We start from the raw sequence: 53,533 nt of genomic DNA, 5'->3' as shown, positions 1-53,533 counted from the left end.
AAATGAGAAAATGAAAATGAGAAAATGAAAATGAGAAAATGAAAATGAGAAAATGAAAATGAGAAAATGAAAATGAGAAAATGAAAATGAGAAAATGAAAATGAGAAAATGAAAATGAGAAAATGAAAATGAGAAAATGAAGATGGGAAAATGAAGATGGGAAAATATGGAAACATAATGTGAGAAAATGAAAAACAAAAACGTTATTCTTCTTCATTTTCAATAATATCCAATTTTCCGGTATGCGGGTCCATTAAAAATCCGTAAACATGCACATCCGCCGGGATCAGCGGGTGATTTTTAATTAAATCTGTCGTTTCCGAAACAGACACAATCGGGTTTTCAAAACCGCTCAGCCATTTGTGAATATCAATATTATCGGATTTGATGCTTTCAATTTGGTCTTGAGTAACGCCCCGCCCTTCCATTTTTTGAATCAGCTGTGATGCTTCAAGCCCTTTCATACCGCAGCCGTAATGCCCGATAACCATAATTTCCCGGACGCCGAGCTCATAAATAGCGACCAGCAAACTTCGCATGACACTGCCGTACGGATGCGTAATCATGGCGCCGGCATTGGTAATAATTTTGATGTCACCGTTTTTAAAATTCAATGCCGCCGGCAAAAGTTCCGTCAGCCGCGTGTCCATACACGAAAGCACGGCGATTCTTTTATTCGGAAATCGGGTCGTATCAAACGATTCGTATTGTTTCCCGGCAACGAATTTTTCATTATGTTCAAGTATTTCATCAATAATGTAAGACATATTTCACCCCTCTTTTGTTTGTTTTTGATTGTTTTTTTGATTATTTTTTTGATTGTTTTTTGGTTGTTTTTTGATTTTTTTTGTTTGTTTTTTGGTTGTTTTTTGGTTGTTTTTTGATTTTGTTTGTTTGTTTTTGGTTGTTGACTGCTTTTGTTTTTGATTGTTTTTATTTATGTTATTTAAATGCTTCAAGATATATTGAAAAAGTTGTTTTTGTCCGAACAGGCGGTATTGTAAAATCTGATTTCCCGTCCGCAACGGTTTTTGTCATGCCGGTCATTAATTCAGCCGCATTTTCGGAAAATCCCGCCTGCAGCAAACCGGGATACCATTCTTCATAAGGAATCGTCATCGGTGTGATTTCTTTGCCGAACAGGCCGCCGAAAAAACGCGCGATATCGGAAGGGTTGTACAATTCAGGTCCCGCTGTTTCCGTAATTTTGTTTTCCGCCCCGTTTTCCATAATATCGGCAATTAAAGCCGCCGCATCTTTTGGCGCAATCATCGGAAATGATTGCTCAGGCGGGAAATATGTCGGCAGGACACCTTCTTTTTGAGCCGTATCAGCAAACATCATCCAATTGCTGTAATAATAAGCCGGACGAATGATAAAAATTTCAATATCAGTATTATCCAACGTGTCAAGAAATTTTTCAAGCATGGCGTACAGCTGCAGCATTCCGGCCTCTTCCGACAACTGCGCTCCCATCGAAGATAAACCGACAACTCTTCTGATTCTGGAATTTTCCAAAGCGGCCCGATAATTCTCAAAGACAATTTCGGCATCCGCAATCATATTTTGTGACGTTATGTTTTCGGGCGTTAAAAGCAAAACCGTATCGCCGCCTGAAAATGCTTTTTTCAGAGATTCACCGTCAAAATAATCCGCAGCAACTGTCTCACTGCCGGAATTCGGAGGCGTTTGTCTTTTATCTTTTGTTTCCGAACTGCAATGCAAAACTCTGCGAACCGGTCTGCTCCGGCTTTCCAAAAGCCGTGAAACTTCGGAACCGACTTGACCGCCCGCGCCTAAAATAATATCCATAAAATGACACCTTAAATGATTTTTTTAATTTTGCTCTTAATTGACAAAAATGGTATATTAAACAACCTGCTGATTCAATGAAAAATAAATGACCTGCTGATTCAATGGAATATAAAAAAATAAAAATAAAAAATAAAAGAGCAGGAAACCCTAAAGCAAATCAGGTTAAAATAAAAAAGCATGCGGAAGAATAAGATTTATGAAATATTCTTCCGCTTTCAATTTCAGATCATTATTTTGCGTTTCCGGCGGACTTAATCATATCTGCCGTACATATCCGCGGCGTCCACCATCGCCATCAATTTAATCGGATCGGCAGTCACCGGGAACTCGCAGCCGGCCGCCATCACAAATCCTGACGGGGAGTTCATGCCTTCTTCAATTGTTTTTTTGCAGATTTCCAGCATTTCATCATACGTGTGCGTCAGGAAAAGCGGCGGATTAATATTGCCGCAGACAACGTCATGGTCGCCGAAGATTTCGATTTGGTCTTTAATCGGCGTTTCCGGACCGAAAATCCAGAAATATTTGCCCGACCAATTCAATTCCTTTCTCAATTTTTCATAATAAGGAAGGTTCAAATTCTGATCGGCGCACGGATGCATGAGAACGGTATAAACGCCCAAATCTTTCATGTGACCGTGCACTTTTTTCATGTACGGATACACAAATTCTTCAAACATATTCGCCGGAATCATATTATTCGATTCGGACGGGCCGCCGTCAAACGGCATGAGGTTTGCGGCACCGTATTTATCGGCAAAATAATCCAAAGCATTGATGTACATGTCACTGACTTTGTCCAGCAAAACATGAACGGCTTTCGGGTCTTCAATCAGCCACATAATAAATTCCGATGTGTCGGCAATGACTGAAGCGGCCGTAAAGTTGCTGCCGGTCTGAATGGTCACAGGCATGCCGAGTTCGAAGCAGCGGGCTGCCACTCTGTCGGCAAGTTTGTATGCGCCCGGCAATTCTTTTTCAAAATCGGGAACTTCAAGCTTGTCAATATCTTCAAGTGAAGTCACCGGATGTCTTTTCACATAAGGTGCGCCTTGTCCTTTTTCATAAGGAAAGCCGATTTCGCCGCCGAATTCCCACGCGCCGCAGGAAGCATAGCCGTACATCGGCGTCTGTTCGTAACCGTGCAGCCGCATCGATGCGAACTGCGCTTCAAAACATTTGTCGCCGTCGGCATAAAAATCGCCGAGGGAAATGCCGGTAATTTTTGTACTGTATCCCGAAACAAACGGGACAACCGGAACACGGTCAGGTTTTTGACCGGAAATGAGAGCTGCCATGCGCTCTGATGATGTCATTTTCTCTGTCATAAAATGTCCTCCGTCTAATTTCGTTTTTCATTAAAATATATATTACCAGAGATATAAAAGATTAATGAATTTAAAAAAATGAATAAAATTCTTGTTTCAGAAAAAAGTTATCCGTCAATCGAAATCAACCGATATTTCCGGCTCCCAGTCCCGGTTGTTTCGGCATCAGGCGTATTTTTACGGACTTCTCGGCTTCCGCAATGGATTCCAAAATTCGAAATGGGAGATTTTCAAATTTTTCATTTTTTGAGTATTCGTTTTAAATAAACGGCATCCAACAAGTTTACGGTTTCAAAATTGCCTTTGTAGAACACGCCGAAATTATTAAAAACACAAGGCAGTTCTTTTGCTTTTTGAAGCGTATCAACTTGAATAAAAGATACGGAAATGCCGTTCGTTTCACAATATTGTTTGACTGTCTCAATGCTTTGATAAACATAAGGGCATTGCATATCGTAATAAATTGTCAGTTCTTGATTTTCAATTTTGGCGTTTTTAGCATTCGGCGCGAACTTCGGCAGTGTTCCGTCAAAAGAAAGCGCAAGCAATTCATAACCTGTATCGGTGGTATCAACAACTTCAAAGCCGTGCTTTTTCGCAAACGATTGGTCTGTCAGCCAATTTTTTTGTTTTTTTGAGCCAAGCATGCAAACACCGGATTTGCCTTTTTCTTTGGCATCTGCCAGGCAATATTCCATCAGGGATTCGCCGTATCCTTTTCCTTTATATTCTCCGGAAGCCCATAAACAATACAAATAATAATAATTGCCGCCGATGACGGGAACCCAAGCCGTTTCAAGAGGCGCGTATTCAATAAAAACCGCGGCTTTTGCATTTAATTTTCTAAAAACATGTCCTTCATAGAGCCGGGCGGAAAGCCATTCTCGTTTTGCTTCAACACCCGGATGAGGTTTTTTACTGCGGATGATGCAGCATAAATGTTCATCCGCAAGATTTTCCGGTGTTAAATTCACAAAATTCGTATTCATGTGCATCCTCTCGTTTCAAATTAACATTTGTTGATTACGCTGCGCCGTTTATTTGAAAAACTGTATCAAGTCCGGATAAAGTATATCTTGATTTGTAATATAGCTGCTGTGATCATGACCAATCATGATTTTTAATTTTGCATTCGGTAAAGCTTCAGCCAATTGAGTGAAAGAATCCGGTTTAAAAATGTCATTATCAGCCGCAATTATCAAAGTCGGTATGTCTATGTTTCTGACATCATCAAGGTCAATATCGGGCTGCTCCAACATGAGTTTGAATAAGGGGTCTTTTGTTTCTTCATATGTGTCTTTGATATACTGATAGCTTTCTTCTGTAAAATCATCCGGTTTTAAATTGACACCAAGTAAAGCCATTTTTTCGATGACTTCATTGTGTTTTATAGCGAGCAGCAAGCCGATTATAGCACCGTCGCTAAAACCTGCCAAATTAATTTTCCCCAAGTTGAGCGCTTGTATGAAGGCATAGAAATCCTCTGCCATTGTTTCATAAGAATAATCATCTGTTTTTTGGCTTTGTCCTTGATTACGGCTGTCAACGGCATATACAGTAAAATCTGCCGCCAATTTGGCTGCCAGCTCATTAAAAATTGTATGATCTTCACCGTTTCCATGCAAAAGTAAAAGCGGTGATCCTTCGCCGGTGATTTTATAAAAAAGTGAAACACCGTTTACAGTAATATTCATTTGCTGCATCCCTTTCTTATTTTTGTTTTCTGCTTCGGATTATGTATCGTAAAAATAATTATGCAGGGGACGGGATTCGAACCCGCGGATCTCTGCAGAACAGGGTCCTAAGCCCTGCGCCTTTGACCAAGCTCGGCAACCCCTGCAATTGAACTTTAATAATTTGATACGAATAAATATAAAAATAAAATAAAAAAACGGAATAAGCGAAGTTTTTCGCTCATTCTTCTTTCGTTGTAATTTCTTCTTCCGTAAAGTAACAGGCGGGATCGTCGCCCCAAACATTTCCGGTCACGGCTTCGGCGCGGACGCGGAAGTTGCCGTTGCAGACATCCAGCCATTGGCAGCGGGCGCATTTGGGCGCATTTGCGCGCAGCAAATCTTTGCGGTCTTTGAGGCCGGCCATCAGCGGGTCGCTTGTGTCGGTCCAAATTTCGGAAAACTTCCTTTCACGAATGTTTCCGAACGTATAATGGCGCCAGAACTGGTCGGGATGAACATCGCCGTTCCAAGAAACACAGCCGATTCCGATGCCGGTGGAGTTGCCCTGGTTCATTTCCAAAAGTTCGTAAACGTCGGCGGCGCGTTCGGGATTTTCCTTTAAGAGGCGCATGTAAATGTAAGGTGCATCGCAATGATTGTCAACGGTCAGAACTTCGGCCGGGAATCCTTTGGCGTGAAGTTCGGCGGTTTTATCCATGATTAAGTCCACGACTTTTCGCGTTTCTTCGTGCGTCAGATCTTCGTCAATCATTTTGCTGCCACGGCCGGCGTAAACCAAATGATAGAAACAAATGCGCGGAATTTTTTCGCGTTCCAGGAAGTCAAAAATGGCGGGAATTTCGCCGGCATTGTGTTTATTAATCGTAAAACGAAGGCCGACTTTGATGCCTTCGGCCTGGCAATTCCTGAGACCTTCAATCGCTTCGTTAAAAGCGCCGTCGTGACATCTGAAAAGGTCATTGACTTCGGGCATGCCGTCTAAGGAAATGCCGACATAAGAAAGGCCGACTTCTTTGAGCCGGCGCGCTTTTTCTTTTGTAATCAACGTTCCGTTTGTTGAAATAACGGCACGCATGCCTTTGTCTTTTGCATATTGAGCCAATTCGACCAAATCTTCGCGCAAAAGCGGTTCGCCGCCCGAAAATAAAATAACGGGCGACCCGAATTCGGCCAAATCGTCAATCAGTGCTTTCCCCTCTTCCGTTGTAAGTTCCGTTTTGTCTTCAACCTTCGGATCAACCGCCTGAGCATAGCAGTGGACGCATCCTAAGTTGCATCTTTTTGTCATATTCCATACGACAACAGGTTTTTTGTCTTTCGAAAACTGAAGCAGATGTGACGGTAACTTTTTTGAATCGCGGTTATACCGAAGCGCGTCAGACGGCTCGACGGTTCCGCAATATAATTTAGAAATACCAATCATAGCCCTATCTTATGCAATATTCATTAAAAACCTTTCTCAAAAAAAATTGACTGCGGCGTTGAAAATTTGTAAGAACCAACTTTGTTCGGCAGGTTTACAATTTTTAAAATATCAGTTAATTCAAATTATTAGTTAATTCAAATAACAGTTAATCCAAAATAATTAAAATTTTAAGATTAAGCTGAAAAAAATTAAAAATAAAATGATTATACAAAAACGGTCAATAAAAACAGAATAAACTGAAAAAAATTAAAAATAAATGTATTCGTTGTAATTTTGAGAAATCATCAAAATTATCAGCAATCGGTAATCGGCCGCCGTCCGCGCGCGAACCGCAGAGATTTTAAAAATAAATGAAAACAGGACACTCGTTTTTTAAAAATACAAAAAAAGAAAAAAAAAGAATGATTTTAAATTAAAAATTTAAAATCAGTAAACGGCCAGTTCATTCATGACATCTGTCTTGGACAGAATGCCTTTCGGGATGCCGTCAACGGTCACAACAAGCTGACCGATGTTGTATTTGTGGAACAGGCGAACAACATCATAAAGCTGCATTTCGCCGTCGACTGTTATGAGTTCTTTTGTCATGACGTCTTTGGCTTTGACATCCAGCTTGTTCATTGCAACAGCTTTTGTCACGTCGGTTGTGGTGATGACGCCGACAATCTTGCCGTTGTCTTCAACAGCGGCGCCGTGAAGGTTTTTGGCAATGAAGTGGCGGGAAACTTCCTGAAGATCAAGGCCGCTGTTCACGGCAAGCGTGAGCGGTTTCATGTAGAATTTGACATTCTTTTTCGGAAGGGAAACCATTTCCGTAATGTTGATTAAAATCAAATTGTTGCTGTCGTCGCGGCCGTAAACTTCACCGCGGACGGTGAGGCGGTTAACGGGTGTCGGGCCGACCTGGATTGTGTCGCCGGCATTGAAATCTTTAATGTTTCCGATGATTTTCACAACGCCTTTGCATTTTTCAGGATTGCGGACGGTTGTGAATGAAATTTCGGCGGTGGTTGTGTTGTTGATTGCGGTTCCGTTGCGGTAAACGGGAACAATCATTTCTTCGTCCATAACTTCAATGTCAAGCGCCTGATAAGCTTCGCCGGTCGGACGGTAACCGCCTTTCGGACCGGGAACGCCTTCGACAAGACCGAGCGCTTTTAAAAGCTGCATCTGGTTTCGGATCGTGCCGGGATTTCTGTGAATTAAATCGGCAATTTCCTCGCCTTTGACGGCGGATTCTTTCTGGCGCTGCAAATTAACTAAAGCTGTTAAAATATCCTTTTGAATTGCTGTTAAATCCATGAATATCACTCAAAACCCAATAAAATGAGATAAACATACACAAAATTATACAATTAAATCATACAATTAAGTAATACATAATCAAATATGTAAATTACATTTAGGACATTTATCTATATAAATTCATTTTAAACGGTTTACAATTAATTCAAAAATGAACATAAAAACTGAGGCCGATTTTATTTTCCAGAGAATATATCTTCCGGTTTGTTGATATAAATCTGAGATTCATTCTTAAATGTCATTAAAAATAAAATTTGAAAACAGTTTGATTAAAGATTTGGTTTTAAACTATATTTAAAGATCAATTTAAAGATCAATTTAAAGACCAATTTAAAGACAAATTTAAAGACAAATTTAAAGACAAATTTAAAGATTTGAAAAGCGAATGACTAAATCAAATAAGAAAGCTTATCTACTTCATTTATCTATGTAGCGTTTCTAAAAAGATTTCAGGTTATTATTATGATTTTTGAAAAAATTAAAACTATTCCGACATCGGAAGAGCTTTTGGATAAAGCTTTCAGCCGTTCGGTCAGAACGATGGCCGGAAAAACCATTGACGGGCCGACATCGCGCTGTGAGGCAAACGAAGCGATGCTTTTGACTGCCGCGAATATTTTATCGGACAATTTGGGAAGCATTAACAAAATGTTTCCGAGTTTTGATCAGATTCCGCCGTTTTATTACGATTTAACAGATATTTTAATCGGCGTCGACGATCTTAAAAAAGCTTTAAACAATGTCAAATGGGCGTCTGAAAAAATTCACACGATGTCCCGCGAATATATCGGAAAAATCCGCGGCAACAAAACGCCCGATGTTCCGAGAAAAGAAGCTTTCGGCCGTATGAGTTCAATCATTGAATCCATCAGCAAAGATCTTCTGCTCCTCGGCGAAGCCCGAAATGTTCTCAGAAAACTGCCCGACGTCCGCGAAGAGCCGACGATTATTGTCGCCGGATATCCGAATGTCGGCAAATCCAGTTTTGTTAAAGCCGTCACAAATGCAACGCCCGAAGTGGCTTCTTATCCGTTTACAACAAAAGGCATTCTGATCGGCCATATGGAAAAAGACAACATCCGCTACCAAATTATTGACACGCCCGGACTTTTAGATCGTCCGATGTCAGAAAGAAACGAAATCGAACTTCAGGCCATCACCGCTTTGCGCCGTTTGGATGCGATTGTCCTCATTCTGATTGACCCGAGCGAAAGCTGCGGTTACGACATTGACGCTCAGCTGAAACTGGCGCACGAAATTCAGGAACAGTTTGCGATTCCGTCAATAATTGCCGCCAATAAATCCGACCGCGATGAATTTAAGAAACCCGGTGAAATTGAATTTATAATTTCAACAGTGACCGGCGAGGGCATTGATGCTCTGGTTGAAAAATTGATCAGTATGCTTCCAAAACCCGAGCCGAAATTTGATGAAATGCCGCCGATTCTAGACGGATTTTAATTTAATTTCATATTTCAATTTTCTTTTTTTTGGTTTTTTTTGTTTGATTTTTTTTCGTTTAATTTTTTCATTACCCTGTTTTTATTTTTGGCATTTTCAATTTTTTTGTATTCTCATTTTTTTGTATTCTCATTTTTTTGTATTCTCATTTTTTTGTATTCTCAATCAAAAAACGCATTTCAAAAAAATCATATATAAACCCGCTGAATTTGAAAATTTCATAAAAGATATATACTGTTGATGATTCATTGCATTATATAGAATTACAAGAATTTTAGAGGGAAATCCATGATTATTCAAGCCAAAGAGTATGTTTCAACAGGTTTTGATTCCGATGATGCTAAAATTATTTCAAATTTAACTGACAATTTACTTCAGAAAGGAGAATCTGTTACAATTGATTTTACCGGCATTGATCTTTTTTGCACTTATTTTTTCAGGCTGGCTTTGGTTTATCGTTTTGAAACAATGAGCAAAAACGAATATGATGAAAAAATCAAAGTTGTCGGGTTAAATAAACCGGGAAAAGCTGCTTATCAAACAGCTTATGACGGAGCTGTCAGTTATTATCGCTTAACGCCGGAATTGAGACGGGAGCTTGATATGGAAATTGCCGAATTAATTGAAGAGTATCTTTAACCAATCTGTTTTTAATCAATCTTAAAACTAAAAGTGATAAAATGATTTATTCAATTCAAACAGCGGTAGCTATCGACCCATCAGAAGAATTCTATGTTGATTCCAATATTCTTTATGCGCTTTACTCTGAAAATTTGAAACAGACTCAAAATGAAGAAAAATATAACGCATATCTTCATTTTGTTTTTAAATTAATGAAAAATAAAAATCCGTTGTATGTATCTTCTTTAAATTTGCAGGAAGTTTTTCATGTCATTGAAAAAGCAGAATTCAGAGATTATTGCAAACAAAATCATACCAAAATTAAATGGAAAATGTATCGAAAAAACAAAACCGAACGAAAAAAAGTCAAAAACAAATTGCTGAATACACTTCATCAAATCAATTCAGTCTATGAAATTACTGAAGATTCAATACTTTGTTCAGATATTCATCAATTTGTCAATACTTTTGAAAAACATCAATTTGATCCGATTGATTTCCTGACCGTTAATCCGAAATGTTTTTTGGCAGGTAATTGTAAAAAGAATTTCAATTATATAACGGACGACTCAGATTTTAAAAACAATATTCAATTTCAATCATCTGTTTTTATGAATATCTACTCATATGAAAAAAATGAAAATTAACAAAAACAAGTACAACAGCAAAAAATAAAATTTATTTTGAATCAAAAATGCATTTCAAAAAATCATATATAAACCCGCTGAATTTGAAAATTTCATAAAAGATATATACTGTTGATGATTCATTGCATTATATAGAATTACAAGAATTTTAGAGGGAAATCCATGATTATTCAAGCCAAAGAGTATGTTTCAACCGGTTTTGGTCCTGAAGATGCCAAAACGATTTCAAATTTGATTGACAATTCACTTCTAAAAGAAGAATCTGTTACAATTGATTTTACTGACATTGATTTTTTTTGCACGTATTTTTTTAAAAAAGCTTTTACGTTTCGGCTTGATCTGATGTCTCAGGAAGAATACAATTCCAAAATAAAAGTCATCGGTTTAAGCAAAGTCGGAGAAGCGGCTTACAGTTTGGCTTATGATAATTCAGTTGATTATTACAGTATACCGCCTGAAATGAGACAGGCAAGAGATGAAGAAATTGCCGAATTAGTTGAAGAATTAATTTATTAATTTAAAATTCATTTTTGGAGAATTGAAATGATATTTGATATTTCATCAGCGGTAGCTATCGATCCGTCAGAAGATTTTTTTGTTGACACGAATGTTTTGTATATTGTATATTTTGAAAAATCAGAAAAAACTGAAATCAGTAAAAAAATTGATGCTTATACTGAATTCCTCCAAAAATTGAAACAAAACGGCAATAAATTGTATATTTCTTCTTTAAATTTACAGGAAGTATTGCATGTTATTGAAAAAGAAGAATACAAGGACTATTGCCGACAAAAACGTTTAAGAATTAAATGGAAAACATACCGAAAAAATATCTTGGAACGGCAAAGAATAAAGAAAAAATTGCTTAATGCCGTACAGCAAATTAATTTTAATTTTTCAATTACAGAAGATTCTGTTTTTTGTTTAAATATACTGCAATTTGTTCAAACATTTGAGAAACATCAACTTGATCCGATTGATTTTTTGGTGGTTTATCCGAAATGTCTTACGGCAAACAAATCAAACAAAAATTTCAATTATATCACAGACGATTCGGATTTTAAAAACGATAGCCGGTTTCAATCATCTGTTTTTATGAATATCTACACATATGAAAAAAATGAAAATGAAGAAAAGCAAACAGGATAAGAAAGTAACAAAATAACAAAAAACAAAAACGGGACAGCAAAAATAAAACCGAAAATGAAGAAAAGCAAAAATTAAATTAAAAATAAAAACAGAAATGAAAACAAAAATAAAAACAGAAGAGCTCTTAAAGAACTCTCCCCATAACTTCCAGCGCTTTTTCGATATCTGCCATAGACGCGGCATAAGAAATGCGGATGTGATCCGCGCCGTTTTCGCCGAATGCCGTTCCGGGCGTGACGACAACATCATTTTTCAGAAGATTTGCGGCGGCTTCGTCGCAGTTTTTAACTTCGGGAAACGCATAAAACGCGCCTTGCGGCGTAACGCAGTTGATTCCGATTTCATGTAAGCCTTTGATGAGAAAATCGCGTCTCTTTCTGAATTCGTTTCGCATAATTGTAACGGATTCTTGCGGGCCGGTGATGGCTTCAAGAGCTGCTTTTTGGCCGATTGAGCTGGCGCAGGCCTGCAGATACTGATGCACTTTCAAAATCTGTCCGACATATTCACCTTTGGCGGCCAAATAACCGACGCGCCATCCGGTCATGGAATAACTTTTGGAAAAAGCGTTGACGGTGACAACGTTGTCGGAGAATTGCGCGGGGCTTGTGTGCGTTCCTTCGTAAATGAAGTATTCGTAAACTTCATCGGAAATGAGCGTGATGTTTTTGTCGTCGGCAATTTCGGCAAGTGCTTTGATATCTTCTTTGGAAGAGACGGCGCCGGTCGGGTTTCCGGGAGAATTGAGAATCAGCGCTTTGGTTTTCGGCGTGATTTTTTCAAGAACGTCATTCGGGTCAACCGTCAAATCATCTTTCATTTTGACACTGACATCTTTGCCGTTGAGCATGTTGACAATGGATTTATAAGCCAGAAATCCGGGATTCGGAATCAGCACTTCATCGCCGGGGCTGACCAATGCCGCCGTTGTAATGTAAAGCGCTTCGGAAGCGCCGGATGTAACCATTACCTGGTCGGGCGTCACTTCAAATCCGTTTTCGCGCTTGAATTTGTCGCTGATTGCGTTTCTGAGCTCGGGAATGCCGAGACCTGCGGTGTAGCCGGTAAATCCTTCTTCGATGGCTTTGATGGCTGCGATTTTGATGTTGTCGGGCGTGTCAAAATCCGGCTGTCCGATGCCTAAGTTAACGGCATTCGGGCCGGCAGCTTCAAAGAGCTTGCGGATGCCCGAAATGTTGATGCTTGAAACGCCTTGTGAAAATTGAATATCAGACATAATTTTTCCCCGGTGAGATGAGTTTTTTAATAATTTTCAAAAATTTAAAAACGATTTAATTATTCAGTATTTGCATGCCTTGCTTTCATTTCGTCTTCGGTCACGCCTGTTAATTCAATCAATTGCATGATCACAGAGTCCAAAAAGACAAGCGCCAGAATTTCAAACGACGTTCCCATCGGTGTTTTCGACGCGGAATTTCCGGAATTATCGGATTTTTCGGAGTCGGCCGATTCGTCTTCTTTAGATTTGGCGGGCAGCACGACATTTAATGCCGGCAGCTCTTTTAATTCGGACCTGTCTTTTGAAGTAACCGCGACAACCGCTGCGCCGACACGCTTGCATTTTTTGGCGACTTCAACGACATATTTTGTGTTGCCGGATCCTGAGATTGCAACCAGCACATCGCCGCTTGAAACGGCGGGCGTGACGGTTTCGCTGATCACATAGGCTTTGAATCCCATATGCATGAGACGCATTGCAAAAGCGCGGCCGACAAGGCCCGAACGACCGGCACCGACAACAAAAACAGAATTTCCTTTTTCTTTGGCCGTTAAAAGCGCCGCCAGCATATCATAAATATCATTTCTGGAGACCGCTTTGGCCGTGTCTTTAATTTGATCCGCTAAAAGATTCATCGTTTGAATGACAATTTCCGTTGATGCCGTTTCAGCATCTTTCTGACAGCCGCATGATGACATAAATACTCCACTCCCGACTTTCCGATTTCCTAAAGTTAAATAAATTAATAAATTAATAAATTAATATCGTCTTAATTTCAATCTCATATAAAAGAACCGCTTTGGGATGAAAATAAAAATGAAAAATAAAAAACTGACAAAAAAATCAAAAAAATTGCCGAAAAACTGGACAAAACCCGCCGGCAAAAGAAAAAGAAGAGTGCGAATAACGCGAGTAGCGCGATTAAAGCGATTCAAATGATTCAGCCGTCACCTTTCTGCTCCTTTTTCGCATCCGTCCAAGTTCAAAAAAATCAGCAATCGGCATTTTTAATGCTCGGAAACGACCTTTCAAACAAAGAGCTGCCGAAAGAATTCAAAATCGAAGCTGATGAATTAACGGTAAGCACAAATGTTTCGGTTAAAATCAGAAAATGAAATTAAACGAAATTAATTAAAATTAATTCAATTAATTTGAATCAATTAATATTTGAAAAGTTTATAATAATATGACACTAAAAATGATAATTAAAAATCGGGTTTGTTTTTCAATTCTTTTTAAAAGTATGTGCGGCTCGCGCGGGCGAACGCGGCAACAGCAACGGCGGCAACAGCAACAGCGGTGGCGACAGCAGCAGATAAGCCGGCAAGTCTGCAACTGTATTATTACAGAACAGTAAGGTAGCGGCAGTAACAGAAACGGTTAGGTAATCTGTGCCCACGCTCGCGTAGCGAGCGGATGTGCTAAAAATGAGATGATACATATGGAAATGCTGTCTCACTGCAGCAGTCGGCGCCGGCTGATGCAACCGGCATTAACTGATTCAAATAGCATTGGCTGACGCAATCAGCATCACATACACATGCATTCGAATATAAATGACGATAAACTAAACGGTGCTGATAAAAGATTGATACTGAAACAAACGATGCCGGAATAAATAATATTGAAAATAAACTGATGCTGAAATAAACTGATGCTGAAATAAACTGATACTGAACACAGTTGTCACTGAATCTAAATAGAAGAAGAAATAAACAAAAACAAAACAGATATCTTTTGAATATTTTAAAGAGAGGAGACAAAGAATGAATAAAGTATTAGTCGTTATTGATTCTCAAAACGATTTCATAGACGGCGCGCTGGGAACCGCCGAAGCCCGGGCCGCCGTTTCGAAAATCGTTGACAAAATTTACGCCGAAGGCGATAAAGGGACTGAAATTTTCACAACCCAAGACACACATTATGCTGATTACCTGAACACGCAGGAAGGCCGCAGCCTTCCGATTGAACACACAATTGACGGCACCTACGGTCACGAATTAAACAGCCAAATAAAGACTGCCGTGACAAAATACGGCGCCAAAAATTTTAAAAAAGAAACATTCGGCAGCGTCGAGCTGGCGCAGTATCTGCAGGCGCAGAACCGTGAAAATCCGATTGACGAAATCGAACTCATCGGCCTGGACACCGATATCTGCGTGATTTCTAATGCTTTGCTGTTCAAAGCCTTCCTGCCGGAAACAATCATCAAAGTTGATGCGGCTTGCTGCGCAGGCGTGACGCCCGAAAGCCATGAAAGAGCGCTCCAATCAATGGAAGTCTGTCAAATAATTGTGATTAGATGACTACAAACGATTGCGTAATTAATTGTATAATTATTTTTTAAAAAGATAATAAATAAATTTTATTATTTTTTCGATTATTTCCGCCCGTTTTCATTTATTTTTGTTTTTCATAAGTGTAAATATTCATAAAAGCCGAAGATTGGAATCGATTATCGGTTTTAAAATCCGAATCGTCTGTAATGTAATTAAATATTTCTCCGGATTGATTTGCTGAAATGTATTTTGAATAAGTGACTAAAAAATCAATCGGATCGAGACGATGTTCTTCAAAGGATTGAACGAATTGAAAAAGATCAGAGTAAAAAACAGAATCTTCGGCAATGATATAATTTGAATTAATTTGCTGCATTGCATTAAGCAATTTATTTCTGACTTTTTGCCGTTCAAAGATATTTTTCCGATATGTTTTCCAATTTATTCTCAGCCGATTTTGACGACAAAAATCTCGATATTCTTCTTTTTCAATAACATGTAAAACTTCTTGCAGATTTAAAGAAGAAATGTATAATTTGTTCCCGTTTTGCTGTAATTTCAAAAGAAAATCTGTATAAGCTTCAATTCTTTCATCATTTTCATTTATTTCCAATTTTTTAAAATATACAGAATACAAAACATTTGTGTCAACAAAAAAAACATCCGATAAATCAATAGCTTCCGCTGACTGAATATTAAATATCATTCATATCCCTCAATTTTTTCTGAATTGATTTTTCAGAATTATTTTCCCAAAATCAATTTTTTAGAGTTAATTAATCAATTCTTCAACTAATTCGGCAATTTCTTCATTACGGGCTTTTCTCATTTCAAGCGGTATTTTGAAATAATCAACAGAATTATCATATGATAAACTATAAGCAGCTGTTCCGGTTTTGTTTAATCCGATGACTTTTATTTTAGAATCATACTCTTCCTGAGACATTGTGTCAAGCCGAAAAGTAAAACCTCTGTTAAAAAAATAAGTGCAATAAAAATCAATACCGGAAAAATCAATTGTTATTGATTCCTCTTTTTGAAGCATTTCATCAATCAAATTTGAAATTGTTTTTGCATCATTGGAACCGAAACCGGTTGAAATGTAATTTTTCGCCTGAATTATCATTGATTTCACCTTAATCATTCAAACAACTATATCGGTATAAATATTTTTTTAAATGATTATATTCGATGCGTTTTTATACAAATTTTGAAACAAAAATGAACTTAAAAACAATTCAAAATAATATAAAAAAGGAAAAAATAAACGAAAAAAATGGAAAAAACGAGAAAAATAAATTAAGAAAATGAAAAAACAGAAAAATAAATGAAAAATGAAAGATTAAACCGTTGCCGCCGGTTTAGATTCACTTTTGATTTTCTCTTTTAATTTTTGATAACAATCATCAAAAATTTCCTGATTGCCGGGCTCTTCCAGGTCAAAGATTTTTAAATCATATGTGTCGGCAAACTTTTGAAGCATCGGCAAAGTGTCTTTCGTGTAATGCAAACCCGTTTCCAAGCGGCCGATTTGCTGATAATTGGAGGCTTCAAACATATATTTGTTCATTTCAATCATCTGCTCTTCCGTCAGCCCGCCGCGGTTTTTGCTGTAGTTGAAAAATTCATCAACGGTTGCTTCATACATCGGCGTGAAAATGAAAGTGCCGACACTGTTAAAACTCCGCAGCAAACTCAAATATTTCCGGCGGCCGCCGACGGTTGCGCCGATGCAGTCATCAACGATTTCGCCGTCGGGATCACGAAGGATGATGACCGGACATTTGTCTTGGAAATCTTCTTCCACATGACCCAAAACATTGCCGCAAAGCCCGTAAAGCAAATAAATACCGTCAACTTTTTTTGAAAAAATCTCTAAATCTTTGTATACTTCTTCTTTCAGAATTTTCGGCCGCTCATGAAGACCAAGCTCTAAATTCCAGACAATCAAAGAAATGCCGGGCGTTTCAAGAGTTTTCCGATCCTGTAAATCCGGAACAGAATGAATCATCGGCGCAAGTGAATAAGAAACATCGATCTCATCCAATTTTTGAACAAACTCTTCCTGTTCCCCATTTTCAATAACAGTAACATCCGAGATTTCCGGATCATTCTGAATCAGATAAACAATTTCATCCTGAAGCATTTTGCAATTTAAAATACCGATCACAGTCATAACTCACACGACCTCTGAAATTATGTTTTTCAATTTTAAATAAGAATTTTCAAAAATCTTTTGGCTGCCGCCGTCTAAATCAATCACTTCAAAATGATATTTATCGGCAAACTGATGCAAAGAATCATCGGCATCTTCCGTATAATGAAGGCCGGTTTCTAATCGGGCGACGCGTTTGTAATTGGCTTCGTCAAACATAAATTTATTCATTTGATAAATTTCATCTTCCGACAACGGGCGCAGACTTTTCTTGTAACTGAAAAATTCGTTCGTTGTTGCCGCTCCCATCGGCGTTAAAATTAAAGTTCCGACCCCGTGAAAACTTTTCAGCAAATTCAAATACGGAGTCCTGCCGCCGATCGTTGCGCCGACGCAATCATCAACAATTTCCCCGTCTGCTTCCCGAAGAATAACAACCGGAACAATGTCTTTAAAATCGTCTTCCACATGGGCCAAAACATTGCCGCAAAGACCGTAAAACAAAAGAATTCCGTTTACTTTCGGCGCAAATCGATGCAGATTCTCATAAACTTCTTCTTTCAGAATTTTTGGAACATCATGAAGACCAAGTTCCATATTCCAAACAACCAAAGAAATATCCGTATTTCCTTTTTGAACGGGAGCAGCATCCGGCAGCAAATCATAGGAGCCGGCCAAACTGTATTTTAAACCGGCCTGATTCAGCTTTTTAATAAACTCATCATGCTGCCCGTTTTCAATAACAGTCACATTTTGAATGTCAGAATCATTCTGAATCAAATAAACAATTTCATCCTGAAGCATTTTACAATTTAAAATACCGATTACAGGCATAGTTTTCACCTCTCATTTGAAAATTAAATTAAATGAAATTGATTTGCCCCCGCAAAAAGATATATTCGATTTAAATCTAAATAAATCTATTGATTTAAAAAAATGAATCTAAAAAAGAGTTCAAACGAATTGTTGTAACAGAATCAATTACAAGAATAATAAAAATATTCAAAAATCCGGAAAAAGAAAAAATAAATTAAAACTGATTTAAAAAATCAGTTTTTTGTGTTTTTTTGTGCTTTTTTTGTGTTTTTATTTTGTCGTTGTTTTTGACGCAGTTACTTTCGAAGCCGGCGTTTTAGACGCTGTTGTTTTTGACGAAGTTGGTTTTGTTGAAATTGTTTTTGTTGAAGTTGTTTTTGTTGAAATTGTTTTTGTTGAGGTTGTTTTTGTTGAGGTTGTTTTTGTTGAGGTTGTTTTTGCTGCTGTCGTTTTAGATGTTTTCTTTTTGCCGACCTCCATTTCTTCCGCCGATTTCGGCGGTGCCCGCGGCGCCTTTTCCAAAACCGGCTTCAAATACTGAGCCGTATAGCTTTTGCTGCTTTTAATCACTTCTTCCGGCGTTCCTTCGGCAATAATTTCGCCGCCGTCGTTGCCGCCTTCCGGGCCCAAATCAAAAATGTAATCGGCGCATTTGATCACATCCAAATTGTGTTCAATCACAATGACCGTGTTTCCCATGTCAACAAGATCGTTCAAAACCGAAATCAATTTCTTGACATCATGGAAATGAAGACCCGTCGTCGGCTCGTCCAGCAAATAAATCGTCTTTCCCGTCGCTTTCTTCGACAGTTCGCGCGTCAATTTAATGCGCTGCGCCTCGCCGCCCGAAAGCGTCGTCGAACTCTGGCCGAGTTTAATGTAATCCAAACCGACCCGTGCCAGCGTATCCAATTTATCGTGAATGAACGGCACCTTTTTGAAATGCTCCAAAGCCTCGGCCACCGTCATATCCAAAACTTCCGCAATAGATTTGCCGTTGTACTTCACTTCCAGCGTTTCCTTATTGTAGCGCGTGCCTTTACATTCTTCGCATTCCACATAAACATCCGGCAGGAAGTTCATTTCAATCTTAATCAATCCGTCTCCTTGACAAGCTTCGCAGCGTCCGCCTTTCACATTAAAAGAAAAACGTCCCGGCGTGTAGCCGCGCACTTTTGCTTCCTTCGTGGCCGCATAAATTTCACGGATCTTATCAAAAATTTTCGTATACGTTGCCGGATTCGACCGCGGCGTTTTGCCGATCGGATCCTGGTCAATCACAATCACCTTATCCACTTTCGTGTCAAACTGAAGCGACGTGTATTCTCCGCCCTCCATTTTAGAATGGTGAAGCGCGTGCATCAGCGCCGGATACAAAGTATCATAAATCAAAGTCGATTTGCCTGACCCCGAAACGCCCGTCACGGCCGTCAGAACGCCTGTCGGGATGTCAACAGACAGGTTTTTCAGATTGTGCGCTTTGGCCCCTTTCAAGCGAATAAACTGATCCGATTTCCGGCGCTCGGCCGGCATCGGAATAAATTCGGCGCCCGATAAATACCGTCCCGTCAAAGATTCCGCGTCATGAATAATTTCATCCGGCGTTCCCGCCGAAACCACATGGCCGCCGGTCACACCCGCGCCCGGGCCCATATCGATGACATAATCCGCATTTAAAATCGTGTCTTCATCATGCTCGACCACCACCAGCGTGTTTCCCAAATCGCGCAGATGGCGAAGCGTTTCAATCAATTTGTTGTTGTCCCGCTGGTGAAGACCGATGGACGGTTCGTCCAAAACATAAAGAACGCCCGTCAAATTCGAACCGATCTGCGTTGCCAGCCGGATACGCTGCGCCTCGCCGCCCGAAAGCGTTCCCGAGTTTCTGAACATCGTCAAATAACCGATGCCGACCTGATTCAGGAAGTGAAGACGCGTTTGAATCTCTTTTAAAATCAAAGAAGCGATTTCCTGCTGCTTTTCCGTCAGCGGCAGATTGTCAAAAAAATCAATTGCTTCCGAAACAGACAATTTCGTGATGTCAATGATATTGTAACCGTCAATCTTGACCGACATCGCTTTTTTATTCAGCCTGTCCCCTTCGCAGGTCGGACATTTGGTCACGCGCATGAACTTTTCAAATTCCTGGCGGCGGTAATCGGATTCCGTCTGAGAATAAAGGCGGACGCATTGCGGCAGAACGCCTTCCCATTTGTTCGTGGATGTGTAATTGAATTCTCCGTTATTCATTTTCATGTTGAATTTGATTTTGTCATCCGAACCGTACATCAAAGCATTGTACTGCGCTTCCGTCAAATCCTGAATCGGCGTCAGCGGCGAAAAACCGTAATGTTTGGCAACGGATGCCAAATGCTGCTGGCGGTAGCCGTCAAAATAATTTTTATAAACGGCAACGGCGCCTTCGGCAATGGACAAGCTGCGGTCGGGAATGATTAAATTCTCGTCAAATTCCATCTTAAAACCGAGACCGTTGCATTCCGGACAAGCGCCGAATGGACTGTTGAATGAAAACATACGCGGCTGAAGTTCCTCAAAAGCCAGACCGCACTCGGGACACGCCATTTTGGAAGAATAAGTCACTTCAATAATTTCATCGGCGTCTTCGTCGTCCCCGAATGAGTTTTCATCAATCGTTCTCTTTTTGTGAACTTTTTGATACAATCCGCGCGTTCCTTTTTCTTTGCGGTAGGAATTCGGTTTTCCGACAACATAAACCAAGCCGCCGGATCTTTCCGTTGCGCGCTCGCACGCTTCGACCAAACGGGAACGTTCGTTTTCATCATCCACATCAATGCGGTCAACGACAATGTCAATGTCATGCATTTTGTAGCGTTCCAAGTCGATTTCCTCATCCGTTCTGTAGATTTCACCGTTGATGCGGACGCGCATAAAGCCTTCGGCGTTTAAATCATAAATCAGCTGCTGATAAGTTCCTTTCTTTTTCCGGACAATCGGGGCAAAAATCGTGACCATGCCTTCAAATTCGGCGAATACCAAGTCCGCGATTTTTTCAGGCGATTGGGATTCGATTTTCAGGTTATGGTCGGGACAATACGGTGTGCCGACGCGCGCGAAAAGCAAACGGAAATAGTCGTAAATTTCCGTCACTGTTCCGACAGTACTGCGCGGGTTTTTGGAAGTCGTTTTCTGTTCGATTGAAATGGCCGGAGACAAACCTTCAATGCTGTCCACGTCGGGTTTATCCATAATTCCCAGGAATTGCCGGGCATAGGAAGAAAGAGATTCCACGTAGCGGCGCTGGCCTTCGGCGTAAATCGTATCAAAGGCAAGCGTTGACTTGCCGGAGCCCGAAACGCCCGTGATCACTGTTAATTGGTTTTTGGGAATGGTGACGGAGATATTTTTCAAATTGTGTTCTCTGGCACCTTTAATAATGAGTTCTTTCATAGTCGGTCTTGTTTATTTGAATGTTTTTTGTTTTTGTTTGAATGCCGATTCGATTTTATAAATTCGTTGAATTTTATAAAAACATATTAGTTTGAATTTTTTTAATAATTTTATCCTTGTCTTTTCGGTAAAGGATAAAAACCTGCTTATTGTAAGGTGAAAGTAATAACAATTTAATAACAATTATTTTCCTGTTTTTAAATCTTTTTAAATAGATGAGAATAAAAATGAAATCGGAAATTATATGAAATAAATGACAATTCAAACGAAATTTAAGTGAAATTTAAACGAAATTTAAGTGAAATTTAAACGAAATTTAAGTGAAATTCAAGCGAAACCTGACTTTGACAAAATTCCGACGAAGTTCAAAAATTCCGACAAAAATTAAGATTTCAGATAAAATTAAGATAAATGTTCAAAATTATGAAATAAAAAGTTGTAACCAATAAAAAGAAACATTTATAAAATTAATAGGATATATCTATGATGAAATTAAATGAAATTTATTTGTAAATAGAAATACAATTTAATCTCGGCAGTGAAAATCAATTGAAAAGGATGAAAAATTAATTATTAAAAGGTAACATTATATAGGGATAAAAACGTTTTAACTATTACATCTGTAATTTATTTGTATGAATATGCAATATAAAAAAAGAGAGATGAAAGATAAATAAAAACGAACGACTAAAACAATTCAAAATGTAAAATTATTAATATGAAAAATAATTTTAGCATTAGTAATTGGAGTTAAAAACAATTAAACAAAAATGAGGTTTCATTTATGGTCAAATCTATTCAAAGAAAAATTACTTCTGCTTATTCACTGTGGCTGTTTGCAGTGTTTATCATTATGGTTGCTTATTTGTTAATTACCGGCAACATTTTCATGACATACCAAGATGCAATGCCCTGGATTATCGGCTACATTATTCTTGCCGTTCTCGGCAATGTCGGCGCCTTAATTGCAATGTATAAACTTTTGGTCCCGAATCAGGACAGTTTGAAATTTATTGCAGTTTATGAAATTCTGTTCATTGTCATTCTGGGTATTTCTTACCTTGTGATGGCTATGCAGTGGCTTCCCGACGGCATCGGAAACATCAACTTTGAAACAATTCTGAATGCGGTTCTGCCGATTATGTTCATTTTCTTAATCCTGGCGGAATTCATTTTCTCAAAAGCGCTTCGAATGATGCCGATTCGAGCAAATTGAATTAATCAAAATAAAAGCAAATTAAAAACAGATAAATAAAAGATCGGTTCGCCGGTCTTTTTTTTTGATTTTTTTTTCAATATTTTGAATATCAGGACGAGTTTTTATAAAATTCCGGTTTTTTATGAAATCCCGATATTTATAAAATTATAAAACCTTTATTTTTCGTTAATATTGCCGGAATCGTTGCAATTTGTTTTAATATTTGTTTTGCAATTTACTTTATTGACGATTCCCGTAACTTACGAACAGTTTAATTACGGATGAATTTTAATTATTTATGTTAATTATTTGTTAATTGTCTGTGTTAATTATTTGTTAATTGTCTGTGTTAATTATTTGTTGATTATCTTAATTATCTATTGATTATTCGTTGCTTATTTGTGTTTTAGAAATTTGTGTTTGAATGATTGAACGAGGAACAAAAATGAGTCTGTCAAAACAAGAAAAACTCGGTATTGTCAATTTTATTTTAACAATTATTTCAATTATTTTAATCAAATATTTGTCCATGTACGTACCGTGGCTGCCGGCAGCACCTGACGGAACGCCGGATCCCGTGTCGCTTGCAATCATTACAATTTTAGCGGTTTTGGCAATTCACGCGGCAACATGGATTATGCTTTGGCGTTATTTCAACATCAGCGCCAACAAAAACAGCAAATCAATGCTGATTGTTTACGAAGTTTTGTTTTTGGTCTCAATCGTTCTGATGTATGTCAGCACGGCATATGACTTCCTTCCGACATTCATTACTGAAAATATGCTGTCAGGAATCGGTCTTTTCCTGATTATTCAAATGGCGCTCAGTATGTTCTTTACATACGCCATTGCAAAAATTCCGCTGAGATAAAAGCAGATTAACAAAGGAAAAGGATTATGATTTTTAATCATTCCTTTTTTCCTTTTTCATATTTTTTCGACGTCATTATTTCCCTTTCTTTTTTCTATCTTTTCTTTTTTCTATCATCTTCTATCTTTTCTTTTTTTTGTCTTTTTCTCTGTTTTTCTCTCTGTCTTTTCTTTCTTTTTCTCTTTCTTTCCTTCGCCCTCCCGCGCGCGAACAGCACTAATTTTAATAAATGAGTCAAAAAACAATCTCCTTTTTCGGATTACTTTTAAATAGGAATCACCGTATTTTTGAGCAGAGATTATGGTTAATTTTTTTATCACGCTGACGATGGCCTGCGACTTGGAATGCCGTTATTGTTACGGAGAAGTCTGCGACTGTTTTGACGATTTTGACGACGGCATCGCCGTTGATTATGATGTTCCCGAAACGATTTGTTATGAAACGTCGGTATTGCGTGATTTTATTGCAAAAGACAAGGATGCGACAGTTATTTTTTACGGCGGGGAGCCGCTTCTTGAACTCGGGAAAATGAAAGAGTTCATGGACACGATTCCGGCAAAAACTTTTTTGCTGCACACGAACGGCACAATGCTGGATCAGGTGCCGGCGGAATATTTACAGCGCCTTCATACGATTTCAATATCAATTGACGGCAGCCGCGAACTGACGGATTATTACCGCGGCGACGGGGTTTATGATTTGATTGTAAAAAACGCGAATATCGCTCGCGGCAAAGGATTCGGCGGCGAAATTATTGCGCGTATGACGGTTCAGGAAGAAACGGATATTTATGAAAGCGTCATGCATCTTTTTGAAAATCCGGATTTTTGTTTTGACAGCGTCCACTGGCAGCTCAACGCTCTTTTTTGGAGAAATGATTATCAAAGGCGCCGCGAGGGTTTTTTGGACTGGGTAAACAACAGTTACAATCCCGGGATTCAAAAATTGGCGGACACCTGGGTCAGCCGAATGAAAACGGAAGGCAAAGTTTTGCATATGTATCCGTTTGTCAATCTTATGAATTCATTGCTGCGCGGCGAAAAAACGCATTTGCGCTGCGGTGCCGCCTGGACGGAATATAATGTGCAGACGGACGGAAAACTTTCCCCCTGTCCTGTGATGAGCGGCATGAGCGACTATTATGCCGGCGACATTTACAATGGCCGGCCTGATCAGCTGCGTGTGATTCATGTTTCGGGCGAATGTTTGAAATGCGATATTTTAGATGTCTGCGGCGGCCGCTGTCTTTATGCAAACGCCACCATGAAATGGGGCGTTCAGGGTTTTCATGAAGTTTGCGGCACCGTTCGTTTTTTGGTCAATGTTCTTAAAAAAAAGAAACCGGAGATTGAAAAACTGATCAAGGACGGAATCATCCGTTTGGATGATTTTTCACAAGGCATTGAATACAACAGCTGTGAAATAATTCCTTAAAAATTCTGTTTTATCGCTTTGTCACCATCACGCGAATCGGTAAATTTTCCAAAATTTCTAAAAACGGGAATATGCCACGGTTTTTGATTTGGTGGCATAAACAAATCGGATTTTTCAAAAAACGGCGGCGGATTCAATTACCACAATATTTAAATAAAATCACTCTCTCTAATGATTGCTGTTTTGACAGTGATTTCAACTTGCATTGATGGTCTAGTGGCTATGACTGCGGCCTTCCAAGCCGCAAACCCGGGTTCGAATCCCGGTCGATGCACTTTAGGGGAAGCATTTCAAAAATAAGAAATGTTTCCCTTTTTTGTTATTGGTTCATAAATTCAAGAGGTAATAAAATGAGAATTCAATGTATTTGCCAATCTGCTTCTTTTATGGAAGTCAAAGACATGAATGTCCAAACAATCATTCTTCAATGCCCGTCCTGCAATGAAATTAAATTGCTGCCGATTGAAAATGTTCCGAAATCAGATATTATCGGAAAAGAATAATTAAAAATCTTTTTTACTTATTCATTTATTGTATTCTCTGTTGTATTCATTTTACTTTAGTTTTACATCAATAACAACATGCCAAACACCCGGCGAATATTTTTTAATTTTACGGGATTCCAAAATCACGGCTTTTCGGCCGCATTTTTCAGCTGCGTTTTGAATTCGTTCAGCGGCTCTGTCGGGGAAATCACGTTCGTGAACGGTTTCATGATAATGAAGAAAACCGCCTTCTTTTTTGACGGCTTGGATGCCGGTTTCCAGATATTCATGCGTTGTGCCGACATAGCCCATTAAAACTCGATCCGCGATATTAACGGGCGTCGATGTCCGGCAATTCCCGCAAATCGGCTCAATAACCGATTCTAAGCCGTTTAAACGAATATTTTCACACAAATACCCGTAAGAAACCGGATTTAATTCTACGGCGAGGATTTTTGACGGATTTGAATGAACGGCAATCGGGATTGAAAAATAACCGATGCCGGCAAACATGTCAATAATCGTTTCACCATTACAGCTTTTTGTTAGAATCTTTTTTTCCGTCAAATTACCTTTGGAAAACATAATTTGGGCAGTGTCCAGCTTAAATTTGCAGCCGTTTTCTTTGTGAATTGTTTCTGTTGAAAGATCCGTTCCGTCACGAGCGGCAATAATTTCGCGCTGCGGAATTCGGAATTGACCGGAAATGCCGCCGTCATTTAAAACCAGCCGCGCTTTTGAATCCATCAATAAAAGAAGTTTGCCGATTTCACTTTTTTTGTGAGAAAGTGCTTCGGGAATTGAAACAATAAGAATGTCGCCGATTTTTTGTTTGTTTGCCGGAAGCATTTCAATTTCCGCATCCGTCAAAAAAAGACCGGCATTTTCGGCATTTTCGGCGTCATCGGAAAATTCTGAAAAATAGTATTTTGCAAAATCTCTTAATTTTTGAGGTTTCGTCATGACTGCTGTCACCGCCGTTTTATTTCAAACATTTTGTTTCAAACCCTTTATTTCAAGCCCTTTGTTTCAAGCTTTTTGTTTCAAGCTTTTTGTTTCAAGCTTTTTGTTTCAAGCTTTTTGTTTCAAGCTTTTTGTTCCAAGTTTTTTATTTCAAACTTTTCATTTTGTTTCAAACTTTCGATTTCAAATGTTTCGTTTCAAACAATTCTTTTTAATCTCGGATTCGGGCGGTACGTTCGGCCGACTTTTGCCGTCGGTGTCATGGAATCAATGGTTTCGCCGACGGCCACAATATCCATTGTCGAGTCACGGGAATCATAAATGCCGCCGACGCCGAGGCTGTCAAAAAGTTTCATTCCGATGATTTTTTCGGCTTTGGTAAATGCTTCCACTTTTTTGGCGTCGCCGAATCCGCTGGAAAGCATAATCTGAATGTTTTCAAATCCGTTTTCATTCAGTGCTTTTCGAACGGCGTAAACGCCGGTTACGGAAACGCCTGTTCCGAACCAATATTTTTCGTCGCCTGCGGGAACTTCAATCTCTGTTTCCGTGCTGAAGAATGCTTTCAAAAGAGCGGCAATCTCGGGTTCGGTTTTGTTTTCCAAATCTTTCATTGAAAGCGCGCCCTGGCCGATGTTTTCGCCGCAGGTGTCAATCCGAACGGCGGCAAGGGACGGGACAGACGCGGCCGTTTGAAGAACATCGTCAATTTCTTTGTTGTTGTAGTCAATCAGCGCGATACGGACGACATTTGCAGGCATATGACGGTCAAAAGCAATTGTGGCGTTTTTGACGGCGCTGTCTTTGCCGTCTTTCCATGCGTAAATGTTTTCAAGAGCGTGCGGAATTGTTCCGGCGCCTTCTTTGTCGAGATAAGCGGCGCCGATGTCTGTCGATGCGCCGACGGCCCCGCCGTCGATTGCGGCTTTGGAAATTGCGGCATCGTCTTTATAGTGCCAGTGACGGGCGCCGAAATATGTAACGGGGCGGGTGCCGGCAGCGCTGACAACAGAGCGCATTCTTTCTTCGGCATTTTTGAGATTCAATTGCTGACTGTCGTTCAGAATTGCAAGCGACGAGCTGATTATTCCGAGATAAACCGTTTCCAGGCGGACAATATCCAGGACCGGGGCTTCCAAAAGCAAAATCGTTTCCAGCGGTTCGTATGATTCGCCGTCGGCGAGTGCATAAATGCGGCCGCCGTTTTTTTCCAGGTCTGAATTGTTTCGGATGAATGTAACGGCTTCTGTCATGCCGGCCATGATTCCCGGACCTTTGCGGACAAAAATTTGAGCGCGGACGAACGGATTTAAATTTTCTTTTTGAAGGATCTCATAGGCCCTTAAAAAATATTTATCAGTATATTTTTCAAAATCAAACGTTTGCTCTGCCGCCATATGCGTAAACCCCGAATTTTTGTAATAAAAAGTCCGCCGGAATATTCAAAAATGAACTTTGAGTAACCCTAAAGGGACGAAAGACATAAATATTTATACCCGTTTTTTTCTGTCTGAATAGACGTTTAATACGAAATCCAATAAATAATCAGCGATTTCTGTCTCAGCAAATCAGCAAAATCAATTTTACAAAACAATTCAATGCGATAACTGTTTATTCCGGGTTTATCCCGATTATTCTCATTTTACAACTTTTTCAGCCGTTTGCATTATTCATGGATTCACGAATTTATCATAATTATCCGTTTCATAAAATTACAAAAATCAAATTCAAAATTGAATAACTTAAATTTTCACAATTCACTTAACAATTCACTTAACAATTCAACTACAATTCAAACTTATAATTGAATAATTTAAAATTCAAACTAAAATTCAAACTTATTAATTGAATAATTCAAAATTCAAATTCAAAAATAACTCAAAAACAAAATCAAAGGAAATACAAAAATGGAAAACCAAACACATGAGGAACAATATCCGGATTACTGCCGCAACAGTTTAATGGATTTTGTAAAAATCAAGGACATTGACATTGAAATTTGCGATGTGACGCTCAGGGACGGGGAACAGACGCCGGGCGTTGCTTTTTCAAAAGCGCAGAAAATGTCGATCGCACAGCATTTGGATGACATCGGCGTTGAAGTTATCGAAGCCGGCTTCCCGGTTGTGTCTGATGCGGAAAAGGATGTTGTCAAATCCATCGCCAACATGGGACTGGACGCTCGAATTTGCTGTCTTTGCCGCTCAACGCAGAAGGATGTGGAAACAGCGATTGACTGCGATGTTGATTTTGTCAGCATTTTTTTGGCGATGTCCAATCTGCATTTGAAATACAAATATCACAAAAGTTTGGAAGAAATGCTGGATGTTGCGATGAACGCTGTCGAGTATGCCAAGGATCACGGCATCGGCGTCAGATTTGCGGCCGAAGATGCGACGCGGACACCGATTCCCCGTCTGATTGATGCTTTTAAAATGGCGGAAGAAAGAAATGCGGATTATGTGAGCATCGCCGATACAATCGGCATTTTGAACCCGACGACGGCCACTTATTTGGTGGACCAGATTTACAATGCGATTGACACAAAGAAAACAAAAATCTGTATGCACTGCCACGATGATTTGGGTTTGGCCGTTGCGAACACGCTGGCGGCCGCCGAAGCCGGCGCCTTTCAGATTCACACCACTGTCAACGGCATCGGCGAGCGCGCCGGAAATGCGGCGCTTGAAGAAATTCTCATGAATCTGCGCGTTCAATACGGCATTGAGCGTTATGATCTTCATAATTTGGTGGCTTTGTCTCACGAAGTCAGAGACGCGTCAAAGATTGATGTCGCCATCAATAAATCCGTTGTCGGCCAGAATGCTTTTTCCCACGAATCCGGTATTCATGTCGCTGCAATTCTTGAAAATCCGAGAACGTACGAACTGTTCCTTCCGGAAATGGTCGGCGGCAAGAGAAATTTAATCGTCGGCAAACATACCGGAACAAAAGCGCTGGCCGGAATTATCAAAGACATCGGCTACGAGCTGGAAGAAGACGATTTCTGCGCTCTTTTTGATCAAGTCAAAGTCATTACCGAAACCGAACAAAGAAGCGTCGACCGCGATGAGTTGGAAGTTTTGGTTCAAAATATTTTAAATAATCACAAATGAATTTTAAATAAATGATTTAACATGACTTGTTAGGACAAGAATTATTGGGAAAAATATGCCATGCTTGTTTTAATAGATTATTCGCCTGAAAAATATTCATCATTGAAACAAGTAGAAATGCCTGATCTTCAAACTAATGAAAAAAATATAGGAATTGAAGTAACAATATCACCCCAACTTAACGAATTTTTTCGAAATGACGTTTATAATACAAGAATTAAAGGAAAAAATAAAAACGATATTAAACCAGAGGATTTAAAATATTTAAAGAAACTTGGAATGGATGTATATTTTAAAAACGAAAAAGCAATTGGGAATAGTTATGGTATAAATCATAGTTTAAGTTTCCTTTTAAATACATTAAATACAAAACTTAAAAGAATAAACAGTGGTGATTATTCAATATTTAAAGAAAATAATTTATACATTTTTTCAACGAATAATCACATGGAACATGAAATAGATTTGTATTCAGAAAAAGCAATAGAATTACAAAAAAGTTATGACATAACATTTGATGAAATATATATAAATCAAGATGATGATTTATATATATTATTAAAAAATGAAACTCAACATATAAATTTGCAACATTTGTCTTTAATAAGATACAAAAGAGAAGCATTAAAATACTCTCAAAGTTTGCAATTGAGATAAATTAAAAAATGGAATCCACATCATTTTGTATTTTAAAGATCTACTTTTTTAATATAACCATCTACTTTGGAACTGGGATATGATTCTCATTTCTGTTATCATTTGCTGCCATCACCGCGCGCGAACGGCACCATTTTTAAAAAAATGATGAAAACAAATCGCAAATTCATTAAATTATACAAATTCGGCTAAAATTTAACCAATTAGACAAAAACGACAAATAAATAAAATAAATATAATTAGAAAAAGAAATTTGTCATGAAAAAAGAAAAATCAAAAAAACTGATTTAAATTTTTCATTTGAAGAAAAGCGGCAATTTTTCAAGGTAAATCAAATCTTTGCGGTCGGCGGCATCGCCTTCCGCCAAAATCGCAGCTTTTCCGGCAACCGTGCCGCCTGCAATTCTGCAAAGTTCTTCCATCGCCGCCATTGATTCGCCGGTGCTGACAACGTCGTCGACGAGAAGAATGCGCTTGCCGTTTAAATATTCCATGTCGCCGGCATCCAAATAAAGGGTTTGAATTTTTTCGGTCGTAATGGATTTTACGTCAACGGCGACGGGATCGCGCATGTAAAGTTTTTTGCCTTTGCGCGCCAAGATGTATTTTTTGCCGGATTGACGGGACATTTCATAGGCAAGCGGTATGCCTTTGGATTCGGCGGTGAGCAAAACATCATAATCAACGCTGCTGTCAGACAAAATCTTAAGAAGATCGGTGGCGCAGGCGATTGTCAGCTCGACGTCGGAAAAAATAACGAAGCCGGCAATGTCTAAATGTTCGTCAACGGGACAAATCGGGAGGTAGCGTGTGAGGCCGGCGATTTTGAGTTCATAAGTCGGGTAGGGTTGAGTCATTTTTAATCTCTCAAATTTAATTATTAATCAGAAATCAAATTGGATTTGCTGCTCTTTTTGAAGCCGAGAAGCAAGTTTTTTGTATCCGTTAGTCATTGATCCCACAGAAAAAAGTTTTTTATTTCCAGAGTATGCTTTAAGTTCTCCATATCTCATTTTTACATTTGTTATGTCGCTGACGGCAAAATTTTTATTAATACCGGCAAAGGGAGAATACAAAATTTTGTCATCTTCAACCTGCACTTTCCACGAAACACAATAAATAAAGAAAATTAAGCAGAAAACAACATAGAGCAAAAAGAAAAGGTAAACCCATAAATCAGCTGTATCATTCGGAAATACAACGGTCATTAATATAATCATTAAAAAACCAAACAAGACACCCAATATACTTATCAATAAATACACTTTCGGTTGGCGAACAGTAAAATTGTTATCATCCATCTTTTTTTCAGATCTTTTATTTTCCCACATTGCGACAAAAATCATAAGCAATACTGCAAAAAATATAATAATATACATAATAAAATCCATATTTATCCCTGCTGTAAAAATTAAACAAAAAACATATTAAATTAAATTTTTTGATAAACCTGCCCCATATGAACGTTTTTACGCACATAATATAGGCAAATTAAATAGGCAAATCATATATTATAAATTTATGTCAATTTTGTTATCAACTCTTGCTGCCTTTTTCCTCGCTTCTTTCACAGTTTTCCCTTTCGCCAAAGCAACCCCGAGCCGTCTTTCTTTACGGATTTCAGGTTTTCCGAACAGTCGAATCTGTGTGTCTTTTTCGTCCAATGCTTTTTCCAATCCCGAATACGAAATTTTCTTTGATGTTCCGGTTCTGAAAATCGCTTTGGATGCTGCCGGTCCGTTTTGTTTGACAACTTTGAAACCGGATTTTTTATTTTTCTTTCCTTTCATATTTTCAGCGGGAATCGGCAAGTTCAAAAAAGCGCGCGTATGAAGCACAAATTCAGACAAATCCTGAGAAATCATTGTCACCATTCCCGTATCGTGCGGGCGCGGCGAAACTTCGTTGAAATAAACGGTTTTGCCTTTGACGAAAAGTTCGACGCCGAAAATCCCGTAACCGCCGAGTGCCTTCGTGATTTTGCCGGCAATTTTTTGAGCGCGCTTGAGTGCTTCGGGATGCATATTTTGAGGCTGCCAGGATTCGCGGTAATCGCCGCTGATCTGAATGTGGCCGATCGGCTCGCAGAAAATTGTTCCGGAAACGCTTTGGACAGTCAGAAGCGTGATTTCGTAATCAAAATCAATGAATTCTTCAACAATCACTTTCATCGGTTTTCCGTCGGTGCTGCTGCTTCCGCGGGCTTCACGCTGAGACTTTTCAAACGCGTCTGAAATCTGACCGGCGCTTCGAATTATGCTTTGGCCTTTTCCGGATGAACTCATAATCGGTTTAATCAAACACGGAAATCCGAGACTGTCGGCCGCGGTTTTGACTTCTTCGTCTGTTTCGGCGAAATAATATTTGGATGTTTTCAGCTTCAGTTCTTCGGCGGCCAGGCGGCGAATGCCTTCGCGGTTCATTGTCAATGAAACGGCGTTTGCCGACGGCACGATTTTGATTTGTTTTCCGTGAATGCCGATTTTTTCAATTTCTGCAAGCGTGTCGGTTGCAATCGCTTCAATTTCGGGAACGATAAAATCCGGCATTTCTTTTTCAATAATTTCCCGAAGAACCGTGCCGTCCGTCATCGGAAGAACATAAGAGCGGTGTGCAACCTGCATGGCGGGCGCATTTTCGTAGCGGTCAAGCGCAATGACTTCAACGCCGAGGCGCTGAAGTTCGATTGCGACTTCTTTGCCGAGTTCGCCGGAACCGCAGAGAAGAACTTTTGTTGCCGTATCTGTCAGAGGTGTGCCGATTGTTACCAAAAAATCACCGTCATTTTAATAATTTCAGAATTAAATTGAATTAAATCAATTAAAGAGAGTACAATTAAAGAAAGTAAATACGATTGAAGTAAAGCAAGTACAATTAAAGAATGTAAGTACGATTGAAATAAAGCAAATACAATTAAAGAAAGTAAACACAATTGAAATAAAGTAAATACAATTAAAAAATAAATCGGGAATCAAAATTTAAAGACAACTGTTTTCGTTTCCAAATAATCATTCAAAACGCCATAACCGTTTTCCCGGCCGATTCCGCTGTCTTTAACGCCGCCAAACGGCAGTTCGGGAAGGATTTTGGCATGCTGATTGACCCAAACGACGCCGGCTTCCAATTCTTCAACGCCGCGTTTGGCGCAGTTTAAATTATTTGTCCAAATAGAAGCGCCGAGACCGAAATTCGTGTTGTTGGCGGCCGAAATCGCTTCGTCCAAATCTTTCACAGGATTAATCACCATGATCGGGCCGAACACTTCTTCTTTCAGAAGAACAGAATCATTCGGCACATTTGTAATCACCGTCGGCTCAAAGAAATATCCTTTTCCGAAGTCAAAATCAGAATCATCCTTGTTCTCCGGGATTTTACCGCCGGCCCGAATTTGAGCGCCTTCAAAACGCGCTTTTTTAACAAAATCAATCATGCTCTGAAGACTTTTTGCAGAACTGAGCGGTCCCATTGTCGCATGTTCCGACAAACCCGGGCCGATTTTGATTTGAGAAACGGCTTCTAACGCGGATTCCACAAATTGATCAAAAACGGATTCAAAAACAAAAATCCGTTTCGGCGAAATACAAGCTTGACCGCAGTTAAAAAAACGGGACTGAACGGCTTTAAAAGCGCAGTCGGAGATGTTCATGCCGATGCCTGTGTCAATGCCGGTGCCTGTGTCAGTGCCGAGATCAGTGTCGGTGCCGAGATCAGTGTCGGTGCCGATGCCAACATCATCGCAAATAATCATGGCGTCGCTGCCGCCGAGTTCCAATGTGATGCGTTTGCCGTGTTTTGCGGCTTCCGCGCTCAAATTTCGGCCGGCGTCAACGCTTCCGGTAAACGAAATTTTTCGAACGTCGGGAGAGGAAGCAAATTGTTTTCCGACGGACGCACCGTCTCCGGTCACGACGTTAAAAACGCCTGCCGGAAGTCCGGCTTCATAGAATACTGACGCCATTTCCAAAACGGTCAGCGGGCAAACAGACGAAGGCTTCACGACGCATGTGTTGCCGGTCAAAAGCGCGGGAATCAATTTCCAGGCCAGAATCAGCGCCGGCATATTCCACGGCAGAACGGCGGCGCAAACGCCGAGGGGTTTTTTGAGTGTAAAAGAACAGCTGCCGTTATTTTTGTTTTCAAAAAAATCGGTGTGAACGGAAGAAGAAAGTCCGGTAAAATAATCAATCACCGCAATAACGCCTTCCATTTCGCGGCGGGATTCGGCAAGCGGTTTCCCCTGCTCTTTTGTCAAAATGACGGCCAAAGTTTCCGACCGGCGCTTTTCCTTCAGCGCCGCTGAAATTCCCGATAAAACGGCGCTTCTTTGGGCATATGATTTTTCGGCCCACGGCCCGAAAGCCGATGCGCATGATTGAACGGCTTTATCAACGTCTTCCGGAGAGGCTGACGAAACTTTTTCAATCAACTCGCCGGTTGCGGGATTAAGAACCTCAATACAATTTTTATGATGGGGATGATATTTTTCACCGCCGATAAACATAACAATAACCCGTACCCTTTTTGATTTTTTAAATGATTTGTTTATTGAATAAATTGCTGATTTGCAATTAAAACAAGCTCCTTTTTATTTCAATCTTGTTATTTCTCTCATATTTACCGATTATTAGATTTATTCAGTGTTTCACAAACTGTTTTATTACTGCCTGTTTCCATTATCATTCGTTTCTGCTGCTGTTTGCATCTGTTGCGCCTGTGTTTGTCGCCGTTGGATTCGCTGCCGTTGCATCTGCTGCATGCGCCATACTTATCATCTCATTCTTATCACATCCGCTCGCTGCGCGAGCGTGGGCACAGATTACCTTCAGTTTTCTGTTTGCACTGCTGTCTTCAATTTTGTAAATACAGTTGCCGATTGGCCGGCCTGTCAGCTGCCGGCATTGTTACCGCTGCCTGCTGCCTGCTGCCCGCTGCCTGCTGCTTGCCTGCCGCCCGCCGTTCGCGCGAGCCGCACAAATTTTGAAAATAAGATGAAAAAACGAAACCGCAGTTTTTAATCATTGTCAATCACGGCGCCTTATGATTTCCATTCGAAATCGACGGGTTAAACAAATAAAATTAAAAAAAACGGAATTAACAGAAAATTTTTAAATTTTCGGGAATATATCGTTTTTAATTAAATGCCGGGATATTATTCGGTCAAAATTAATCTTGGAATAATTAAATAAAAAGAATTAATAACAAAACAAGCCTTCATCATTTAGACAAAATGAATTCAGTTTTCAGTTTTCAGTTTTCAATTTTCCAACTTTAAATTTTCAACTTCCGGCTTCAATTTTCAATTTTCAACTTTAAATTGACATAAATAAACATAACGGGAACAGTTAAACATGTATTTTGCGGTAATCGGAAACATCATTTCCGCCGAAAAAATGGTAAATAAAGAACGGTATGAGATGCAATACAAGGTCGACGATGTTTTAACACAAATCAATAAGGAATACAAAAACGATATTGCTTATGATTTTAAATTGACGCTCGGCGACGAGTTTCAGGGTTTGATTCAAAACGCAGCGTCTGTTCTTGAAATTTTGGATAAGATTGAATATCTGGCCGACCCGCTTGAGCTGAGGTTCGGAATCGGAATCGGGCCGATTTATTCCGAGATCAATAAAAAAAGCAGCAACCGCCCGGACGGACCAGCTTACTGGAACGCCGGATTTGCGATTCAGCAGATGAAGAAAAACAAAAGCTATACCCGCCCGAAAATCCTTTTTGAAACGGAAGACAATGAAAGAAACAAAGACACTTGGATTGAAGTCATCAACGAAAGCCTGAATCTTTGCGATTTCATCGAGCGCGGATGGACGGACAAACAAAAAAATATCGTTCGGGAAAGCATTTACCGTTACGGCTATGATACAAAAGTGCCTCAAAAAGATCTTGCCGATTTGTTTGAGATTTCAATCCCCGCCGTTAACGTTCATATGAAAAGAAGCGGCTATTACAATTATATGAATCTTCGAAAAGCCGTCAGCGACGCGCTCCAAAAAGAATGGGGCGAAATCCGAATAGATCAGAATTAAACGGCAGGAATTTTAAAATCAAAAATTAAAGACTTTAAAAACAAAAATCAAAAGTTAAAGGTCTTAAAAACAAAAACCAAAAGTTAAAGGCCTTAATCAAAAGTTAAAGGCCTTAAAAACAAAAATCAAAAACCAAAGGCCTTAAATTTGTTTTTTAAGATCGGGGGAATAAGTCACCCAATCATAATACAAAAAGAAACTGACAATTCCGCCTTTATGCGTTACTTTTAAAGCGCTCGGCCATTCTTCTTTGCTGATTTTCCCGCATTCCACCCAAAAATCCGCTTTCCTTTGACGTTCCTCTTCAATCCATTTCATCAGATTTTCGGCGCCGTTGTCATTGATGTAATCATAAACTTTAACGAAATCAGCTTTTGCTTTCATTTCTTTTGAAGAAACCCGGCGCTTGAGCATTCCCGGAAGAACAACCGCTCCCTGATTCAGCGTTGTCGTACCGTCTTTATACTCAAAATAGAACAGTTCAAACGGATTCTTGCCGAGAATTTCTTTCCCTGTTTTTCGGACATCTTCGGCATTGTTGAGATAAACGGCAAGAAATGCATTCCCGCGGCGGAAACTTTCATCAATCATTTGAAGACAAAAAGCGTTTTCAAAAGTATGCTTGCCGATAAAAACGACCGTTATGTCTGATTCGGATAACAAATCCGGAATCATCTCCGCATTCAAATCATCATGTTTCGAATCATCAAATTTCAAATCACCAAGTGCCGCTGAATCAGCTGCAGAAGCCGAAGTTGATTCCAACTCACCAAAAACAGCTGCAGCCCTCGGATAATCTTCGGGATCAAAACAAAAAGCGGTTTTTAAAACCATGAAACTCATTCCTGTTTTTTCAAATGATCTGATTAACAATAAGAATTATAAAAAACAATTATAAAGAATAATAAAAGGAAATGGTGCTCCGATCGGGATTTGAACCCGAGTCTTCGGCTCGAAAGGCCGGAATGATTGGCCGAGCTACACTATCGGAGCACATATATCTATGCGATTCGTTTTTAATTCAAAGAGGTTCACGCATCCTTATTTTAAGGCTTGTGAACAGAGCATAACAAGGAATCGCTGGTATATATACATTTTGGTTAGTCCGTTCGCTTTTCCTTTTCATTTAAATAAGCATCACAAAAATATTCGGAAGTCAAAGCAAGAATGAAACAAAAATCTTTCAGCAAAAAAAGGCATTTTCAAAAAAAGGGTACGATTTTGATTTATTTTTAAAATCCCGGCAGCTCGCGCGCGGCAGACGGCACAAATAGCACAGTCGGCACAGGCGTGCAGACGGTGCAGACGGCGGCGGCAGCAGACAGGCCGACAAGTCTGCAACTGTATTGACAAAATCTGGAAGGCAACAGCGCAAACGGAATCGGCAAGGTAATCTGTGCCCACGCTCGCGCAGCGAGCGGATGTGATAAAAATGTGCTGACACACATGGAAATGCAAACTCTGATACAAGCAATGCGGCAGATATGTTACAGCCGATGAAAATGAAAATAAAAAGAATTGAAACAAAAATAAAAACGAAGTAAAAACAAAAACGAAAACAAATAAAGACAAAATAAAACGAAAACAAAAAACAAAATAAGACAAAACAAAGACAAAATAAGACAAACAAAAGACAAAATAAGACAAAACAAAAGAAAAAATAAAAAAAGTTTTGAATAATCGGCTCAGCCGTTATTCAAAAACAAGATCTCCGTTATCGTCATCATCGTCGAACTCATACTCGCCGGCTTCCATTTCTTCAAGGAATTCGGGGGGCATTTCATGTTCGCCTTGATCGGGTTCCGCATTGCTGTTGTAGCCCATCGCAGCATAAAGCTCCTCAGGTTTGTCATGGATGTTCATAATCCAAAACGTTAATGCGGGACAATATTCGGGACGGCATTCGCCCATACAGCCCGTACACGGAGAGAATGTGCCTTTGACAAGCAAAACATCATAATTTTTCTTGCGCTCTTCTGCGGCCGTCTTTAACAGATACGTTTTCGTTCCGCCGGCAACAGCCTCTTCCCGAATAATCTGTCCGGAATCCAGCAATTTCTTTAAAACGCGGGAACACTTGCGGCTGTCGATATTCAGCTGCTTCCAAATTTCATTTTGGTATATGCCGCCCGGCGTATTTTTAATCAAATTGAAGGTTTGCGTTTCAATGTCTTCGGGTTCTTCCGGCTCGGCCGGTTCAGCTTCTTTTTTGCTTTTTCGGCCCGGTTTTTTCACGGGCGTTTCGGCTGAAACTTCGATTTCGGCGGAAGTTCCTTCTTCGACAGCCGTTTCATCGTCCGCCTTCTTTCTGCGTGTATATTTTCTTTTCGGCGCTGCTTCGGCAGTCTCTGCTGCTCCTGCATCACCGGTTTCATCGTCCGAAGATTCTGCATCATCTGCAGCCGCTTCGGTTGTTTTTGATTTGCGTGTCGTTTTTTTGACAGCTTCTTCTGCCGGCTGAATTTCTTCCGTTGCTTTTGATTTTCTGCCGCGTGTCTTCGTGACGGGCTCTTCTTCGGATTCGGCCGGTTCGGGAACAATAACTTCGGCAGTTTTTGCCGCGGACTTTGCTGCGGTTTTCGAAGCCGGTTTTGCTGCCGGTTTCGCTGCAGTTTTTGCTGCGGGCTTTGCCGCAGGTTTCGCTGCAGTTTTTACCGCGGGCTTTGCTGCCGGTTTTGCTGCAGTTTTTGCCGCGGGTTTCGCTGCCGGTTTTGCCGCTGTCTTTTTAGCAGGCGCTTCTGCGTTTGCTGTTTCGACTTCAACAGCTTCCGCTTCCGCGCTTTTTGTACTTTTTTTCTTTGTACTCTCTTTTTTTACAGTTGCACTCATATTGGTCTCCTTTGATGTTTCAGCTTCTTTTTTGAAAAACAAAGAGCTAAAGGGAGTTTGAGAGTTTATTCGTCAACGGGTGTAATTAAAATAATGTTGTTGCCTCTCAAAACAACGGATTTGAGTGACCTTTCCTTTTGACCGTTTACGATTTCGACAGTGTCGACCAAATGCAGATTCATATAATCATCAACAGTGCTGAGCGTTCCTTCAAGGAGGTTGGTATCGCCCTTCATCTCAACAAGAACACGTGATCCGACAATCTTTTGAACTTTCTTATTTGGGAACAAAATAATCCCTCTCTTCTGACTTGAATAAAAATTAAGAATAATAAAAAACCTGAAAACTTTTAAATTTTAAAAAATCAGCGACTTTTTAAAAAAAAATAAGATTTCGGCATTTAAAATTGCATTTATTGCATATAAAGGTTTATAGCTTTCCGATTTTTTTTGCAGCAGATTTGCAAAGTTAAGCGTATCCGTCCAAAACCGTGCTGTCGCTGTCTGCCGTCCCTTTGGAATTTCCTCTCGGCCCGGACTGACCTTTGATTTCGCCGAATTTGGTTTCATAATCCTTGACATTCTGCGTGAGCCAGCGGGCAAGCTCTTTGGCCGCCACCGGTGATAAAATCACTTCCGTTCCGATTTTGCGCTGAATCTTTTTCACGCCGTTTCTCTGTCCGAGTTCGGGATCGTCATTGTAAAAACTGACTCTGAAATCATAAATATTGTTAACCCCGATCGCGCCGATTGCGTAAAAGCGTTTAAAATCTTCTTCTTTTGAAACTTCAATAACAATTTCAATCGGCTGTCCGGGCTGCGCCGGAACATTTTTTTGAGGCATGTTTTCTTCCGTCATTTATATCTCCTGTTTTTTATGAATTAAAGGTATAGGGTTGAATGACTCCATTATTATTTTAAAGTTTGTTTTTATTTCTAAATTCCGATCTTCAAGCACTTACTCGGTCTATTATTCAACATATTTTCTACTGGTTTTATTTGTTCCGGACTTATTTCTGAGAAATTTGTGTTTTTCGGGAATATTCTTCTTATCAATCCGTTCATATTTTCGACAGCGTTCGTCAGCGGTGGCAGTGAATTCCCCACGTGTGTGGGGGTGAACCGTATTTTGAATAAAAATGATGAGTTTAAAAAAAGAATTCCCCACGCGTGTGCGGGTAAACCGATGAGTTGCTGCGGCACAGTATCCCGGCACTTGAATTCTCTGCTGTGTGAGAGTGCCCGGCATGTTTTAAAATTGAAAAAGGAAAAGTTCAATTGAACTTTTCGATTTTGATTTCATATATTTAATCTGGTTTTCGATTTTTTTTTCGATTTAATCGAATTTAAAGCCTTTATTTTTCTCAATATGAGCGACAAGGCCGCCGTCATTGAGAATTGTGATCATCGCGTCGGGAAGCGGTGAGAAAGTCAATTCAATGCCTTTTGTGACGTCTTTGATGATGCCGCCGGCAAGGTCGACTTCCAATTGGTCGCCTTCATCGATTTGATCAGTGTCGCAAATCAAAACCGGCAAACCGACGTTGATTGCGTTTCTGTAGAAAATGCGGGCGAATGATTTTGCCAAAACGGCGCTCACGCCGGCCATTTTAATGATTGTCGGCGCGTGTTCGCGGGAGGATCCGAGACCGAAATTGTTTCCGGCAACGACGAAGTCGCCTTTCTGAACTTTTTGGGCAAACTCGGGGTCCGCGTCTTCCAAAACGTGTTTGGCGAGTTCGGGGAGGTTTGTTCTTAAATGGAACAAACGGCCGGGGGCAATGTGATCGGTGCTGATGTCGTCACCGAATTTGAAGGCTTTGCCGTTGTAAACTGTTTCTGTCATTTTAAATCACCTCGCGCGGGTCTGCAATGACGCCGGCAATCGCTGTTGCTGCGGCAACGGCGGGGGATCCCAAGTAAATGAATCCTTCCGTGTTGCCCATTCTGCCTTGGAAATTTCGGTTCTGCGTGGCCAGGCATGCTTCGCCGTCGGCAAGCGCGCCTTCGTGGACGCCGACACACGGGCCGCAGCCGGGGGCCATGATGATTGCGCCGGCTTTGATAAATGTTTCAATGTAGCCTTTCTGAACGGCCTGCAAATAGATTTCTTTGGAAGCGGGAACAATAATCAGGCGCGTGTCGGGATGTCTGACTTTGCCGTCCAGAATCTTTGCGGCGATTTCAAGGTCGTCGATTCTGCCGTTTGTACAGGTGCCGATAAAGACCTGGTCGATTTTGGTTCCCGCGACTTCGCCGACGGTCACCGTGTTGTCAACGGTGTGCGGCTTTGAAATGGTGGGCTCAAGCTTGGAGACGTCAATGTCAATGACGCGTTCGTAAACTGCCCCGTCGTCGACTTTGATTTCTTTGAACTTGTCGCCGCGGCCGCGTTCTTCGAGATACGCTTTGGTCGTTGCGTCGGTTTCAAAGAGACCGGCTTTCGCGCCGGCTTCAACAGCCATATTGGCGAGCGTAAATCTCTGGGACATGGTCATTTTTTCAACGGTTTCGCCGCGGAATTCAAGCGCCTTGTACGTTGCGCCGTCAGCGCCGATGAGGCCGATGAGATGAAGAATCAAATCTTTGGCGTAAACGCCTTTGGGAAACGCGCCCGTCACGTTGACGAGGAAAGTTTCGGGAACGCGGAACCAGGTTTTGCCGAGCGCGATTCCGACGGCGACATCGGTTGAGCCCATGCCGGTTGAGAATGCGCCGAGCGCGCCGGATGTGCAGGTGTGGGAATCGGCGCCGATGAGAACGTCTCCCGGATTCACGTATGTTTCAACCAAACGCTGGTGGCAGACGCCTTCGCCGGCTTCGGAGAGGTGTGCGCCTGTTTTTTTGGAAAACGTTCTGAGAATCACGTGCGCGTTGGACAAGTCCTTCTGCGGACTGGGCGCGGCGTGGTCGATGAACAAAACGGTTCTGTCCGGATTTGCCGCCTGAACCAAATTCATCTTTTCAAGCTGCTGAACCGCGAGCGGTCCCGTTCCGTCCTGAACAGCGGTCACATCCACATCCACAAGTGTGATGTCGCCGGCATAAACGTCCTTGCCGGCACGGCCGCTGATAATTTTTTCAGCTAATGTTTGCGGTTTTTGTGCCATAATCAATCACATTTCAAAAAGAATAACAGATAAAAAGAAAACGAGAGGCGTAAAAGCTCCCGAATAAAGAGATCTCTGTTTTGGATAAGTCAATTGACTTTAAATATAAAATAGTATTGGAAAAGACCGAGACAGAGCTTTATTTTTCACGTATTTTAATGATTGTAATTCGATAATCAAACGCGAAAATTAAAGGCGAGAAGCAAACACGAAATCAAACGTGAAAATCAAAAACGAAAAAAGAAAAACGATTTACCGACGGGTTAGAATAAAATTAAAAAAAATAAATTTCAAATATCTGTTTTTTTTCGGCCTGAAAAAGGACGATAAACCGGAACATCTGAAATCTTTTTAGAATAATCGATTCCTGTCGCAGTTTTTTTGTCTTTGTTTTTTCCGAGAACCACGGCATCAAAAGCTTTTTCTGACGATTTTTTTGTACCGCCGGCTATTTTCCCGGTTCGAGATATTGCAGGTTGTGATTCTTTTATCAGATTTTTTCTTATCATTTGCATCACATCCATGTTTGGATTTTTTCGATTATGTTTAGCGGTGTTATGTCACAAAAAAATAAAAAAGAAATTGCCGGAAAAATCCGGCAATCATTTTAAAACTTTTTTTGCAGCCTGATCATTTTTGGCAGATTAGACATTCTTTCTTCTGAAACCGTAGAAGACGGCGCCGACGATTAATACAACAATTGCAATTGCAATGATGCTTGACGTTGAGAAAGTCGGATTTTGGATGAAATCACGAACCGAACTGACCGCATTTGAAACCGTCACTTCAAACCCACTGACTTCTGTTGTCGGTGTTCCCGTTTCCGTTCCGTCAATACCAACGCCCGGATTTTGGCTGCCTTCATCAGACTGTTCTTCGCCTTCATCGTTGGCTTCGCCGTTTGCAGGTTCGCCGGCTTCAACTGCTGTTGCCATGCCGTAACCACTTCCTGAAGATTTCGATGTTGTGTTTGAAGACGGAATCGAATACTCTTCTTGGGTTGCTTTTTCAACGATTTCCAAGTAAGATACCATCTCTTCTTCGGAATAACCGAGAACAGACATTTGACCGACAATAAATTCATTCAGCGATGGATTGCCGCACGTGTGGTGACAGCAGGCAACGCCCATATCCATAACGGATTGAACATAAGCATCCACCAATGATTTCACCTGAGCGTCAGTGGCATCCCAATAATCCAAACGGACCGCTTCCATCATACGACCGGTCATTGACTGAAGTGAGTAGGAGAAAGCTTCTTTTCCCTCCAACCTGCCGCTTTCAATGTAAGTTTTCAGAACTTCACTCCAGATTTCATCACTGACAAGTGCGCCATCGGTCGTAACAGCCCATCCGAATAAGTTTTCAACAAATTCGGCAAACATTGTGCTGCCGGCATAACCTGAAGCTTCCATCGCTTCAATCCATTTCGGATTGAGATAACGGGTTGCCATGTCTTTCATCAATGCTTCTTTCATCGTACTGATGACTTTGTCACCTGGTTTGAAATTATCCACATTGCTTGTGTCAGCCATGTACATTTCAGGCAATTTACCGTCTTTATTGTAAACTTTGGAAGCAAGATTCATGCCGCCGAAATACTGGAAAACATCATCATTATCCAATGTATCGTACAGATTTGAAGAAGATGCGAAAACAGATGCATCAGCACGGCTCAAAAGCTGCTTTAAAGTTTCCTGCATTGCTGCTTTCATCTTAAGGCTGTCATCACCGCCCCACGTATTATCATTGTAGATGTAACCCATCTTACTCAAATACAAATCGGCCATCTTTTTCTGAGCTTCCGGATCGTCACCCCAAAGACCGCTCGCGCTGATCATATTGCCCGTTCCGATTTCATAGGTACCGAGCTGTTGTGCAAATGTTCTGGAAATGGCATATTCTGCGATTTCAGCATCCGTTAAACCCAAATCGGCAGCTTTCAAAGCTTGCTTAATTTCATCGGTATTGTACCTGACAGCATTATTGGGTTTACCATTTTCTTTTTCCCATTTATCTTCCAATGCGGAATTTTCATGGTCGTACACAGCCCTCACTGCACGATCGATATAACGGATCGTCATCGGGAAACCATCTCGCATACCTGCCGTGTTGTATGTGATATCAATACGCGGGCGTTGTATGGTTTCACCGTTACTGAGAGTGATAAAGAAAATATCGGATGTTTCCGGCGTGACAACTTTTGCGCCCCTGAAATTCGGCGTTCCCGTGTACGGATCGCCTGCCCAGGTCGGCTCACAGCCGAGCATATAATAAATACAAGCTTCCAAAGCGCCTTCATCACGGATGAATTCAACACCGAATCTCATAAATGACATCATGGATGGGAATTCACCGTATTTTTCGTAATAATCAACGAGTATTTGTTCACCCATTGCTTTTCCGACATCCCAAGCAGCACCGGTCGGGAAAGTATCCGGATTAATGCCGTAGAAATTACGACCCGTCGGCAGAACAGCCGGATTTTGAATCGGGTCGTTTCCCGATGTCGGCGGGATATAACCGCCGGAAAGAGCACTTAACAAAGATTGTGTTTCAGCCCGGCCGCAAGCCAATAAGTTATCGGCATATTTGTCGCGGTCAGAACCTGTCACGAAATCAATTGTTTCCTGATTAATCCAGGTTTGATCTTTGTAACTGTTGACATTGAAATGTTTTGTTAATGCCAAATCAACCGCCCTTGAAGGCGCAAGACCGTAATAATTTGATGTCGGATTTTCCGAAAGCAGCATAATATCAATTGTTTCATTAACAAAATGATTAAAGTCTCTTTCAAATGTCGGATCATCCAACCGTCCTTTTTCAAGACCAAGCTGATAGAAAACGCTGATGTCATAAATACCGACATCTGTTCCTAAACTGCTTCCGAACGGTTTGCCGTATTCTTCTTTCCATGCAGCAGCCACATATTTTTTCAAAGCATTTGTGTCTAAAACATTATCGGAAGTACATGCGATTATTCCCTCATCATAAAACATGATCGGACCGCGGATAAAAAGCTCGATAAACTTTTTTTGGTCATCGGTTCCGCCGAGTGTTCCGTCCAATGCATCATAAATAATCTGATGATCAGACTTGCCGTTCGGATTCGCTTTTCCGTTCACATAAGCTGTGACAAAAGCATCCACATCAGCATCACATTTGCCGTCATAATACGTTTTGCCGTCTACTATAACAGCTTCAGCCGGAATAATATCCCCTTCAAAGTAAACCGCTTTAATAACTTCTTCAAAACGGAAATTGCCCCACATGGAACGAACCATGCTGGCAGCCCTTTCATCTGTGGGCGACTGACCATAAATATGCATGCCGAGCGGAACAGCACTTTCCATGATGGAATCCAAAAAATTATGGAGCTGATTTTTAACAAATGCATTGATGACATCGTCATCCAGCCTCTTCATGCCTTCTTTTAATTCTTCTTTTGTCAAGTCGGTTTCGGATTTGCCGGTATTTTCCGCCACAAGTTTCCGATAATCTTTGAAGTCCATGGCTGCATAAACTGTTTCAATCTCAAAGACAAAGTCAATGATTTGTTCTTTATAAGCTTGGGAAATGTCTGTTCCACCACCGTTTTGAGCCAAGTGTTTTGTATAACTTTGGATTACTGTTTCAAGAGCCAAAATCTCACCGTAAAGGCCGCTACGAACCATTGCCGGTGTCAAATGGTCAATAATAAGCGCATTTCCGCGCATTTCCGCTGTCAACCCTTCCCCGACATTCGCAACAATGTAAGGATAGATGTTGGGAAGATGGCCGATCAAATTGGGACCCCAATCTCTGTCTCTTTGAAGACCGATAGCCGTTCCGGGAAGCCATTCTTCCGTGCCGTGGGTACCGAAGTGAATGACAGCATCTGCTTTCCAATAATCATTCATCAGATTCCACGGATCATCATCATCCAAACCACGATTCAGCCAGAGATAGAAAGCAACATATTGATGAGTCGGAGCCATGTCACCATGATAATCAACACTGTTAACTGAACTTAAATCGCCTTCCAAAGCTTGCGTTCCGGCAAGAGCGCGGTCGGGCTGAGGCATCATCCAAACTTCTCCCGCTTGAATGCAGGGGAAAACGAAGTATTTTTTATCTTTGCCTCCGCCGAGAGCATTTTTGGAATCTGTCCAAATCATACCGCTTTGGTCTTTCGGCAATTCACCTTCCCAAGGTGTTCCCCACGTTTCAATGAGTTCTTCTTTTAAAGCATCGGGAAGAGCGCCGTCATCTAACCAGAGTTTGTATTCGTCAACAGGCATCAACCGGCAGCCCCACCAATCTTCAGGTTTGTTGCCGGCTTTCAGGAAATCAAGATATTCTTGTACCATACCGTCTAAAACGCCAGGTGCGTGAGATCCGACATTAATGCCCTGCGACCACATCAAATGACGCAGATTTTCTTCTGTTAAAACTTTGCTTCTCCACGAATCGCTGCTTGTCATATCCGGCTTATATTCGTAATCATATTTTCCGGGAACAGAATCATTGGCTGTCGCGTACGGCAACTTGTCGTAAGAAATATCGTACCCGCCCAAATCATAATCCATACCTTTTGTACGGTTATAAACCGTATAATTACCAGTCTTTCTCATATTTTCAAGCAATCCATCAGTACCGTCTTCAGAACCCGCGAAACTGCGGATGATATCCAGATAATTGGCACCGATATCGGCTTTGCCGGGCGGATAGTTGTAATAAAGAAGTGCAATGTCCTTTTGGTCATTCGTTTCCTGTTTTAAATAAGCCCAAGCTGAAGCTCTTTCGGCCATCCATTCAATCTGGTCCGGATAACCGACCGATTTTTCAATACTGCCGCCGATTGTGTTCATGTAGCCAAGAACGATAAATTCGAACATACCGTCACGATTGGACGACATTGTCATACGGCTGACACCGCCGGATTCAATCATATTATTTTTATCACTGATGTCAGAAGAACCTGTTGTTTTCATATCCACTGTTGCAAAAATACCTTTCAGAACAGTGATATCCATTTCTTCTAATTGACGAATTCCTTCATAATAATCCCAATAATTCAAACCGAAATTTTTGATAGAAATTGCGGTATCAATCTGCCGTCGTTCTCCGGTCTGCGGATCTGTATAAGTATAACATTCCGGAATATTGTCATAAGTACCAAAACCGTTGATAACATTCACTTCATGTTCTCTGAGCGCTTTGTATAAATCATCAGTTCCTGTTCCGATATCGGATCCGAACATCCAAACACCTACAGTCGGCCATTCCGCCCGGTAACCATTGTTGCCGTACCAAAGCATATAAGTGTCAATACTGCCGAAACTTAATCTTGAACCGTCTTCACGGACATGATAGAACCCGGCATTCTGAACACCCGAAAAAGCTGATGTATATGGCCAAGACATAATACGTTTGCTTTGCATGAGTGAAGAATTGTGGAAAGTTTCATTATACAAAAAACTAAAACTGCTATTAAGAGAAACTTCATCCATTTCAAAGGTAACCTTGCGGGGCGTAACTGAGCCGTCGGCATTTATCACTTCGTTCGGATATGTTGTTGACTTCTGTGTCCAGCCCATTATCATCGGTGTAATTTTACCGGTGGAACTGGTATGAGCCATATATAACCCAAACTGAGGTCTTGGGGTAGGGAATTTGTTATATTCCGTCATTGTGTAAATCGGAAGTTCATACAAATAGGAACTGTGTCCTGTAGGAACAGCCATGGGAGTTCCGCCAGTTTCAAAATAAAACCCGTCCAGAACAATAAGATCATAGTCATCCTTATGATCTTTTAAATGTTTATTAATGGCATCAATTTGCTTTTGAGCTTCATCGGAAATTGTTGCTGAATATTCGAATAAATCTTCATATTCATCTTCAAGTTCATCATACGGCAAAATTGTAAAATTCACTAATCCGCCGTAAAGACTTGTATCATAGACACCAATCATTTGCGAGAAATTTTTGGCTTGATCGCCAATATACAAAACATTCAAATTATAATCCCCGGCCAAATCTTTTTTAAGGTCTTCCGGGAGTTTTGACTGCATATCAATTAAACCTGCAGCTTCCGAAAGGAAACGGTCTCCCCAGATTAAGGCTGCATTTGTTTCTGTTACCGTTAACGATTGAATATATGCACGATAAAGATTTGATTTTGCTTGATCCTCTTTTTCATGTAATGATTTATCAAAATATTCAGGACCGGGAATGCTGTCTTCCAAAGAAATTAAAGTTGTTTTTCGATTACCTGCTTGTGCTGCTTTTAAAGCTTCTTCAATTTTACTATATTCTCCAAACATATCAAAAAGAATAATATCATAATTCTTGAGCTGATTATTTTTATCAGTATATGTTCCTTTATCATCAACTCCGGCAATTTTTAAAAGTTCTTTATTTATTTCGGCACTGTTGAATTCATATCCGGATACAGCATCATAATCAAAATAACCGCCGTAATACATATCATCGACAGCAATTTCCGCACCGCGAACAACTGATGAGCCGACATAAAGAACACGAATGCGTTCTTCCACCGGAACTTTAATTAAAACATTGGAAGTATAAACGCTTGAACTGCCTGTGTTATCATCTGTTACGGTCATAGTAATAGTCGTTTTTCCTTGACCGACAACTGTTACTTTTCCATCATTAACAGTTGCAACCCCTGTATTACTTGATTTCCAAGCAACAGTATAATCGGAATTGTACAGCAGGATATAATAATCCAAACCGAATGTTTCTCCCTTATCTTCGGCTGAAAGAATTAATTTTGGCATGAGATACGGAATAGAAACCGGAGAATAAGCAGCCAACGACCAATCCACCGAAACTGAAGGATCAGCAACAGAAGTCGCTGTTATTATAACTGTTCCAACGCCTTTCGTATAAACGATTCCGTTTGGATCAACCGTTGCGATTGAATCATTTGAAGAAGACCATGTCAATTTTTTGTTGTTCATTGCTTCATCAAATGAAACATTCATTTTTGTATAGGTATGAAGAGCAAGTTTTGAGGGTGTATCCTTTATGCTGAAACTAATTGTTCCGTCATCAGCAAATTCTAAAGAACGATATGCATGTTTCAAATCAAAGGTCAATTCAGCTAATTCTTCCGAAGGAATAATTTGGCCGTTGTTAATTATATCAACTGCATCCTGTGATTTAGTTTTCTGTTCTTCATATTTTTCCCAAGAAGCTGGAGTATAATCAGATTCTTGCAAATTACTAAATGTTTTTAAAGCCGTTCTTAAAGACTCTTTTTCAAACTCTCCTGACGGAATAAAATATGTATATACAAAATCAGAATCAGAAACATTTGAATAAAGTGCCCATAAAGCATTAAAAGAATATTTATACGGAATGTTATTTTCTTGTAAAAAATCCATCCAATAAATCTGGAATTCTTCGCTGTTGCTGTTTGAACTTTCCATCATATCTGCTAAGTCACTGCGAGACAAAGTTTCAAATATCGGATAATCAACGGCAGAAAAATCAGTTGCCTTTAAAGAACTAAATGTCATCGTTGCATTTTCAAGAATTCCGGAAGAATTAACTCTGGTTTGATCGAAATAAAAATCATAATAAGCAGGATTTGGGAAAAGCGGAGTTAAATAGGCTAAATCGTGAGAATAATAATCAGGAACATTTGGGGGATTTGGATTTTTAACTCCATATACAACATAATGGTAAATCGAATAATATTTTCCAACATTTACAATGCATTTTGAAGAAACCGAAGGATTACCTTTGACAGAAACCGTAATTGTTGTTGTACCTGAACTGATGCCTGTTACAAAACCATTTTCATCAACAGTTGCAACATTTTCGGAATCAGATGTCCATACCAATGGAACTTCGGAACGACTGACACCTACATCAGTCAAAATAGTCGGCTTTAAAGGGATTCCGTTTCCGATTTTTAATTTATAGGAATCAAAATTTAAAACAATACCGGTTACACCTTTATTAGATGCTTTATTAGTCATATCTTTCCGAAGAGCATGAAGAATTGATGTATAATCTTGAACATCCGACTCACTGTTTTCGTATATAATTTTAGCTTCATTTAAAAAATCAGAAGAATATCCTGACGATTCAGCTGTATGAATCATTTTCCCCAATGATGCTTTAGGGAAGTAAGTTGACATTCTAGAATAACTTTCAATACGACTTACATATTCCAATGTACCATATGTATCTGAAACATACAAATCGAATATTCCCGAAAGATCTTTATTTTTCGAATCAGTTCCCTTCTGTGCGTCAATAAATTCCTCAACCAGGAACCATACTTCTGAATCGTTTTCCAAACCCATATTTAAAACAGGAACACCGGACTCATGAATATCTCTCAAAGCTTGAAGAATTGTATCATTTCTATCAGAATTTGTGACATAACTCCCCATATGAATAAAATGGTCTTCAAGATTAAGAATTATAAAATCATAAGCCGAGTATTCCATTGATATTCGATCAGCAGTGCCTAAAGTAGCAGCTATTGGACGAACTGTAAAATTAAAAGTATCATTGGAATAAGACAACATTGATTTTTCAGCATCGGCGCCCAAATTTTGAAGAATTAAAACTTCGAATTTTTCACCGGCAACCACAACATCACATACTTTTACTTTTTCATCGTTTGTATCATAATAAACAGTTGTAATACCGGGATTGATACCTTCAATAGACGAACCTTTTATTTCAATAATATTCGGCCTGTCTGCCATTAAATTCTTTCCAATCGGAACAGTTAAAGTTGCTGAATCACCTTCAAGCAAATAAACATAGGTTGATGAACCGTCATCGGTTGCCAATACTGTCGGCAGGCAGAATAAAACTGTAAGCAAAACCACCAATAATAAAAAAATACGACCATTTTTATAATAATTACAAAACATTTCAATTCCCCAATATTAAAATTTGTTTAAAACCCTGAAATTGTTAAAAATTTGAAATTTAAAAAAATAAAATGGAATTTTGAAATAAATCAAAATTCCAAACTTGCATTAATTACATTGCTTACGGATTCAGAGAAAATGTCGGAAGAGGTAAGCCAAGATATTTTGCAATCAAAAGTTCTGCCATTGCATCACAGTGAGTTGTATCAGCAGTAAAAACATCCTTGGGGGATCCTGCATCGGGTGAATCATGGATTTTAAAGAACTTAGTTGTAAAAGCAGGGTCAATAAATTGTGTTTTAGGTGTATAGTCCTGTTTTAATGCGGATAAATTTGTGTTTAGGATTGGGGGGTTAGCTGGATTATACTGACTGTCGTAATACACATAGTCTCCTGTATCACGAATGAAGAATTCACTCGGCATGGAACAAGTGTTATTATTCGGGCCAGTTCTAATTGCGGTTAAAAGTTTATCATTATTTGCTGCAACAAATGCTGCTTCCGAGAAATTGACATCATAATATGTAGTTACATTCGGATCATAGAATAAAGATTCTTCCGGAATTTCGATCTGAACCGAAGTTGCATCCATAAAGATGTTTACCATATCATAAAATACAATATCGTAGGCGGAATAATTGGTTTTAGCAATTGTTACCAGTTCGTCACTCGGATAGGCCCAATAAGTATCTGCTAAATAACCTTCCAATGATGTCACATTAACATAATAAGGAGCTTTGTTAATTGTGTAAATTTGGGGACCTGCTGTATTCAAATCAGGATATGTGTCAAAGGGCCATCCGTCCCAGTCAGCATAAACATATAAAAATTCAATCGGATTGCACGGACATGTTCCAATTGCACAGACACAAACATTATCTGAGATAATGCTGTCACATCCGCATAATTCATTAGGACATACAGTGTGATCTGTGGCACTTGCCATGCCGACAAAGGCGAACATCACTGCAATTGTAATTAAAATAGTTAATAATTTAGTTTTCATGTAGAATCACCTTTTATTAATTTTTGTTTAAAATCAACGGCTGCATCCTCGAATATTCCAACCGAAGCTGAAATGGAAACACAGCAGAAAACCCGGATTCCGCATTTGTGAAATTATTCCGGACCCCTCAAAGATGAAATATAAAAACAAGCCAATAAAACACGGCCGGCAAAAGCTTTATTAAGAAGCTTTCATATGGTAGCTTTGTTCTATCAGAACTTAATTTCTATTACAGAGTACTTTTCATTGAGGTTCGACCATTTTGGCCATGGCCGAATTTTTCTTTTTTTCGTAGATTTTGTCGAACGATCCAATATCACAGGCAATGATTTGCATGTGAATTGGGGAAGTCACTTTTCGATTTGACTCGAATGAAACCCGACTGTTTCAAGGGATTGTGATATTGGTGTAGGATTATCGGATTAAAGGGGTGGAAGTGATTACCGGGCGATAATCTTTCGTTTTTATTGAAACATCGGATAAGTGACAGGCTGATTTTTTTTGAAAAATTTTTCCGGACAAAACAAATCTCAAGCACTCAGTTCCTTTGTCCCGACATGAAGGTAGCAATTTTACTTGTTTCGGGACGGCAAAGCCGGCCAAAAAAAGTCTCTTCAAAGGGACAAAGGAACCGAATGTTTGAAATCGGGATGCGCGGGAAAGTTTTCAAAAATTTTAGATTTTTAATGTGAAATTCAATTTGGTTAATTTGAACAATTGAAAAGAAAAAAAGAGGCAGGCGAACGAGAGAATCTGCTTGCAGATTTTCACCCGATATCCTGTGTCTCAATTTTTTCTTTGCTGTGCTGCAGAGAAGCATCGGAGGTTTTGATTTCGGCCGTCTTCGACACGGCCGAAATCAGTCAATCTGAAACATTCAGCAAAATGAAATCAGATTCGAACAATGCTTTTTTTTGTTTTTGAATGGTGTGATAAATAATATATTTCAATTTTAGCGGCTTAATGAACAGTTTTTAGACTCAAGATTTTTAAATTCATTTTTAAATTTAATTTTAGATTCAGCTTAAATATTCAATTTATTTTCAATCTTAATATTTTCAATTTCAATATTTTTAACCGAAACGGCATCAAAATCTATACAATTACAGATATGAAATAAAGTACGAAACGGCTTACCACTGAATTTTCGTTTGCTGTGTTACGGATGGTATGAGGTATGACAGCCCGGACAGGACTGCGCATAAAATGAGAAATTGCTCCAACCCATTTTACCTGCGGAATAAAATTTTGACACAATCAAACGAGAATTTACTGAGATAAACCTTGAACAAATCAATTTAATTTGTCCAGAAACTTCAAACGTTTGCAAAATATATAAATGTTACTCTTTTTAAAAAAAGTATCAGAAGATATGAAAAAGGAAGCACCAGTCATAAACAAACATTATAAATTCGCCAAAAAAAGAGTGAAAACAGAATTTTTAAAAAAATGAAATACAAACAACCTAAGATTCAAGACTTAAAAAGGAAATGGGAAAAAAAAAAAAAAAAAAAAAAAAAAAAAAAAAAAAAAAAAAAAAAAAAAAAAAA

The 53,533-nt window shown here is 39.8% G+C and carries 46 protein-coding genes and 3 tRNA genes; 16 read left to right on the top strand and 33 right to left on the bottom strand.

Annotated elements, in window-relative coordinates; translation table 11 throughout:
• Window positions 1-203 precede the first annotated feature (203 nt).
• From MmiAt1_RS09270 to MmiAt1_RS09235, 8 genes are all read right to left on the bottom strand, one after another.
• On the bottom strand, window positions 204-767 hold the full coding sequence (locus tag MmiAt1_RS09270; protein ID WP_318786597.1) for a beta-class carbonic anhydrase: 564 nt from the start codon (window positions 765-767) through the stop codon (window positions 204-206).
• A 175-nt stretch (window positions 768-942) separates the two neighbouring features.
• The gene (locus MmiAt1_RS09265) at window positions 943-1,812 is read right to left on the bottom strand and encodes an NmrA family NAD(P)-binding protein (RefSeq protein ID WP_318786596.1); all 870 of its coding nucleotides are present in this window, start codon (window positions 1,810-1,812) and stop codon (window positions 943-945) included.
• Window positions 1,813-2,066: 254 nt separating this feature from the next.
• The gene (locus tag MmiAt1_RS09260) at window positions 2,067-3,143 is read right to left on the bottom strand and encodes a uroporphyrinogen decarboxylase family protein (RefSeq protein WP_318786595.1); all 1,077 of its coding nucleotides are present in this window, start codon (window positions 3,141-3,143) and stop codon (window positions 2,067-2,069) included.
• Between the two features lie 239 nt (window positions 3,144-3,382).
• On the bottom strand, window positions 3,383-4,132 hold the full coding sequence (locus MmiAt1_RS09255) for a GNAT family N-acetyltransferase (protein ID WP_318786594.1): 750 nt from the start codon (window positions 4,130-4,132) through the stop codon (window positions 3,383-3,385).
• A gap of 48 nt (window positions 4,133-4,180) precedes the next feature.
• Window positions 4,181-4,837: an alpha/beta fold hydrolase gene (locus tag MmiAt1_RS09250; protein ID WP_318786593.1), complete on the bottom strand. Its 657-nt coding sequence runs from the start codon at window positions 4,835-4,837 to the stop codon at window positions 4,181-4,183.
• Between the two features lie 61 nt (window positions 4,838-4,898).
• Window positions 4,899-4,983: transfer RNA gene (locus MmiAt1_RS09245), tRNA-Leu, on the bottom strand.
• A gap of 74 nt (window positions 4,984-5,057) precedes the next feature.
• Window positions 5,058-6,263, bottom strand: a complete 1,206-nt coding sequence (ahbC, locus tag MmiAt1_RS09240) for a 12,18-didecarboxysiroheme deacetylase (RefSeq protein WP_318786592.1) — start codon at window positions 6,261-6,263, stop codon at window positions 5,058-5,060.
• A 429-nt stretch (window positions 6,264-6,692) separates the two neighbouring features.
• A complete protein-coding gene (locus tag MmiAt1_RS09235) occupies window positions 6,693-7,568 on the bottom strand; it encodes a CBS domain-containing protein (RefSeq protein ID WP_318786591.1) in 876 nt (291 codons plus the stop codon).
• A 465-nt stretch (window positions 7,569-8,033) separates the two neighbouring features.
• Between MmiAt1_RS09235 and MmiAt1_RS09230 the strand changes: the two genes are divergently transcribed.
• The 5 genes from MmiAt1_RS09230 to MmiAt1_RS09210 all read left to right on the top strand — a co-directional run bounded on the left by MmiAt1_RS09230 (window position 8,034) and on the right by MmiAt1_RS09210 (window position 11,449).
• Window positions 8,034-9,032 (top strand): NOG1 family protein, encoded by a 999-nt coding sequence (locus tag MmiAt1_RS09230; protein ID WP_318786590.1) that lies wholly within the window; start codon window positions 8,034-8,036, stop codon window positions 9,030-9,032.
• 288 nt (window positions 9,033-9,320) lie between these two features.
• Window positions 9,321-9,671 (top strand): STAS-like domain-containing protein, encoded by a 351-nt coding sequence (locus MmiAt1_RS09225; RefSeq protein ID WP_318786589.1) that lies wholly within the window; start codon window positions 9,321-9,323, stop codon window positions 9,669-9,671.
• Window positions 9,672-9,712: 41 nt separating this feature from the next.
• Window positions 9,713-10,300, top strand: coding sequence for a hypothetical protein (locus tag MmiAt1_RS09220; protein WP_318786588.1), 588 nt, complete (start codon window positions 9,713-9,715; stop codon window positions 10,298-10,300).
• 162 nt (window positions 10,301-10,462) lie between these two features.
• Window positions 10,463-10,816, top strand: coding sequence for an STAS-like domain-containing protein (locus MmiAt1_RS09215; RefSeq protein WP_318786587.1), 354 nt, complete (start codon window positions 10,463-10,465; stop codon window positions 10,814-10,816).
• Window positions 10,817-10,843: 27 nt separating this feature from the next.
• Entirely contained in the window at window positions 10,844-11,449 is a 606-nt protein-coding gene (locus MmiAt1_RS09210; protein WP_318786586.1) for a PIN domain-containing protein, read from the top strand.
• A 124-nt stretch (window positions 11,450-11,573) separates the two neighbouring features.
• On the opposite strand, the gene MmiAt1_RS09205 is transcribed toward MmiAt1_RS09210, so the two are convergent.
• Window positions 11,574-12,686: a pyridoxal phosphate-dependent aminotransferase gene (locus tag MmiAt1_RS09205; protein ID WP_318786585.1), complete on the bottom strand. Its 1,113-nt coding sequence runs from the start codon at window positions 12,684-12,686 to the stop codon at window positions 11,574-11,576.
• Window positions 12,687-12,745: 59 nt separating this feature from the next.
• Window positions 12,746-13,387 (bottom strand): 6-phospho-3-hexuloisomerase, encoded by a 642-nt coding sequence (gene hxlB / locus MmiAt1_RS09200; RefSeq protein WP_318786584.1) that lies wholly within the window; start codon window positions 13,385-13,387, stop codon window positions 12,746-12,748.
• Between the two features lie 237 nt (window positions 13,388-13,624).
• Here hxlB and MmiAt1_RS09195 point away from each other — a divergent pair, with 237 nt between their 5' ends.
• The gene (locus MmiAt1_RS09195; protein WP_318786583.1) at window positions 13,625-13,804 is read left to right on the top strand and encodes a hypothetical protein; all 180 of its coding nucleotides are present in this window, start codon (window positions 13,625-13,627) and stop codon (window positions 13,802-13,804) included.
• Between the two features lie 110 nt (window positions 13,805-13,914).
• Here MmiAt1_RS09195 and MmiAt1_RS09190 read toward each other — a convergent pair whose 3' ends face one another.
• A complete protein-coding gene (locus MmiAt1_RS09190; RefSeq protein ID WP_318786582.1) occupies window positions 13,915-14,130 on the bottom strand; it encodes a hypothetical protein in 216 nt (71 codons plus the stop codon).
• 325 nt (window positions 14,131-14,455) lie between these two features.
• On the opposite strand from MmiAt1_RS09190, the gene MmiAt1_RS09185 reads away from it, so the two are divergent.
• Entirely contained in the window at window positions 14,456-14,995 is a 540-nt protein-coding gene (locus MmiAt1_RS09185) for a cysteine hydrolase family protein (RefSeq protein WP_318786581.1), read from the top strand.
• 94 nt (window positions 14,996-15,089) lie between these two features.
• Here MmiAt1_RS09185 and MmiAt1_RS09180 read toward each other — a convergent pair whose 3' ends face one another.
• The 5 genes from MmiAt1_RS09180 to uvrA form a co-directional block, all read right to left on the bottom strand.
• Window positions 15,090-15,674, bottom strand: a complete 585-nt coding sequence (locus MmiAt1_RS09180; RefSeq protein WP_318786580.1) for a hypothetical protein — start codon at window positions 15,672-15,674, stop codon at window positions 15,090-15,092.
• Window positions 15,675-15,740: 66 nt separating this feature from the next.
• Window positions 15,741-16,025: an STAS-like domain-containing protein gene (locus MmiAt1_RS09175; protein ID WP_318786579.1), complete on the bottom strand. Its 285-nt coding sequence runs from the start codon at window positions 16,023-16,025 to the stop codon at window positions 15,741-15,743.
• Window positions 16,026-16,310: 285 nt separating this feature from the next.
• The gene (locus MmiAt1_RS09170; RefSeq protein WP_318786578.1) at window positions 16,311-17,144 is read right to left on the bottom strand and encodes a DUF1638 domain-containing protein; all 834 of its coding nucleotides are present in this window, start codon (window positions 17,142-17,144) and stop codon (window positions 16,311-16,313) included.
• Window positions 17,145-17,147: 3 nt separating this feature from the next.
• Window positions 17,148-17,957, bottom strand: a complete 810-nt coding sequence (locus MmiAt1_RS09165; RefSeq protein ID WP_318786577.1) for a DUF1638 domain-containing protein — start codon at window positions 17,955-17,957, stop codon at window positions 17,148-17,150.
• Window positions 17,958-18,209: 252 nt separating this feature from the next.
• Window positions 18,210-21,368, bottom strand: a complete 3,159-nt coding sequence (gene uvrA, locus MmiAt1_RS09160; protein ID WP_318786576.1) for an excinuclease ABC subunit UvrA — start codon at window positions 21,366-21,368, stop codon at window positions 18,210-18,212.
• A gap of 784 nt (window positions 21,369-22,152) precedes the next feature.
• Between uvrA and MmiAt1_RS09155 the strand changes: the two genes are divergently transcribed.
• The 5 genes from MmiAt1_RS09155 (at window position 22,153) to MmiAt1_RS09135 (ending at window position 25,374) form a co-directional block, all read left to right on the top strand.
• Window positions 22,153-22,584: a hypothetical protein gene (locus MmiAt1_RS09155; RefSeq protein ID WP_318786575.1), complete on the top strand. Its 432-nt coding sequence runs from the start codon at window positions 22,153-22,155 to the stop codon at window positions 22,582-22,584.
• A 427-nt stretch (window positions 22,585-23,011) separates the two neighbouring features.
• Complete coding sequence (locus tag MmiAt1_RS09150) at window positions 23,012-23,437, top strand: hypothetical protein (RefSeq protein ID WP_318786574.1); 426 nt, start codon at window positions 23,012-23,014, stop codon at window positions 23,435-23,437.
• A 300-nt stretch (window positions 23,438-23,737) separates the two neighbouring features.
• The gene (locus MmiAt1_RS09145) at window positions 23,738-24,871 is read left to right on the top strand and encodes a TIGR04084 family radical SAM/SPASM domain-containing protein (protein ID WP_318786573.1); all 1,134 of its coding nucleotides are present in this window, start codon (window positions 23,738-23,740) and stop codon (window positions 24,869-24,871) included.
• A gap of 202 nt (window positions 24,872-25,073) precedes the next feature.
• A tRNA-Gly gene (locus MmiAt1_RS09140) sits at window positions 25,074-25,145 on the top strand.
• Between the two features lie 76 nt (window positions 25,146-25,221).
• The gene (locus MmiAt1_RS09135; RefSeq protein ID WP_318786572.1) at window positions 25,222-25,374 is read left to right on the top strand and encodes a hypothetical protein; all 153 of its coding nucleotides are present in this window, start codon (window positions 25,222-25,224) and stop codon (window positions 25,372-25,374) included.
• Window positions 25,375-25,425: 51 nt separating this feature from the next.
• Here the strand turns inward: MmiAt1_RS09135 and MmiAt1_RS09130 are convergent, their stop codons facing one another.
• Together MmiAt1_RS09130 and MmiAt1_RS09125 are read right to left on the bottom strand one after the other, a co-directional pair.
• Window positions 25,426-26,319: a class I SAM-dependent methyltransferase gene (locus MmiAt1_RS09130; protein ID WP_318786571.1), complete on the bottom strand. Its 894-nt coding sequence runs from the start codon at window positions 26,317-26,319 to the stop codon at window positions 25,426-25,428.
• A 197-nt stretch (window positions 26,320-26,516) separates the two neighbouring features.
• Window positions 26,517-27,716 (bottom strand): beta/alpha barrel domain-containing protein, encoded by a 1,200-nt coding sequence (locus MmiAt1_RS09125; RefSeq protein ID WP_318786570.1) that lies wholly within the window; start codon window positions 27,714-27,716, stop codon window positions 26,517-26,519.
• Between the two features lie 510 nt (window positions 27,717-28,226).
• Here MmiAt1_RS09125 and MmiAt1_RS09120 point away from each other — a divergent pair.
• Window positions 28,227-29,435 (top strand): homocitrate synthase family protein, encoded by a 1,209-nt coding sequence (locus MmiAt1_RS09120; protein ID WP_318786569.1) that lies wholly within the window; start codon window positions 28,227-28,229, stop codon window positions 29,433-29,435.
• Between the two features lie 60 nt (window positions 29,436-29,495).
• Window positions 29,496-30,092, top strand: coding sequence for a hypothetical protein (locus MmiAt1_RS09115; protein WP_318786568.1), 597 nt, complete (start codon window positions 29,496-29,498; stop codon window positions 30,090-30,092).
• Window positions 30,093-30,388: 296 nt separating this feature from the next.
• Here MmiAt1_RS09115 and MmiAt1_RS09110 read toward each other — a convergent pair whose 3' ends face one another.
• The 4 genes from MmiAt1_RS09110 to MmiAt1_RS09095 form a co-directional block, all read right to left on the bottom strand.
• Entirely contained in the window at window positions 30,389-30,949 is a 561-nt protein-coding gene (locus MmiAt1_RS09110) for a phosphoribosyltransferase family protein (protein ID WP_318786567.1), read from the bottom strand.
• A 27-nt stretch (window positions 30,950-30,976) separates the two neighbouring features.
• The gene (locus tag MmiAt1_RS09105; protein ID WP_318786566.1) at window positions 30,977-31,483 is read right to left on the bottom strand and encodes a DUF6560 family protein; all 507 of its coding nucleotides are present in this window, start codon (window positions 31,481-31,483) and stop codon (window positions 30,977-30,979) included.
• Window positions 31,484-31,603: 120 nt separating this feature from the next.
• Window positions 31,604-32,863: a formate-dependent phosphoribosylglycinamide formyltransferase gene (gene purT, locus MmiAt1_RS09100; RefSeq protein WP_318786565.1), complete on the bottom strand. Its 1,260-nt coding sequence runs from the start codon at window positions 32,861-32,863 to the stop codon at window positions 31,604-31,606.
• 200 nt (window positions 32,864-33,063) lie between these two features.
• Window positions 33,064-34,593 carry an aldehyde dehydrogenase family protein gene (locus MmiAt1_RS09095; protein WP_318786564.1) on the bottom strand — a complete coding sequence of 510 codons (1,530 nt, stop codon included), beginning with the start codon at window positions 34,591-34,593 and terminating at the stop codon, window positions 33,064-33,066.
• Window positions 34,594-34,818: 225 nt separating this feature from the next.
• Here MmiAt1_RS09095 and MmiAt1_RS09090 point away from each other — a divergent pair, with 225 nt between their 5' ends.
• Together MmiAt1_RS09090 and MmiAt1_RS09085 are read left to right on the top strand one after the other, a co-directional pair.
• Entirely contained in the window at window positions 34,819-35,073 is a 255-nt protein-coding gene (locus MmiAt1_RS09090; protein WP_318786563.1) for a hypothetical protein, read from the top strand.
• A 367-nt stretch (window positions 35,074-35,440) separates the two neighbouring features.
• Entirely contained in the window at window positions 35,441-36,136 is a 696-nt protein-coding gene (locus MmiAt1_RS09085) for a SatD family protein (RefSeq protein WP_318786562.1), read from the top strand.
• A gap of 141 nt (window positions 36,137-36,277) precedes the next feature.
• On the opposite strand, the gene MmiAt1_RS09080 is transcribed toward MmiAt1_RS09085, so the two are convergent.
• The 11 genes from MmiAt1_RS09080 to MmiAt1_RS09025 all read right to left on the bottom strand — a co-directional run bounded on the left by MmiAt1_RS09080 (window position 36,278) and on the right by MmiAt1_RS09025 (window position 51,983).
• Complete coding sequence (locus tag MmiAt1_RS09080) at window positions 36,278-36,970, bottom strand: TIR domain-containing protein (protein ID WP_318786561.1); 693 nt, start codon at window positions 36,968-36,970, stop codon at window positions 36,278-36,280.
• Between the two features lie 81 nt (window positions 36,971-37,051).
• Window positions 37,052-37,129, bottom strand: a tRNA-Glu gene (locus MmiAt1_RS09075).
• A 239-nt stretch (window positions 37,130-37,368) separates the two neighbouring features.
• A complete protein-coding gene (locus MmiAt1_RS09070) occupies window positions 37,369-37,584 on the bottom strand; it encodes a hypothetical protein (protein ID WP_318786560.1) in 216 nt (71 codons plus the stop codon).
• 244 nt (window positions 37,585-37,828) lie between these two features.
• Window positions 37,829-38,965 carry a helix-turn-helix transcriptional regulator gene (locus tag MmiAt1_RS09065; protein WP_318786559.1) on the bottom strand — a complete coding sequence of 379 codons (1,137 nt, stop codon included), beginning with the start codon at window positions 38,963-38,965 and terminating at the stop codon, window positions 37,829-37,831.
• 65 nt (window positions 38,966-39,030) lie between these two features.
• On the bottom strand, window positions 39,031-39,255 hold the full coding sequence (locus tag MmiAt1_RS09060; RefSeq protein ID WP_318786558.1) for an LSM domain-containing protein: 225 nt from the start codon (window positions 39,253-39,255) through the stop codon (window positions 39,031-39,033).
• A gap of 178 nt (window positions 39,256-39,433) precedes the next feature.
• A complete protein-coding gene (locus MmiAt1_RS09055; protein ID WP_318786557.1) occupies window positions 39,434-39,823 on the bottom strand; it encodes a DUF3467 domain-containing protein in 390 nt (129 codons plus the stop codon).
• A gap of 477 nt (window positions 39,824-40,300) precedes the next feature.
• Window positions 40,301-40,810 carry a 3-isopropylmalate dehydratase small subunit gene (locus tag MmiAt1_RS09045; protein ID WP_318786556.1) on the bottom strand — a complete coding sequence of 170 codons (510 nt, stop codon included), beginning with the start codon at window positions 40,808-40,810 and terminating at the stop codon, window positions 40,301-40,303.
• 1 nt (window position 40,811) lies between these two features.
• Window positions 40,812-42,074 carry a 3-isopropylmalate dehydratase large subunit gene (locus MmiAt1_RS09040; protein ID WP_318786555.1) on the bottom strand — a complete coding sequence of 421 codons (1,263 nt, stop codon included), beginning with the start codon at window positions 42,072-42,074 and terminating at the stop codon, window positions 40,812-40,814.
• 290 nt (window positions 42,075-42,364) lie between these two features.
• A complete protein-coding gene (locus MmiAt1_RS09035; RefSeq protein ID WP_318786554.1) occupies window positions 42,365-42,598 on the bottom strand; it encodes a hypothetical protein in 234 nt (77 codons plus the stop codon).
• A 120-nt stretch (window positions 42,599-42,718) separates the two neighbouring features.
• Entirely contained in the window at window positions 42,719-50,926 is an 8,208-nt protein-coding gene (locus MmiAt1_RS09030) for a cobaltochelatase subunit CobN (protein ID WP_318786553.1), read from the bottom strand.
• A gap of 172 nt (window positions 50,927-51,098) precedes the next feature.
• Entirely contained in the window at window positions 51,099-51,983 is an 885-nt protein-coding gene (locus tag MmiAt1_RS09025) for a hypothetical protein (RefSeq protein WP_318786552.1), read from the bottom strand.
• Between the last annotated feature and the right edge of the window lie 1,550 nt (window positions 51,984-53,533).

Origin of the sequence: Methanimicrococcus hacksteinii, from assembly GCF_032714515.1 — an archaeon.
GTDB lineage: Archaea > Halobacteriota > Methanosarcinia > Methanosarcinales > Methanosarcinaceae > Methanimicrococcus > Methanimicrococcus hacksteinii.
Note: the sequence above shows the minus strand (reverse complement) of the source record. Positions and strands in the feature narration are given on the sequence as shown.

Excerpts from the sequence above, each read along its gene's own strand:
- MmiAt1_RS09150 (WP_318786574.1), top strand. The coding sequence starts at position 23,012 with ATGAGTCTGTCAAAACAAGAAAAACTCGGTATTGTCAATTTTATTTTA.
- MmiAt1_RS09135 (WP_318786572.1), top strand. The coding sequence starts at position 25,222 with ATGAGAATTCAATGTATTTGCCAATCTGCTTCTTTTATGGAAGTCAAA.
- MmiAt1_RS09215 (WP_318786587.1), top strand. The coding sequence starts at position 10,463 with ATGATTATTCAAGCCAAAGAGTATGTTTCAACCGGTTTTGGTCCTGAA.
- MmiAt1_RS09095 (WP_318786564.1), bottom strand. The coding sequence starts at position 34,593 with ATGTTTATCGGCGGTGAAAAATATCATCCCCATCATAAAAATTGTATT.
- MmiAt1_RS09055 (WP_318786557.1), bottom strand. The coding sequence starts at position 39,823 with ATGACGGAAGAAAACATGCCTCAAAAAAATGTTCCGGCGCAGCCCGGA.
- MmiAt1_RS09195 (WP_318786583.1), top strand. The coding sequence starts at position 13,625 with ATGATTCAGCCGTCACCTTTCTGCTCCTTTTTCGCATCCGTCCAAGTT.
- uvrA (WP_318786576.1), bottom strand. The coding sequence starts at position 21,368 with ATGAAAGAACTCATTATTAAAGGTGCCAGAGAACACAATTTGAAAAAT.
- MmiAt1_RS09080 (WP_318786561.1), bottom strand. The coding sequence starts at position 36,970 with ATGGTTTTAAAAACCGCTTTTTGTTTTGATCCCGAAGATTATCCGAGG.
- MmiAt1_RS09035 (WP_318786554.1), bottom strand. The coding sequence starts at position 42,598 with ATGGATGTGATGCAAATGATAAGAAAAAATCTGATAAAAGAATCACAA.
- MmiAt1_RS09235 (WP_318786591.1), bottom strand. The coding sequence starts at position 7,568 with ATGGATTTAACAGCAATTCAAAAGGATATTTTAACAGCTTTAGTTAAT.
- MmiAt1_RS09115 (WP_318786568.1), top strand. The coding sequence starts at position 29,496 with ATGCTTGTTTTAATAGATTATTCGCCTGAAAAATATTCATCATTGAAA.
- MmiAt1_RS09255 (WP_318786594.1), bottom strand. The coding sequence starts at position 4,132 with ATGAATACGAATTTTGTGAATTTAACACCGGAAAATCTTGCGGATGAA.
- MmiAt1_RS09210 (WP_318786586.1), top strand. The coding sequence starts at position 10,844 with ATGATATTTGATATTTCATCAGCGGTAGCTATCGATCCGTCAGAAGAT.
- hxlB (WP_318786584.1), bottom strand. The coding sequence starts at position 13,387 with ATGTCATCATGCGGCTGTCAGAAAGATGCTGAAACGGCATCAACGGAA.
- MmiAt1_RS09165 (WP_318786577.1), bottom strand. The coding sequence starts at position 17,957 with ATGCCTGTAATCGGTATTTTAAATTGTAAAATGCTTCAGGATGAAATT.
- ahbC (WP_318786592.1), bottom strand. The coding sequence starts at position 6,263 with ATGATTGGTATTTCTAAATTATATTGCGGAACCGTCGAGCCGTCTGAC.
- MmiAt1_RS09110 (WP_318786567.1), bottom strand. The coding sequence starts at position 30,949 with ATGACTCAACCCTACCCGACTTATGAACTCAAAATCGCCGGCCTCACA.
- MmiAt1_RS09170 (WP_318786578.1), bottom strand. The coding sequence starts at position 17,144 with ATGACTGTGATCGGTATTTTAAATTGCAAAATGCTTCAGGATGAAATT.
- MmiAt1_RS09270 (WP_318786597.1), bottom strand. The coding sequence starts at position 767 with ATGTCTTACATTATTGATGAAATACTTGAACATAATGAAAAATTCGTT.
- MmiAt1_RS09130 (WP_318786571.1), bottom strand. The coding sequence starts at position 26,319 with ATGACGAAACCTCAAAAATTAAGAGATTTTGCAAAATACTATTTTTCA.
- MmiAt1_RS09025 (WP_318786552.1), bottom strand. The coding sequence starts at position 51,983 with ATGAAAACTAAATTATTAACTATTTTAATTACAATTGCAGTGATGTTC.
- MmiAt1_RS09180 (WP_318786580.1), bottom strand. The coding sequence starts at position 15,674 with ATGATATTTAATATTCAGTCAGCGGAAGCTATTGATTTATCGGATGTT.
- MmiAt1_RS09125 (WP_318786570.1), bottom strand. The coding sequence starts at position 27,716 with ATGGCGGCAGAGCAAACGTTTGATTTTGAAAAATATACTGATAAATAT.
- MmiAt1_RS09145 (WP_318786573.1), top strand. The coding sequence starts at position 23,738 with ATGGTTAATTTTTTTATCACGCTGACGATGGCCTGCGACTTGGAATGC.
- MmiAt1_RS09045 (WP_318786556.1), bottom strand. The coding sequence starts at position 40,810 with ATGACAGAAACAGTTTACAACGGCAAAGCCTTCAAATTCGGTGACGAC.
- MmiAt1_RS09185 (WP_318786581.1), top strand. The coding sequence starts at position 14,456 with ATGAATAAAGTATTAGTCGTTATTGATTCTCAAAACGATTTCATAGAC.
- MmiAt1_RS09120 (WP_318786569.1), top strand. The coding sequence starts at position 28,227 with ATGGAAAACCAAACACATGAGGAACAATATCCGGATTACTGCCGCAAC.
- MmiAt1_RS09230 (WP_318786590.1), top strand. The coding sequence starts at position 8,034 with ATGATTTTTGAAAAAATTAAAACTATTCCGACATCGGAAGAGCTTTTG.
- MmiAt1_RS09190 (WP_318786582.1), bottom strand. The coding sequence starts at position 14,130 with ATGTATCATCTCATTTTTAGCACATCCGCTCGCTACGCGAGCGTGGGC.
- MmiAt1_RS09040 (WP_318786555.1), bottom strand. The coding sequence starts at position 42,074 with ATGGCACAAAAACCGCAAACATTAGCTGAAAAAATTATCAGCGGCCGT.
- MmiAt1_RS09265 (WP_318786596.1), bottom strand. The coding sequence starts at position 1,812 with ATGGATATTATTTTAGGCGCGGGCGGTCAAGTCGGTTCCGAAGTTTCA.
- MmiAt1_RS09225 (WP_318786589.1), top strand. The coding sequence starts at position 9,321 with ATGATTATTCAAGCCAAAGAGTATGTTTCAACAGGTTTTGATTCCGAT.
- MmiAt1_RS09220 (WP_318786588.1), top strand. The coding sequence starts at position 9,713 with ATGATTTATTCAATTCAAACAGCGGTAGCTATCGACCCATCAGAAGAA.
- MmiAt1_RS09065 (WP_318786559.1), bottom strand. The coding sequence starts at position 38,965 with ATGAGTGCAACTGTAAAAAAAGAGAGTACAAAGAAAAAAAGTACAAAA.
- MmiAt1_RS09070 (WP_318786560.1), bottom strand. The coding sequence starts at position 37,584 with ATGTGTGTCAGCACATTTTTATCACATCCGCTCGCTGCGCGAGCGTGG.
- MmiAt1_RS09085 (WP_318786562.1), top strand. The coding sequence starts at position 35,441 with ATGTATTTTGCGGTAATCGGAAACATCATTTCCGCCGAAAAAATGGTA.
- MmiAt1_RS09250 (WP_318786593.1), bottom strand. The coding sequence starts at position 4,837 with ATGAATATTACTGTAAACGGTGTTTCACTTTTTTATAAAATCACCGGC.
- MmiAt1_RS09155 (WP_318786575.1), top strand. The coding sequence starts at position 22,153 with ATGGTCAAATCTATTCAAAGAAAAATTACTTCTGCTTATTCACTGTGG.
- MmiAt1_RS09205 (WP_318786585.1), bottom strand. The coding sequence starts at position 12,686 with ATGTCTGATATTCAATTTTCACAAGGCGTTTCAAGCATCAACATTTCG.
- MmiAt1_RS09105 (WP_318786566.1), bottom strand. The coding sequence starts at position 31,483 with ATGGATTTTATTATGTATATTATTATATTTTTTGCAGTATTGCTTATG.
- MmiAt1_RS09260 (WP_318786595.1), bottom strand. The coding sequence starts at position 3,143 with ATGACAGAGAAAATGACATCATCAGAGCGCATGGCAGCTCTCATTTCC.